The following is a 57,671-nucleotide window of genomic DNA, read 5'->3' on the forward strand; positions in this document are numbered from 1 at the left end:
TCCAAGAAGAAGCCGTAATACCCGTGGTTCTCGTAGGTGTCGGGATTTCAGCCGTGGGCTAGCCCGAACCCCGGGGTTGACTTGGGGCTAGTGGTGAGTCGATCGACTCACCACTAGCCGAACATACCGACCGCCGGAAGGTGAGTCAACCGGCTCACCTTCCTGCCATACTGGGCTTCATGTCCCAGGAACCCTCCGCGTATCACCGGCAGGTCGCCGCGACGAACCGCGCGGCGATCCTCGACGCCGCCACCGGCCTGTTCCTCGAATCCGGCTACGACCGGACCTCGCTGGCGCAGGTCGCCAGGAACGCCGGCGTCTCCAAGGCCACCCTGTTCAAACAGTTCCCGACGAAGGCGGAGCTCTTCGAGGCGACGGTCCTCGCCGCCGGCGACCTGCCCGCGAGCGAACTCGTCGACCCGCCGACCGGGGACTTCCGCGCGGGCCTGGTCGCACTGGGGACGGTCTACGGGGAACTGCTGTCCCGCCCCCGGATGGAGGACCTCATCCGGACGCTGATCGCCGAGTCCCACCGGTTCCCGGAACTCCGCGAGCGGACGTTCGACTTCGGCACGCTGCCCGTCTTGGCCGCGCTGGGGCGCTACCTGCGGGCGGAGGCCGCGGCCGGAACAGCGCGGGTCGACGATCCGGACACGACGGCGGCGCAGTTCCTCGGCATGATCTCCACCGTCGTCTTCTGGCCGCGGCTCGTCCACGGCGGCCGGCCACTCGGCGAGGACGAGACGCGCCGGGTGATCGACGAGGCGGCGCAGACGATCGTCGCGCGCCACGGAGTGCCGGGGAGCTGATTGGCATGTGGGGTTGCGCCGCCTGGTAAGCCACGGCGGCCGCTATGCCGCGTTCTGGGCGATATCCCAACCACTGCCAGCCATTGAGTAACTGTCTGGGCCATCAACTCCTCGGAGCCCATCGCGCGCACGTCCACACCGCCGATTCGTACCGCGCCGGAGTCCACGTCGTAGAACCGGGCGAGTAGTTGCAGCATGGTGCTCTTTCCCGCGCCTGACGGGCCGACGACGGCCAGCCGCTGCCCTGGGGGCACTGCCAGGGACACGTTGTCGAACACCTGCCGGTATCCGTGTCGGAAGCAGACGGACTCGAACTCCAGGTCATGGCGGTGTGGCCGGACGGGATCGGCAGCCTCCGGCAGCGGTTCGGTGTGCAGCAGCGTATCGAGCCTGGCCAGCACGGCGCGCGCGCCACGGAGCTTAGCGCCGATATCCGACAGTGACAGCAGCGGATCGGCGCAGCGGGCGGCCAATACCAGGATCGCCAAGAGCTCTGCCGCTCCGATTTCGCCGCCGACGGCGAAATAGGTGCCCAGGACGAGTAGGGCTGTGAACATCGCCTGCACCGTGAGGGCGAGGCCGATGACGCCGGGTAGTGCGGACACCATCGACCGCCGCGATGCGCGCTGCAGTTCGTGGAGCGAGTCGTCGAGTAGCGCGAGGCGCTCAGTGGTTCGGCCGCCCGTCCGCAGTACCGGCTGTGCCTGGAGATACTCGATGACCCGTTCGGCGGCTGCGACGTCGCGTTCGGAGCTCTCCGCATCGGCGGCGGCGGTTGCGTGGGCCGTCCAGCCGCTGATCGCCGCCACGATCGGCGCGGCGAGGAGCGCGGCCACGCCCAGCGGCCAGTTGTATGACAGCAGGACGAAGACGATCGTCAAGGGGGTCACCGCGACGAAGAGGAACGGCGCCAGCAGATGTGCGATAACGCTCATGGCCTCCAGGACGCCGCGACTGGCCAGCACCGATATCTCGGAGAGTAGTGCGCGGGCGAGTGCGATGCGCTGGGCCTCACCGCCGGAGAGCCGGGTCTGCGTGCCGAGCACGGTTTCGTAGCCGTGAGGCAGTTCGAGAATGCGATCGTGGATGTTCGCCAGCCGGGCGGCGCGCACGACCTCGGCGCGGTCGGCGCGGGGTACCGCCAGCGCGATATTGTCGGCGACCGACGCGCGTAGCAGGCGAACATCCTGGAAGACGAAGGCGACGTTCCGGTACAGCGCATCGCTGTCGATGTTCCGCAGATCGGTCCCACCCAGCATGACCGACCCGTGCGTCGGATCGAAGAAGCGTGGCAGTATCGGCTACGGATATGCTGCGCGCCGGTATCCGCTTCGATCTCGGAACAGCTCCCGCCCCGTGATATTTCGACTGCCGCCGTGCCGGGCGCAGGGGTGCGGCGCCGATGGCCCGGGATGGGCGTCGACCGGGATTCACCGGGCCCGTGTCGCACCGTCCAGGTGGCGGGCCATCAGGGGTGAGGTATCGGCCGCCGGCGCCCGCCTGTGTGTCGGAGAGACAGCCCACGCCAGTGGCATCCTCGGGTTCACCGATCGCCAGGCGAGGCGGCCTCGATGTCGCCGGCCTGGAACCCGCCTGCGGGCTTCGGAAGCACTCGACGCCGCCGGTGAGCACCACGTCGCCGTCCGGCGGGCCAGTGCATCAGCGGCAACGTGAACAACGGCACCGCAGCGTTGAAAACGAAAACCACGGCGAACCACTTTCGCCCGCAACAGTTCCGGATCCAGCAACGGACGATTCCCTCGCCACTGGCCGACAACGAACCCCGTCGACACCGTGACTGCAACGGCCAGGCATATGCCGGTCCACGACGGCCAACCCGACTCCCGGCCCACCGAGAGCGGGTAGATCAGCAGTGCGGTGCCTGTCATGATCAGACTCGCGCTCAGGATGGGAACGGGGCGTTCAGTGGCGCCGTATGCGCCGGTAGCCGCCGGGAACCAGCCGGCGCGGCCAGCCCGATCGGTAGACCAGGAAGATCCGCCGCCACCCGAGTCCCGCGACATCAGCGGCGAGCAGCAACCCGCCGACCAGGGGGCCGAGTGGCGACGCGGTCCCCATGACCGCCCCGTACCAGCTCATCGCACCCGTGCGCTGTGCGGTGGGAAGTCCCGTCTGGATGATCGACAGCACCTGCGGCCCCAGTACGCCACTCCCGACGCCAGTCGAGTGCGGTCATCACGTATCGGTCCAGGAGTCTGCCGGCCTCGCCGACCGTTGATGTGCCGTACAGGACATCGTCGCGGGGGATCGGGGCCGGTCCCGGCGCCTTCGGCAGTGGGCCGCGAATCAGCTGTTCCAGTGGCGCCTGCGGGGGAATCAGCGGGGGATCATCGCAGACCGATCGTGCCCCGTGCACTGCCCAGCAGGGTTGGGGATTGTCGATCCTGGCAGATCTGTCAGAAGTCCTTGCAGGTGGATGGCATTTTTCAGGTCACCCCCGGGTGTTCGAGTTCGCGCGAACACACGGCACGCAAATGCGGCAAATCTGATGTGCATCTGTGCGCGAGGGGGGACTTGAATCCCTCAGTGCGGCAGATTTACCGATTCAGTGTGTTCGATCACATCGAACGGTAGACGATGTTGATCGAGAGGATCAAGCGCTGGTCTGCTGTGGCGCACGGTGGTTGTAGATCCTGGTGTCTGTTCTGTCGACTACTTCAGTCTGCGGTGACCGGTGCTGCGGTGGCTATCTGTGTTCAAGCCGGGGTCGGGCGCGGTGGAAGTAGCGTGGCGGTCACAGGTTCGTGCCCTCGGCAGGACAAAAACATGGACAACTGGAAAGCACCTGGTCCTCGCAGGTAAGTATCCGATCTGAAGGATTGCGGCGGCCCGCGCGGTCTGCGCTACCAATCCGATGTTTCGCAGCGCTTCAGCCGGGCAACGCCGTGGCCCGGCTGAAGCGCCTTTTTCAGTCCGTGATTTGAGGTAGCCTGCTGCAGGGGCTGTGTCGGGGCGGCTCGTCGATATTGGTGCGAGTTGGCGTTGCGAGGGGTCGTCGTGCATCTGCGTAAGTTCCGCGTGGAGGGTTTCCGGGCGGCGGCGGCCTCACCGGTGTTCGTAGAGTTCCCTGGTCGGTTCAGCCTGTTAGTCGGGTCGAACGGGGTCGGGAAGACCACGATCAACGACGCGATCTATTGGGCGCATGTTGAGCGGTTCCCACAGCTGCAGCAGCCGGATGCGTCGGTGCTTGGTCCGGCGCCTCGGAGCATCGACGTGGAGTACGCGATGGAGACCGACCCGGCTCATGAGGGTGCGCTGGGTGCGGCGCGGCAGGCAATGGGGTTGGGCGCGCCTTTGTGGCGGCGGACGCTTGAGCGGTCGTTGGGCCGGGTGCGGGCGGCAGGCGTCGACTCTACGGTCGACGGGCATGAGCAGGTTCGGCTCGTGTACCTGCCTGCGTTGAGAAACCCGGTCGATCAGCTGTCGCGGCGCGAGACCAGGGTGTTGCTGGAGCTGATGCGCGCCGAGCAGAAGCGCAACCCCGCAGGCGGGTCACTCGCTCAGGTACGTGCGCAGGCAGAGCGTCTGTTGAAGAAATTGACGACCCAGCAGCTGCTGCTGGATGTGCAGGGGCGCATCGCGGAGAACTTGAAGGACGTGACGAGCGGCGTCCAGGAGCACTTTGCGTTCCTTGGTACGCAGCGCGTCGACGATGCGTATCTGGGTCGGGTTCTTGAGTTGTTGCTGGCGACGACGGCGAATGCGGACCAGGCTCGCCGTCTCGAGGGCGCGAGTCTCGGGTACGTGAATCTGCTTCACATCGCGGTCACACTCGCTGGCATCCCGGACCCGTCGAAGCCGCCGGCCGGTCCGCCGCTGCCTGCTCCAGGCACTTCAGCAGGCGACCAGGACGCCGAAGTCGGCGAGGAACAGCCGAGGCAGCGGGGTGTGCAGGATCGGAAACTGACCGAAGAGGAGGCAGCCGACGCGGCGCGGAAACGCATCGCGGAGGCCGATGAGCTGGCCGAGGAGCAGCAGGACTCGTTCTGGCCGGATCTGTTCCATGCAACTGTCCTCATCGAGGAGCCCGAGGCGCACCTGCATCCCCAGCTGCAGCACGGGCTCATCCGGTACCTGCGGGCGAGCACGGTCGAGCGTCCGGATCTTCAGGTCATTATCTCGACGCATGCCGGGGAAATGGTTTCAGCGTGCAAGCCGGACGATTTAGTTATCGTCCGCCGTGACGCTACCGGCAAGGTCCTCACGCGGATGATTGCGAACATCCCCTGGGATCCCGTGATGGGTCGCAAGGTTCGCCGGATGACGGAGTTACATCTGGACGCGAGCCGGTCGGGTGCGCTGTTCGCTGAGCGGGTGGTGCTGGTCGAGGGCGTCACGGAGGCAGCATTGTTGCGGTCGTTCGGGCGGGCGTGGGCCACGGGAGACAACGGCAAGCGCGCGTTCATCGACGCGTTGGCGGTCGTATACGTCGGCCACCGAGTCGGCGCGTGGCCGGTTCACCTGTTGGCAGAACCGGGGCACGAGTTGACCCGGCAAGTCGCTCTGCTGTGTGACACCGATCAGCGTGGTGACCCGATGCCCGGTCCTAAGCCGCCACCGTGGCATGCTCACTTCGCAGGTTCTGCTCATGTCCGCGTGTTCTGGTCTGCGCCGACGCTTGAGCCGACGCTCGTCACGGGCAATGAGACCCTCATCGAGCAGGCACTGAAATTGTGCAACAAGGAGCTTGGTGAGGTGCCGACAGCCACGAACGTCGACGACTTCTTCCGCAAGGAGAACAACAAGCGCGCCAAGGGGGAGTTCGCGTTCGAGCTGGCCGGCCAAGTCGAGGATAACCTGGACACCACGGTTGTACCGGCGCAACTGATCGAGCTGTTCGACTGGCTCTGGAACGACCACGCTTTGCCCGCGACCGTATCCGCTACAGAGGTCGCCGGGACCGGCCTTGCGTCGGGCGCCGTTGCGCCCGCTGAGGGCGTCGGGCGGACCGAGTTCGCCGCTGTGGGTGCCGAGCAGATCGAGAACGACCTGCTGTTCTGATGGGTATTAAGCTTAAGGACACGCAGGTACTGGCGGCCGCCGCGGACGATCCACTCGTCAACATTCTGTCCGCGCCGGGGTCCGGAAAGACGACCGTGGCAGCGGAGCGGTTCGGCTATCTGCACTACAAGAACCCGGACGGCCGGCGCGGAATAATTGGGCTCAGCTTCAATAGGACGGCGGTCGGGGAACTCCGAAGCCGGATCGCTGCCCGATGGGGACGCCCGGCGCTCGCGTTCCCAAACCTAGTTACCACCTTCGACGACTTCCACGTCCGGACGATGAAGCACCTGCTCCGCCTCGGGCTCCTGAAGTGGTCGAGCGGTCATCATGAGGTCGACGTCATCGACGACTACTCTAGCAAACCTGGATACCAGTGGATCGCCGTCAAAGGCTGGCTGCGGATCGCGAGCTGCAAACTCGATGGGACCGTTTGCAGCAACAGCATCCGCGCGAAAAGGCCGACCTACGGATTCGGCAAGGCGGGTGATCATCGGAAAGTCCTGGAGGATGGCTGCGTCAGCCATGACGACGTAAGACATATTCTGCATGCCGCGTTGGATTTGAACGGGATCCAGGACGCTATCGATGACTGGATGGTAAAGAACTATCGCCACATAGTTGTCGACGAGATCTACGACGCTGACGAACTCGACCTCCACGTAGCCTCCCGAGCAGCTCTGCTGGGGATCGGGATAACCGTCGTCGGCGACCCCTGGCAGGCGCTATACGACTGGCGCGGCGCCACCCCTGCGAAGGTCAAGAGCAAGCTTCTGGACAAATACGAGTTCACGAGTTTCCACCAGCCAAAGTCGTTCCGCTTCGAGTCCGAGCAGATGCGGGAGCTCACCGACCGGCTCCGGGCCGGCAAACCAGTCGACCTGCCGCCGATTACGAGCGACGCGGTCGACATCGCATTGGCACGCCGCTGGGCCGAGTTGTGGAAAGTCGGCGACAACATCTTGCCGCTGGCATTCCGATCAGGATTCACCAGCGAAATCGACGCGGTCCTCTGCCTGCTGCTCGATATCGCGACTGGATCAGGGATCGGGTTGCCCGCGTACGGTCGGAACAACGCCTTGATCCGCCTTGGTATGGCCGACGATGGCCTAGAGGATTTCCGCGACGCGATCCTCCGTCCAGCTCTGGAGGAGCTGGTCGCAGACCTACCGGCAGGCGAGGTTCTCGAAAGACTTCGGGTCCGAACCGAGGAATCCGGAAGGAAGCGGCCCCGCAGGGCAAATGATGAGACCACCAGAGAAGGTGAACTCGACCTTCTCCGTGCCCGGCTGAAGCGTCGGGACCTCATCCCCGGACTGACCGTCCACCAAGCGAAGGGGCGCGAGTGGAACCGCATCGGGCTTGCGCTGAATCACGAGCAGGAGGGCATGCTCGCTCAAGGTCTACGCGAACTTGAGCCAGAACACTGTGTGCTCTATGTAGCCCTGACCAGAGCGAAACACATCTGCGGATCGTTACGGAGTCCGCACGAACTCGATCTGAACGAGACGACCCGCTAGACGGTGTCTCCGTGTGGGCGGCGGCTACCTGGATGACGGCGAGAGTATTGGGTGGCGACGCCGCTGCAATACCCTCGCCCGCACTCCGGCCCGGCTCCACCGCGGATCGGAGTGCGTCGGTGGTGCTGGGCGTCAGTGCTGGGTGCGATACATAGGCTGCCTACGCCCGCCCGGCGCCATGATTTGACTACCTATCCACACCGCGATCGAGGCTGCTGTTTCAGAAAGTGCGGTCGATGACTGTCGGCGAACCTGCAGCAGACGTGGACTATCCAGTGCTAGGTCCGGTAGATCGCCTTCTCTCACTCGCACAATGTGGTATCCGGCTTGGATCAAGGACCGTGTCTTCGCGGTGTCTTTATCAATCTTGTTTCGATGCCAGTATGCACCGTCGTACTCGATCAGGACGTCGAGGCCATTGGAGCACACGCGGATATCGACTCGTGAGCTATTGAACGCTCCCCATCGAACAGGTATGCGCGCGTCGTGTTCTACCTCATCGAAGATTTCCTTGAGGGCAGCGAAGAGTTCCTTTTCCGGTCCGGAGGCCGAACACTTTGGACATCCGGTTCGTGGATGGACCGCTCGTGTTCGAACTACTGCACGCCATTCGTGTCCCAAATCGCACTGCCACCAAGCTTGTGTCTGCGTCGCGTAGTAGACGCCTGAGGGTTCTATCGCGTTCAGCTTTGGATGCCACTGGGCCGCCACTGCTGGTGCACGGCTTTCCAAATCATTGATGCCCCTGACTACTTGACTTCCATGGCATACGCCGCAACCGGTCCCTCCGAGTGCACGGCTGTTGATTGTGGCTTGGAACGTGTGGCCACATAAACCCAGCCAAGATACCTTCAACTCGGATCCAGCGGTGACCCGGTCGAAAGCGACCGGTATGTTGAGCTTCGGATGCCACTCTGCGGCGATCGCCGGATGAGTCGTGGAAAGGTCGTTCACCCCTGGTAGCACTTGGTGACCAGCGCAGACCGCGCATCCGTTTCCACGGCGACGCTGATCGACGGTGGCGGTGTACGGATGTCCGCACTTGCCGAGCCACCAGATGAGGCGTCCAGTGCCGGCGGTCACGTCGGTCGCCGTGAGTTCGCCATTGAGATCAGGATGCCAGTCGGCAGCGAGGACGGGGTCCAGTGTCGCGAGATCATTATGGCCCTTCAGTACCGTCTGCCCAGCACATATAGCGCAACCCCTCCCGCTTATCGTTCGTTTCGAGATGGAATTCTCATATTCGTGGCCCTGAGGGCAGAGCCACCATACCTTTTTGTCCGAGCCTGGGGATACCATTTCTGGCGTCAGATCATTTCGAGTGGGATGCCAATCCTTGGCTATATCGAGACGGCTGGTTGCGAGGTCGTTGATCCCGGGTTGGACTCGCTTGCCTGCGCATACCGCGCAGCCGCGGCCAGCAGTTCGATGTGCTGGGGTGGCTGGCCATTCGTGCATCCGCCCGTCCCCGGCCCGGTGGTACCACCAAACCTTAGTGCTAGATCCGGTGCCCAAGGTCTTAAGCTCGATCGTGTTGTATCGCGGATGGTACTGAGCTGCGATGTCAGGGTGAGTATCCACCAAGTACGAACGAGGTTGCCGACCAGCACGTTTCGTTGATCTCAAACTGCCCGCTTCCCTCCACCCATCAGGGTTGGACTCTAGTTGCAGCATGCAGCAGATCGACAAGAATGCATCCACTACCAACTCATAGGCCGGTCCGGCGCCTCGCAGAGCCGCCACCGGCGGAGGCACGAGGTCGTGGGTCAGCGACCACGGGTCACATCATGCCTGACAACGAATTACACCCACGTCAGACGCCCTATAAACAGGCGCTGGGCGCCAGGACGCGGTGAGCTGACCGTTCAGCCACCATGGCCGCCGCCTCCCTTGGACCGATGCATGCATCGCCGAGCTCGAACCGGTCGTGCGACGAAAACCACAACCCGCCGGGAGCGACACGGTAAGCACCGGGCATCGGTTTCCTGCCGGATCCACGCCCCTGGTCCAGAGGCAACCCGCCGACCAATGGTCGTTGCGTTCGCGGGTGGTGGCCGACGAGGATCGTACCCGTCCGGTTCACCCTGCTCCGGACACACGAAAGCCCCTGCCGCTCAGGACTGGGCAGGTGTTTTCGTAGTGGGTCCCATGGTGATCACCTCGGAGTGAGCTTCCCCCGGGGCTCACCACGGCCGGCCGGGAATTCGATCCGGCCTACGGCGAACTCGTTGCAGCATTGAGGCCTCTGTGGCTCGCGTCACTGACCTGGCAGTCCTACACACCAATGCCGATGCCGTCGGAGTTCTTCAAGCCCGGCGCGATGGTCCTGTTTACAGGGAAGTGTGCGGCAACGACGATGTTCTTCATGACCGGTTGACCGAGCTGCTGACGCCACGAGCTGCTGCTCTGGCGGTCCTCGCCGCAGCGGCAACCGGACATCACGATCTCGCGCCAGAAGTCGGTGAGAAGCTGTTCTTTCATCTTGTTGCGCTACTGGCCGACGACGTCGACAACGGCGGTATCGATAACGTGTAGCCGTCGGTCCACCCGAATCGAGCATCTACGCAGGACCAGGAAGTGGTGGGCACGCAGGATCGCGCTGGAAGCGGCGGCTGACAGCACCGCTGTCTCAGTGCGCACCGTGGCCGCCATGTGGCCCAGCTCGGGGCTGAATCCTGCGTCGCTACCTGGACCCGAACCGCGAACCGAACCGGGCGCCACGCCGCATCATCGCCCGCCGGCTGCAGGAGGACAACGCCACCGTGCAGTTGAGCTGGCCGGGCACATGTCGGTGGCCATCTGTAACCTCCTCCCAAATACACCATCAAATGATCGGGGGCAATTGTTCAACCACTCAACAGGTTTCGTATACGCCCTGAGTAATCCAACGATGCCTGGCCTCGTCAAGATCGGCATGACCGAACGCTTGATAGCCAACCGCGCAGGTGAGCTCCAGTCAACAGGCGTGGCCCTTCCATTCGACGTCGAGTACGGGATGATGACCTCCCACCCGAAGAATGTAGAAGCGGCAGCTCACGAGATCCTCAGGAACCACCGGGTAGCACCCAACCGAGAGTACTTCCGAGTCTCGGTCACGGAGGCTATTGCCGGTATTCAAGCGGCAGCGGTGCGATCGGCAGGCATCGATCGTTGGGCCGCTGAACGTGTGCACGACATCTGGTGCGGAGACAGACTTACGCTCGCCATGCGTGCCGGCCAACTGCTGATCGTTATGTATTATCCCGACGGCCACGCGCTCCTTGAAAACAAACTGGACATTCTCGACGTTTGGGAGGCGCACTCCGACGGGGACCGGTTGGAGCTGATGGGAGCAAGTCACCCGGAACACGTCGTAGGAATGACCGACGACAGTCCTCATAACCTGGACGACCCAATACCGCATCTCGACCATGCGGGCAAGATCAAAAACGCATTCATCAATGGCAAGGACCGATTACTGCCTGGCGAAAAACTCATATGGTTGTCCGGCGGACCCGAGTGGCGATCAGTCCAGTGGGTCATGTTCGAAATTTGCGACTATTGCCAAGTCATCGGTCGCACCTGGACTCCGAAGACGGCGACCGACGGTTCGGTGCGGGCACCACTTCTGCTGAATATGCCCGAACATCTACCGCGCACAGTGCCGCTGACTATGAGACGAGCTATCAAAGAGGCGAAGGCCAGTACCGCTGTCCCTGGCAACTGGATCCCCCGTTATGGCGACGAGCCACTCCGGTTCGGTGCAATGCCGTTGTCGAGCGACCAATGGTTGCGTGGCTTGATACCGCAGGTCAAAGCTCGACGACGTAGTCAACTCTCCCACCCGATCGATGCCCTGCGCCGGAGCTTGTAAGAGTTGTCGAGGTCGTCCACCCCCGGCGTTCTTCATATCGCCGTCGGGCCGTTGCCGGGTACAGGGTGCGTCGGAGGTGGGCGTCTGTGCTGAGTTCGATGCATACGCTGCCTACGCTCGTACGGCGCCATGAGCGCATGTCAGAACAGGAGCAGCTGGTCGGTGTCCGGACCTTTCTGCCGGTTGACCCGATGAATATGAGCCCGATCGCCTGTGATCGCTGACGCGGCTCGCGAACTGTTCGATGGTGTTGCTGGATCGTGTAGAGGAGCGGCAGGTCGCCTGGTTGCTGATGGCTGATAGTTGCCGCTATGAGGCGCCGGGGGGCAGCTCGGGATTTCTCCAGGAGCGGTGTCTGGCGAGAGCGTGTGGCTGCAGTTGACGCAGGTGAGCGGTTGCCGAATATTCCGGGTTCGCCGGAATTGAGGGGCGTCGGTGTATGCCGGGAGATGGCCGTTTTTCACGAACGTGTTCTGGAGCCGGACCCAGCGCAGGTGAGCGAGCGCCTCGGGGTCGGCGATGGATGGGGGTCCGGTAGTGCCGACCACAGTCGGGACAGGACTGGCGGTCCGGGAGGGATCAATGTGCACCGGGTCGGTCGCGGGAGTGGGGTGATCGTGCTGGTTGAGGCGATGCTGTCGACGTGTTCTCAGGAGTTCGCGTTCGTGGTGTAGCGCGTCGGTCAATGACTGGTGCAGCTGGGTGGGGATCGCGAGGCCGCGCGGTGTCAAGGTGAGATCGTCGAGTCGGCACGGATGCGCGAGCAACTCGTCGTAGACGCACGGCGGCAGGTGCGGCACCTGGTGTGTGGCATTATCCTCGCTCGGCGGTTCTGGCCATAGGGTTCGGTGCGGTGCCCCGATCATCACGGAAGCGGACTGCTGGGCGGGATCCAATGTCCACAGGTGTTGACGGCAGTCGGGATCGCTGACCACGATCCAGTGCGGACGGCTGGTGGGATGCCAGAACCAGACATCGACGACTCCGTTACGTCGGTAGTCGTGATGCCTTTGGCTCCACTCCGCATCAGTCAGCGGCCCCCCTTGGACTTCGAGAGCTACTTCCCGGCGGTCGGCGAATACGACGCGGACATCGGCGCGGCGTTCCCGCCGGGGCAACCACACCTCGGTATCGGCTTCGACCACACCCGGCTGACGGAGAGCCCACTCGGCCAGCACTGCCTTGCCGGTCAGATGCCACAGCGTCTCAGGATGATGCCGGCCGCCGACGGGCGCGAACCCGGGTGGATGGGCGAAGTGCGGTCGGCGCTGCCCGCCCACGCGGGCGCGGACCACCACGGGCACTTCGTTGCCGAACTCGGTGAAACAGGCGGCGCATACCAGCGACCTGTCACCGGCGAGGCTTTTGCGCCTGAAGTCGTGTACGTGCGGGTCGGCGGGATCTGTCGGCGCGCAGACGTACTGCCCACACGAGAGATCGAGCGCGACGGTGAGCTGGTCGGAGAAACCCACTCGGACACCCCTGTCGAATAGACGATGAGCCCTCCGGCAGACGCGGGAAGGCTACGGAGGGCCGCTCTATCCGAGAAAAAATGGGTTCGGCTGAATTCAGTTCAAAGAGCCTGGACCGGCTGAAGTATCTGTATGGGTATGAACGCCGAGTGGGTGTGAAGGTTTGAGTAGGTGCCGTGCGGCCTGTGACTCCAGGCTACGGCGGTGCGAGACGTCTGTCGAGAAAAACTGTTGCGCAACAACTTCGACAACCTCCCGTCTGACAACACCGCCGCGTAGATCCCAACCCTGATCGAGGATCACGTAGCCCCGTGGGGCCGCACCAAACATCGACTGCTTATCATGCCCACTTCTCGTTCTCGGCCATCGTCACCGGGCCGGCCAAGCTGGCCGCCATGGTGCAGGGTGCCGGTGGGAGCCCACTTTTCGGGGCTGGGGGTGCGGATGTTGGCGGATGAGTCAGGATTTTGGGCGCAGGGTAGGACTTGAATCACTCAGTGCGGCAGATTTACCGATTCAGTGTGTTCGATCACATCGAACGGTAGACGATGTTGATCGAGAGGATCAAGCGCTGGCTTGCTGTGGCGCACGGTGGTTGTAGATCTTGGTGTTTGTTCTGTCGGCTACTTCTGTCTGCGGTGACCGGTGCTGCGGTGGTTATCTGTGTTCACGCCGGGGTCGGGCGCGGTGGAAGTAGCGTGGCGGTCGCAGGTCCGTGCCCTCGGCAGGACACACAAAACATGGGCAACCGAAAAACGCCTGGTCATCGTGGATTCGTACACGATCTAGCGATCCCGGTTCGCCGGTACCGATACTATCGGGTCCCATCTCCGCTGTGCCCACGGCGGGGCACTGCGGAGATGGGGAACACGCGCGCCTTGGGTATCTGTTGCGGGTACCGGCTCGCTTCCGGCGCCTGATGCCGCCGCTGATACTGCCCGAGGACGAGTCGGCGGGCGTGCTTGTCAGCCCCTATCACCAGTCGCGCGAACAGTGCACCCCTCCGAGTCGACCGAGCACTGGTTCGATGCCGGTGTAGACAAACGACGTATGCATCGACCAGGAGCTTGTATCTGTCGGCGGGCACTGCCGCGCGGCGAAGGCGCGGATCTTTTTTCGCGATCTTCGACGACGGGCGCTGTGCCGGAGTCGAAGTCAAGGGTGCGGGTGGTGGGTTGTTCCGGCTCCTCGCGGATCGTGTCACCGGTATCGGGGGTATACGGCAGGATAGCAGCGTGCCGCCGAAGAAGAAGCAGGCTCAGAGCCTGGAAGAGACCCTGTGGGGCGCAGCCACCGCGCTGCGGTCGTCAATGGATGCCGCTGAGTACAAGCACGTTGTGCTCGGTCTCATCTTCCTCAAGTACGTCTCGGACACGTTCATGGTCCGCTACGACGAGCTAGCCCGACTCGTGAATGACGAATCGTCGGACTACTTTATGCCGACCGAGGAAGCGAAGCAGTCGATCCTTGAGGACCGAGACGAGTACACAGCCGAAGGTGTCTTCTGGATCCCCGAAGGCCACCGCTGGTCCGACTTGCGCAAGGCAGGGAAGCAGCCGGACATCGGCGGCCGCATCGACAAGGCCATGGAGGCCATCGAGCGCGAGAACCCGAGCCTGAAGGGCGTCCTGCCGAAGAACTTCTCCCGGCAGGAACTCACGCCGGAGATGCTCGGCGGTCTCATCGACGTCTTCTCTCGATCCGACCTTGCGGCCGAGGAGCACAAGGACCTCGATGTTCTTGGCCGGGTTTACGAGTACTTTCTCGGGAAGTTCGCCGGCGGCGAGGGTAAACGCGGCGGCCAGTATTATACCCCGCGCTCTGTGGTGCAGCTGCTCGTCGAAATGCTTCAGCCGTACCATGGTCGGGTCTTCGACCCTGCGTGTGGATCGGGAGGCATGTTCGTGCAGGCCGATAAGTTCGTCCGGGCGCACGGAGGCACGCACGCTGACATTTCCGTGTACGGCCAAGAGTCTGTCCCGACCACGTGGCGACTTGCGAAGATGAACCTTGCGCTGCGTGGCATCGAAGCGAACCTCGGCAGCGAGTGGGGCGATTCCTTTCACTCCGACAAGCACCCCGACCTGCGCGCCGACTTCGTGCTCGCGAATCCGCCGTTCAACGACGACGAGTGGCGCGGCGAGAAGCTCCGCAAGGACCCTCGTTGGAAGTATGGCGTGCCGCCGCTCCAAAATGCGAACTTTGCCTGGGTTCAGCACATGCTCCATCACCTTTCCCCGACCGGGACGATGGCCACTGTTCTCGCGAACGGCTCCTTGACCAGTGAGCAGAACGGTGAGGACAAGATCCGAAAGGCTCTGGTTGAGAAGGACCTTGTCGAGTGCATCGTTGCGATGCCGCCGCAGCTCTTCTTCGGTACCGGTATCCCTGTCTGCCTCTGGTTCTTGACGAAGAACAAGAAGGGCGTGCCGAACGGTGCTAAGACCCGACCGCGCAACGGCGAGACGTTGTTCATAGATGCCCGTCAGATCGGCTTTATGGAGACCCGCACGGTGCGGGCCTTCACGGACGATGACGTCAATAAGATTGCGGATGCTTACCACGCTTGGCGCGGCACCGAGACCAGCGACGGCCAGCCGTACGAGGACGTCCCCGGCTTCTGCAAGGCTGTCAAGACTGACGAGATCGCCGACCACGGCTACGTGCTTGCGCCGGGTCGCTACGTCGGTTCGGAAGCGGCAGAGGACGACGGCGAGCCTTTGGGCGGGAAGATCGCTCGTCTGTCGGCGAACATCCGAGATGGCTTCAAGGAGCGGGAAGCGCTCCAGTCAACGGTACTCGCGGCGTTGAATTCACTGGTGGTGGCTGATGAGTGAGTGGCGGTCGACGACGCTCTCGGATCTGTGTAGGAATGGAGTGATTCAGACAGGGCCGTTCGGTAGTCAGCTTCATGCTGAGGACTACACGGATGTCGGCGTTCCTGTCGTCATGCCGGTGAATCTTGTCGGCGGACGTATTAATCCATCGGGTATTGCTCGAATCTCTGGCGAGGATGTGGACCGGCTTAGCCGACACAGGATGCAGCCGGGTGACGTCGTCTACTCGCGCCGTGGAGACATCACCCGATGCGCCCTGATCACTGATCATGAGGAGGGGTGGCTATGCGGGACCGGATGCCTGCTCGTTAGGCCGAGCCCCGACATCTGCCACCGTTGGTTATTTTACTGGCTTTCGACGCCGACGACCCACGACTGGCTGATCCGGCACTCGGTCGGGGCAACGATGATGAATCTCAATACGAACATCTTGTCGGCGCTCCCAGTGGACCTCCCGCCGCTCGTCGAGCAGAAGCGGATCGCCTCGGTCCTCGGCGCATTCGACGACCTTATCGAGACGAACCGGAAGTTGATTGATCGACTGGTTGAGACAGCGCGCGCATCCTTCAAGGTCTTTGTTCCGACCGCTGCAGAGGTGCTCACCTACGCCGATGTCGTTGACGTCGGTGGCGGCGGCACGCCGAAGACCCAGGTTCCCGAGTTTTGGGGCGGCAACGTCCACTGGGCGACGCCGAAGGATATGACGGCACTGCCGTCGCCGTTCTTGTTCGACACCAGTCGCCAGATCACGGACGCTGGACTTGCATCCTGTTCGTCGGCTCTTTATTCCATCGGCTCCATTCTAATGACATCGCGCGCGACGATTGGAGTATTCGCACTCGCGCAGGTCCCAACGGCGGTGAACCAGGGGTTCATTGTTGTCACGCCGCGCTCAGAGGTTGACCGCACGTACGTCCTGTTAGAAATGATGTCGCGCGTTCCGGACTATTTGAACCACGCCAACGGCTCGACGTTCCTTGAGATTTCGCGTGGGAGGTTCAAGGCGCTCCCCGTGGTCTGGCCGTCGGACGCCGACCGCGAACGGCTCCACCGAGACGTGTCCCCGCTGCTGGTCGAGGCCGCGGCTTTGCAAGTCGAGATTGCCGACCTTATCCGGACGCGTGACGAACTCCTTCCGCTCCTAATGTCTGGCAAAATCCGTGTCGACAAGGCGCTGGAGGTGGCCTTATGGCCGTGATGACCGAGGGCGACCTTGAACAGATCGTCCTGAATGACCTCGCCGAACTCGGCTGGATGGTAGTCCATGGTCCCGACATCGCACCGGGTGAGCCGCACGCAGAGCGCACGGACTACCGCGACACGATCCTCGAGTCCAGAGTCGCCTCCGCTGTTCGCCGACTCAACCCCGACCTCCCACCAGATGCTGTCAACGACGTCATCAGCACCATCAAACGCGCCGAGTCTCCGCTCGTCGAGTCCGAGAATTGGCGGGCTTACAACTTTCTGATCGAGGGTGTGCCCGTCGAGTATCGAGATGCCGGGGGGACGTTGCGGAACGCCCGCGCCTGGCTGATCGACTGGAGCGACCTTGAGAACAACGATCTCGCCGCAGTCAACCAGTTCACGGTCAAGGGGCCGAAGCACGAGCGGCGGCCGGACGTTATCCTCTTCGTCAATGGTCTGCCGATGGCGTTGTTCGAGCTCAAGCGTCCCGGCAAGGAATATGCCTCGGTCAAGGGCGCGTACCGGCAGACCCAGACCTACAGGTCGCAGATCCCCGACATCTTCAAGTGGAACCAGGTCACTGTCGTCTCGGACGGCCTGTCAGCCAAGGCGGGTTCGTTCTCCGCGCCGTGGAACCATTGGGCACCTTGGAAGACGATCGATGGCACCGAGAAGGACCCGAAGCATCCGGCCGGCTACAAGCTCCCGCAGCTCGAGGTTCTCACCCATGGGCTCTTCAGGCCCGACGTGTTCTTCGACCTGTGTCGCAATTACATCGCGACCTACGGTGACGGCGAGAACACCCGAAAGTCCGTGGCGAAGTACCACCAGTACTGGGCGGTTAAGAAGGCGGTCGACCAGACGCTGCGTGCAGTCGGCGGGGACGGGCGTATCGGTGTCGTGTGGCATACGCAGGGTTCCGGCAAGTCACTGGAGATGGCGTACTACACCGGCAAGGTCATGCGCGATCCCGGCATGGAAAACCCGACGGTCGTGGTACTTACCGACCGCAACGACCTCGACGACCAGCTGCTCGACGAGACCTTCGCGTCGTCGAAAGTGGGGTCGCCACTACCCGAGGCACCGGTCCAGGCCGACTCGCGGGCGCACCTGAAGGAACTCCTGGCAGGCCGAGAGTCCGGCGGGATCATCTTCACCACTATCCAGAAATTCGGGCTCTCCAAAGCTGACAAGGAGGCTGGGCGGAAGTTCCCGCTGTTGTCGGACCGTCGCAACATCGTGGTGATGGTCGACGAGGCCCACCGGTCAAACTATGACGTCATCGACGGTTTCGCCCGGCACCTCAGAGATGCAGTGCCGCGCGCCAGCTTCATCGGCTTCACAGGCACGCCGATCGACGGACGCGACCGCTCTACGCCGGAGATCTTTGGCGAGTACATCGACGTCTACGACATGACCGACGCCCAGGAGGATGGCGCGACGGTCAAGGTCTACTACGAGCCGCGCCTCGCCCGAATCGAGCTCCCCAAGGATGCCAAGGAGCAGATCGACGAGGAGTTCGAGGACATCGTCGAAGAGACCGACGACGGCGTCGATGAGCGTCTGAAGTCGAAGTGGGCAAAGGTCGAGGCGATCGTCGGCTCCGACAAACGGATCGCCGAGGTGGCTACCGATATCGTCGAGCACTGGGAGCAGCGCCGCGAGGTCCTGCTCGGCAAGGCAATGATCGTGACGATGTCCCGGCGGATCGCGGTCGACTTGTACGACGCGATCGTGAAACTGCGACCGAAGTGGCATGACGAGGACGACGACAAGGGTGTTATCAAGACGGTCATCACCGGCAGCGCGACCGATCCCGCGGAGTTCCAGCCGCACATCCGTAACAAGCAAGCCCGGAACGCCATGAAGGCCCGAGCGAGCGACGCTGACGACCCTCTGGAGCTCGTCATCGTCCGAGACATGTGGCTCACTGGCTTCGACTCGCCCCCGATGCACACCATGTACATCGACAAGCCGATGCAGGGCGCATCCCTGATGCAGGCGATCACCCGGGTGAACCGCACATTCAAGGACAAGCCCTCCGGTCTCGTCATCGATTACATCGGCATCGCCGAGAACTTGAAGAGCGCCCTGAACACCTACACAAAACGCGACAAGGAAAGCCGCGCCGTCGGCGACGACGTCCGGCGGTCGGCCATCCCGGAAATGCTAGCGGAGCACAGCGTGGTGTCGGACCTCCTGCATGGCATCGACTGGCTCACGATCCTCGAGTCCGGCGGTGATAAGGCGTTCCTGCATGCCGTGGCCGCGACCGTCGACCACCTCCTCGAGTCTCAACGCAACCACGACGACGCCTCTCGCGGCGAGCACGGAGAGTTCGAGGGGGAGGGGCACACCCTCAAGCAGCGGTTCATGGCCCATACGCGCCGACTTAAGCAGCTGCACGCCCTTGTGCCGACATCTGCCGAGGCGAAGACGATTCTGGACGACGTGGCGTTCTTCGATGCCGTGCGCCAGTCCATCGCGAAGATCGAGGGCTCAGACCGCGACTCGGCCGACGAGGACGCCGCACTGGACACGGCGGTGCGCCAGATTGTCAGCCAACACATGACTGGCTCCGGCGTCATTGACATCTACGACGAAGCCGGTATCGGCAAGCCGGACATCTCGCTCATCGACGATGCGTTCGCCCGGCAGTTCGAGACCGCCGCGAACAAGAACCTACAGCTTGAGATGATCCGCAGGCTGATCACGCAGGAGGTCAAGGTCGTCGAGAAGCGCAACGTCGCCGCAGGGCGGCAGTTCTCGGAGATGCTGTCCGAGGCGCTAAACCGGTACCAGAACCGCACGATCGACGCGGCAGAGGTTGTCGCTGAGATCGTTGAGATCGCCAAGCAGATCAAGGCGCAGCGAGAGCGCGGCGAGGAGACTGGCCTGACTGAGAACGAGCTCGCCTTCTACGACGCACTATGCTCGAATGCTGCTGCCAAGGTTGCGATGAAAGACGAGACCATGCGCCAGATTGCGCACGAACTCGCCGCAATCGTCCGCAACGACGCAAAGACCGACTGGAACGTCAAGGAAACCGTCCGGGCGAAGATGCGAACCCGCATCAAGCGTTTGCTCCTGAGGCGCGGCTATCCGCCCGACCAGGAGGTCGCGGCTACAGACTTGATCCTCCGGCAGGCCGAGGTGATGGCAGGATCGCCCGACTGATGAGGCGCGCAAAGTGTTGCGGTTCATCGACACAAGCACAACATGAACTGATCAGGGGTGGAGGCTCCGCATGGGACGCAATCTGACCGATGGTTTCGGGCACTTCTATCGGCCAGAACCCGAAGATGTTCGGCACGCCTTCGAGCATGGGTTGATCGTACTCGATACGAATGTGCTGTTGAACGTGCTGCGTTACTCCTCGATTGCGCGAGAAGAGTTGCTTGGGGTTATCGAGAGCATCGGTGAGCGCTGCTTCGTTCCGCATCAGGTTGCGCTCGAGTACAACAGAAACCGAGTAGGCGTGGTTGCCGCGCGCCATAAAGAACTGGAGGAGGCGTCCGCCGACGTCGATGAGATCCGGGGCAAGCTGCGCGGACTCGTCGGGCGTATCAGAGACCGCCGAATGGTGTCGATGGAGGTTTCGCAGCACCTGGAAGCTTCAGTTGATGGAGTGATCTCGGAGTTCCGGGATGCCACGTCGCGGGCGATGGAACAGTACGACCTTGCCGCTCCTAACATGGTCGGCCAGGTTGATGAATGGACTAAAAGGCTGTCAACAGCTCTCGATGGTCGGGTTGCTGACGCCCCAACCGACGATATCCGGCAGGCGGATGCGAAGGAGGCGAAACGCCGTCGCGAGGAGAAGCTCGCGCCAGGCTTCAGGGACGAAGCAGGCGGTGACTACCTCTGGTGGGCAGAGGTCCTGCGTGAACCGACGCTGAAAGACCGCCCACTCCTCGTGGTCAGCGACGACGTGGCCAAGGGCGACTGGGTGTTCGAGCAGCACGGTCTCCGCGTTGGGCCCCACGAAATCCTGATCGACGACGTCATTAATGCAGGCGGTTCGGGGGTTTGGCTGGCGACTACGCGTGATCTGTTGAAGCTCGCAGAGGAATCAGGCCTGTCCGATGTGTCGGACGCAACGCTCGCAGAGTCCGAGAAGCTGTTGGGCGAATCGCGACCAGAATGGACGCTTGATGCGTACGTGGCGCTCATCACGACACTTGAGAGCGAGGGGTACGAGAGTCGCGTCCGTGTGATCCGGGAGGCGGCGGCACGGAGCGGCTTCCTCGGCCGCTCGGCGGTTTACGCGATAGCTGGCCTTGACGAGGAGGATCGGTCGCTTCGCCAGTTCGCGACGCCCGTGAGGCGGGCTTCGACTCAGCTGTCGCTGGCCGGCATTGTCGAAAGTACGACACCTGACGCGCTCGAAGCACAGTACGACGGACCGGGAAAAGCTAAGGGCTACTCGGTTCCGACAGAGTTCACTGACTTTGAGCCGCTGCTGCGCGAAGCAGAAGAATTCATCGCAGCGGAGGCGACGCTTGACTGGCATGTGCGTGATCAGGGGCGCGCCCACCTGCGCAGTGGCTTGAAGCGCATCCTCCTCGCGCACGATGATACTGAAGGAGCGGCGCACATCGCAGACCGGCTCTTGGCACGCGCCGAGCCATCGCACCGGGAGGGTGCCTAGTCGGACGCCGCGCGGTGGGCGGGGACGGTGAGCGGCATCAAGGTGCCTTTATTCATCGTGCTAATCACTGGACGGCGCTCACGGTGGTAGTCGGCGCACGCGATATCCGTTGTAGTGGTGGTCACCTAACTGATCGGTGCGGAAATGGGGACTTGGCTTGGGTCGCGGGCGGTTGGCGGCATCGGCGAATCTTGTTCTGATCCGCCACTATTGGGGCGTGCATCCGCCAATCGGCCGATAATTCAGTGCTCGCAGTCGTTGTGAGCGGGGGGGCTGTAGGTATTCGCACCACAGGCGAGGCAGGTATGGACACGGTGGTGTCCGCCGATCCGACGACACGGGATCACGGTGACGAGGGCGCGCCCGCAGCCTAACCGGTGTCCGGGCTGGGCAGAGTTGGGGCGACGGCTCGGTCCACTGCCCGGTGCGCACGTAGGGCCGCGTCGATTCGCACATGCGTTCGATTATGCAGGTTTGTGGTGGTTGTGCCGCGACTGGGTGACGCCTGTGTCTGACCGCACCACCTGTCACTTGATCAGGGCGTCTGTCACTGAGACACGCAGGTTGCGGCGTGAAGCGAAGTCGTGTGGCCGGGCTCCGACTCTGAGGTTTGGGAGGTGTCACCGGCCTGCTCGGCTCCGCAGCCGCCGTTGTCGTCGGAGATTCCGTGAGGGCACAGTTCACGGCGGCCGAGTCCGACGCCGAGCGCACTGGTTGGCGAAGTCCGATTGATCTGTCTGTGGGAAGATTTCGATGCTGTCAGCATTGATGTGATTGAGCATCACATCGGCCGTGGTGGATGGCGCTTCCGTGGCATGGCACGGGCCAGACCTGAGAAGGCGGCCCGTGCTCATGGGCACCTGACGCGGAGGAATGAGTTCTGCGGCGGACCGCCGCCGATTGCCGGGGGCGGGAAGAGAAGGTTTTTCGTGGCCGCGAGCGGATGTGGTGGTGCTCGCGACGCGTTCGGTGGAGTACGTCCTGGTGTGGAGGTTGAGGTCCCAGGCGCTGGAGACCTGTATCGTTGCTGAACCACATTGGGCGAGGCGCGTAAGGGAAATCGTTGTCCGATAGGTTGTTTCGCGCATTGCAGACGGTGCAGCAAAAGTATCTCCACGATCCGAACCTCAACGACGAGGCGTCGTTGAGAGATCGGGTGCGAGAGCTGGAACGGGAACAGGAACGCATCGCAGGGGAGGAGTGGGATCGGCTGGTTGAGGATAGGCGCCCGGGAACGCTACACGGTGTCGAGGCAGTCCAGAATATGCTGGCATTGCATGAGGCAGCGGAGGACCAGGTGATCGAACGTGAGATCGTCGCTCGGCTCCCAGTGCGTGCAGTGCACGAACATCGGCACAAATGGGCATATCTGGTCTCCGAGATCACGCCGCCGGTTGACCCCGAACTGATATACACCGGTGCCGGGAGCGCTCAGACGTGGCTGAAGCGGGCTGCAGCAGCTGGATTGGAAACCGAACGGGTCGATGACCCATGGGATTATCACGGACTGGATACGATCGAGGACCTCGCCCTCCCTCCTGACGTCTCGTGGACAGACGCAGATAAGAAGGCAGCGATGGAGGGCTGGATCGACGCCTTTGGCCTTGAACCGGGGCATTGGATTGAACTCGATTGGCCACCTGAGGCGAACCTCTGGTCACTGGGGCACCTATACCGGACCGAATTCGAGCCATGTGAAGCCCACGCTGAAGCCTACGATGATGTCAATGGTGACGAGTCCTACTTCGAGGACTGCACGGGTTGTAGCCAAGTCGAAGTGATCGTCGAAGAGATGGCGCAGTGGAAGTGGTCGACATCAGTAAACCTGATGAAGTTGTACTTCAGCTCGGAAGGCGAGGAAATCGACCGGCGGGTCGATCGAGACGGCAGTTTCGAGATCTGCACCATGGAGCAGGATCCCCGGGACATCGTCATCGGACCGCCCGGTCGCGGTAGCCGCTGGTAAGCCGCGGGGATGTTCTCGACAGGACTAGATTAAAAGCCGAGACATTCTCGATCGGGTCGCGGCCGTGGGGCTCCGTTTGGCGCCCTCGGGGCCGGGCAGACGGCGAATCCGCGGTGGGGATGCTCGGTCATTGGATAGGGTGTTTCGGGTGTTCAGCGTGGAGATGAGCCGCCGCATCGAGGTGAGGCAGGGACTGTCTTCACCGGTGCGGCAGGCTCAGGGGCTGGCGCCGATCACAGTGGCTTCGGTCACGATGCGGGTGGGTTTCTCGTTCGCCGACGACCAGCTCGACGCTCCTAGCCGGTTTGTCGATACCGATCTGCTCGACGAGGTTCTCGACGAGTACGCGAGCCGCTTGTCGGCCGAAATTTGGACTGAGTTGTTCGAGCACAGGCCGACTTTCGAGCGCGTTGCTCAGACCTTGTACCGGGAGTTGATACAGCGGATCCCGCAACTGGTCTACGTGACTTTGGTCAACGACACGGCAGGCGTGGCCACCACTTACCAGGGTGGGGCGGGCTCTGGGGGTAGGGGTGTGCTGGTGGTGATCCGCGGGAATTCTGCTTCGGGGAAGTCCTCGACTGCCGTGGCGGTTCAGCGGCGTTTCGACCATAGCCGCTGTGCAGTGGTCTCGCAGGACACCGTGCGGCGCAACGTGCTCCGCGGGTTCGACGAGCCCGGGGGGTTCAATATCGATCTCATCGAGCAGATCGCCAGGTCATGTCTGGCTCGGGGGATGGTGGTGATCGTGGAGGGCATTCTCGATGCCAACCGTTACGGGCCCATGCTGGAACGGCTCGTCACTTCGGCGGGCCGGCCCCTGTTGTACAGTTTCGATCTCACCTTCGCTGAAACCCTGATCCGGCACGCCGGGCGGCCTCAAGCCGCGCCGATTCCACCGGAGCAGATGGCCGACTGGTACCACGGATGGCAGCCGCTGCCATTCGCCGACGAGACCCGCATCGACGCCACCTGGGCCCTTGATGCCATAGTCGACCGGATCTACCACGACATCGAACACGAATTGGCCGGCGGCGGCCAACCCGAAGGATCTGCCGTCGGCTCCGAGCCTCCAGTCTCAGGGATGAAATTCGATGGTGAGGCCGGTCTGGACGCTGCACGATGATCCAATGACCGAGATCGAAGCCCCGGTGTCCCGGATCCGGTGGAGCGGTGTACCGGTGGCGGTGCGCGCCGAGATCGAGGAACGGTTGGGTGCACGAGTGCGTTCGGCATCGACCCAGCCGGGAGGGTTCAGCCGCGGAATGGCTTCCCGGCTGGTCTTGGTCGACGGTCGCACCGTGTTCGCCAAGGCCATCCCTACCCAGGAAGGGTTCGCCCACCGATACCGCGTCGAGGCCGAAACCGCGGCGCAATTGCCACCGCAGATCGCGGCCCCGGCACTGCGGTTCACCCTGGAGACCGACGGGTGGCTCGTCCTGGTATTCGACGACATCGCAGGCAGGCATCCTCGCTTCGATCCGCCGGCGGAACTAACGGCGGTCCTCGCTGTGATCGAGGACCTGGCACGGACGCTGACCCCGAACCCACTGGCAGGGGTCCCGACCCTGGCCACCGAGTACCGCCCGAAACTTTCGAGCTGGCGGGCGTGCGCCGAGGATGGCCCGCCCGGCGACATGGACGGTTGGGCGCGCCGGAATCTGGATCGGCTGGCAATCCTCGAGTCGCGATGGGAGGCTGCCGCGGTGGGCGAGACGCTGTTGCATACCGATCTCCGCGCGGACAATATGCTGCTGCGCCCGGATGGCACGGTCATGGTCGTCGACTGGTCGTGGCCGTGCGTGGGCGCAGCCTGGGTGGACCTGGTGTTCCTGGCCCCCGCATTGACCCAACACGGGGTCGACCCCGAACCGATCCTGGCGTCGCACCCCCTCACCCGCGACATCGATCCCGCCGCGATCACCGCCATGGTGTGCGCACTGGCCGGATACTGGACCCGGGAGAGCCACCGGTCCCCCGGGGCACAGTCGCCAGCTCTGCGTCGACATCGAATAGAAGCCGGCCGCGCGGCGATCGCGTGGCTACAGCGGCGAGTCGGCTGGAGATAGCCACAGCGACTGCGCTGCGGTCGGCGCCGAACAGCTGCTATTCGGGTTCGGAGAGTCCGGGCCGCTGGTCGTGGCCCGGCGAGCTTGGATTGATGAGGGCCGTGCCTTATGCGACGCGAGTGGCTGGTGGCCGACTGACTGATCAGAGGGGTGGTAATGGAGAACGTGACGCTGACCGCGGCGGACGGCGTGGTGCTCGACGCTGCTGCGCACGCTGCGTCGACGAACGCGGGTCGTGGTGCGCGTGGTGCGCGTGGTGCTGGTCCATGGGATCACTGTGGACAAAGACGAGGGCGCCATGATGTTCGTCTGCCTGGCCGACCGACTGGCGACAGTGGGTTCATGTTGTGCGGAGGCGGCCACGGAACCAGCGGCGGCGCGTCGCGGAATGTGACGATTGCAGGGAGTGCCTGGACCCGCAGGCTGCGGGGGAATACACGCAGAACCGGTTTGCGGGGCCGTTGTCGGTGGTGGCTGTCAGTTTCGGTGCGGTACCGACCGCGTTGCTGCTGCCGTGGCTCGCTGCGAGTCCGGACCGTCTGGTGTTGTGGAACCCGGTTCTCGACGTGCACCACACGTTTGTCGAGCCCGAGCTTGACTGGGGCAAAGGGAACTTCGGACCGCCGCAGCGCCGCCGGCTGGCCGAGCACGGGGTACTCCTCGTCGATGTCGAGTTCGAACTCGGGCAGGTCCTGTTCACCGAGTTCGAGCACTACCGTCCGCTCGACCAGTTCCTTCAGGCCGACGTCCCCGCGGTTGATTGTGCACGGGGACCGCGACACAGCCGTCTCCTACCGCCTCGCCGCAGAAACAGCCAGGGCGCGCCCGGCGACCGAGCTGGCAACGATTGCGAGCTCAGACCACGGATTCGATACCGAGGACAGGGAGAGCGAAGCGATCGCCACCACCGTGGAACGGCTCACCGAGCGAAGCGCGCGGTCGGCTCGCCGACCGCTGATTCTTTCCGAGTCGTTTCGGCGATCCCGCTGCGAGTTGGCGCTGCGGGTTCAGATTCGCAGCTCTTGCGTATCCAGGTGAGGAACGCGGCGCAGTCGTCAGTGTTATTGCGGCATCAGTCGCCCGCGGGGCGTACTGCTCAGCGCCCGATCTCTTCCGCTTCACGCAAAACTTTGTCCTTCCCGGTATTCGTGCAGCACATCATCTGTGTCCGAGGTGGGAAATTATGCATTAACGCAAAATCGGTGCCCGTAAACCCTTCCCTTTGAGGTTGTTTAGGGTTTGGATAGGGGCGTCAATCCAATACCGGAGAGGTGATCGATGGATCCGAACATTATTCTGATCTAGTTGGACCCCACGTTGTCGACTCTCTCACGCGGGCCTTCGGTGGTTCCGTGGTCAGCGGGAATCGTCCTGTCATTCATATGGTTCACTCGTCAGTGATACCCGATCTACTGGATAGCATTTTCTTCTGAAAAATCGGGGACTGAAGCGTTCCTTTCTTCTGACCTATTGAGCGCCCTCATGAAGGGCTGTTTCTGCGTGGCATTCGACAGAAATCGTTGCCGTCCTTGGAGTCTCACCGAGAGCGCACCGAAATCTTCTCCCGACTCTCAGCCGAACATGCCGTCGCACAGTATGCAACGGAGGCTCTGCCACGATCACAACCCACCCGACGGTTGAAACGCTGACCGAATCGGCGCAGGTGAACCTAGCGAATTACCTGTCTTGGAACGTGATGCCGACCGGTACGCCTCCCTCATTTACGCCGACGGCGCGTTCGGCCGGGAATGGGCGGCACCGCTGTGGTCCGACAACGATGTCACAGCCGATATAGATATGCCGCTTAACTGCACAAATAAAACCTGACGGGCGTCGTGCGGTGCATGGCGCTCTCACCACCGCCCGACCCATCGTGTTGGCGAACCTGACCTCACGCCGCGCTACGGCTTTCCCCTCTCACTCTGGCGTGACGGTCGCGGTTCGTGTTCTCCCGTATTTCCCGCGCGCATCCCTGGCTCCAGGCTGATGCGCCACAACACCTAGGAAGGCATGTTATGTTTCGTATCGCCGCACCGGCCGGGTCCGTCCTCATCGCCGGGGCCGGTCCCGCCGGTCTCACTCTCGGTATCGAACTGCTGCGCCGCGGCGTGCCGTGCCGTGTGATCGAGGCACTGCACGCCCCCGTCACCACGTCACGGGCCTTCACCGTGCACGCGCGGACTCTGGAGCTCTTCGAGATGATGGGGATCGTCGACCCGTTCCTGGAGCAGGGACTACGCGGGATATCGATGGACTACCGCTTCCGCGACGCCAGGCAGGTCGTCCGGCTGGATTTCACCACCCTCGACAGCAAATACCCCTGCTTCCGGATCATCAGCCAGACCGACACCGAACAGATCCTGCGCGAGCACTTCCTGCGACTCGGTGGAGTCATCGACTGGCACACCGAACTCCGCGCCGTCACCGTCGAGGACGGTGCGGTAGCCGCCACCCTGTTCGACATCGCCGACCAGCGCACCGAAACCGTGCAACCCGATTGGCTCATCGGCTGCGACGGCGCCCACAGCGTCGTCCGGCGCCTCATAGGCGCCGGGTTTCCCGGCACCCGCGACCACGGCTCGGTGATGTGGATGACCGACGCATCCTTGACCGGCCGCCCCGGCGAGGCCGGCCGCGTCTGCTACGACATCGGTGCCGACCACATGCTGCTGACCACCCAACTGCCGAACGGGACCTGGCGAGTCCTGGTCAGCGGCGCCGGTGACACCGACAGCGTCGACACCTCACCGGAAGCTTTCCAAAAGATCCTCGACCAGCACTTCGACGGAACGGTAATCCTTGAGGACCCACAGTGGACCAGCGTGTTCCAGGTCAGCCGCCATCTCAGCGCCACCTACCGTAAAGGCCCGATACTGCTGTGTGGTGATGCCGCGCATCTGCAGGCTCCCGTCGGCGGCCAGGGTATGAACGTTGCGATCCAGGACGCGGTCAACCTCGGCTGGAAACTGGCCGCTGTCGCCACGCGCGCTGTCGGCCCCGCACTCCTGGACACCTACGAGCAGGAACGACGCCCGATCTGTGAAAAGGTCATCACCGACACCGACGAACTGCACTCGGTGATCCTGAACCACGGTGTGCCCCTCACCGAGCGCCTCGCCAAAACCCAGGAACCCGGATTCCTCGATCGTGCCGTACGTAACATCTCCGGCATCGCCTACCGTTACCGCGACGCCACCACCGCTTCCTTACTCCGCGGGCTGGGCCTTGGTGACCGCGCGCCCGATGTCGAGGCTTGAACCGGTCGGATCCGCGAGTAGACCAGCGCGCGTATTCATACGCGCAGCGCATCGTACGTCCAGCTCTGGAACGCGGAATGGTCGACAGTGCTCGATATCTGCATCGGTCGTCCGTGGCGTGCGCGGGCCAGATGAGCGTCGGGGTGTATCTCGATTCGTTCGGTGTGGAAGGCCACGAAGGGCAGTCCGAGCGCGGCGCTGAGGACCAGGGCATGCCTCATCCAGGCTATGGGTTCGCGGGCGGGCCATGCCCGTAGGTGGGTCGCCAGTAGATGTGCCCACGGCGGTGCGGTGGGGCGTTTGAGCGCTCGCAGGAGTGGGAAGTTTGGAGGGATGCAGAGGGCGTCGCAATCGGTGTGGTCGCCGAGCACCAGACGCGGCGTGTGCAGCGCGCGCAGGGCAAGCCCGGCAGATGTCGGATCAACGCGGAAGCTCTCCGGCACGGGCGTCTTGCCCCGGTGACCGCCCGGCGGCCCGCCCAGTTGGGTGACCATCACCTGGTCGGTGATCTCTGGTAGGCGGGAGATGATAGCGGTGAGGTTGGACATCGGGCCCAACCCCGCCCACCGGATCAGGCGGGCGGATTCGCAGAGTTCGACAATGGCAGCGATCATATGATCGAGACCACGGATACGTTCGAGGAAATCTTCACCGAACGCCGGGGGAGGTTCGTCGTTGTCGAGGAGGAACCGGTCTTCGCCGCCCAGGTCGAACCCGGCGATCACTCGGACATCGGGCCGGTCGATCATATCCAGAGTGTGGCGGGCCAGCTGCGCGCGTCGGCCACGAGTTTCGTCGGCGGTGACCACGACCAGATTCGGCGCCACACGTGCCGCGATCACCAACGCTACGAGACCTGCTGGGTGCCACCCGATATCGGTATCGAGGATCATCAGCTCATCGCCTGCTACGACGGGTGGCGAGGCCTGGTGGCTGGTCGTGGGTGGGCCGGGGATGGAAATTGCGAGGCTCCTTCCAGCGCGGGCGTCGGTAGCCGCCCGGGTTCGATCACGGGCAGGATGTGTCGGGGAGGCGTCGTGCTCGGTGGGCAACTGCGGTGGTCAGGTCGCTGTAGTCGTCGACCAGTTCGGCGAGGCGGTACCACGCGGCGTGTACGAACGGGCTGGACGGTTCGGCGCTCATCAGCAGGTGGTACGCACGAACCTGCTGGGCAGCGAGCCGATCGATCACAGTGCCCAGGGATTCGAAGTGCAGGGTCGCGTTCGGATGTGGCGGCGGCGCATTCTCGGTCACCCAGAGATCGGCCTGCATCAACAGTTCGGTGCGGTGTGGGCATGCCAGGCAGGCGGGGCGATGAAGACGCTGCTGTTGCAGTTGCCCGAACCGGTAGGCGATCGGTGCGAGGGGGTGAGGGCCGACGTGATGACCTCGGATGGCCGACAGCAGTGCCTCGCCGGTCGGGAACAACGATTCCGACGAGTCGGTGATACGGACGGGTCGTGGGGTGCCGGTGCTGGCGTGCATCGGGTCACCTCCGTGACGTCAGTAGCTGGCGGCGGGCAGTGGCAAGCACGGCCGACCGTGCGGGCAGCGCTTGTGCGGTGGTCGGGGGCCAGACCCAATACCAGGTGAGGGGTTGGTCGGTCATCGGCAGCCACACCCTCTGTCCCGCGGTCAGAACTCGTACCCCTGCGCGGTGCAGTGCGGCACTCGCGGTGGCGCCGAGCGCGCCGCCTGTGCCGGGGCCAACGAGGAACACCCAGTCGCGGCGCGGTCGCTGATAGGTGAATACCGGCGCAATGAGGCTGCGGTCGTGTTCGAGTTCGTGACGGACCAGAGTGCCCAGGTCCGGCGGCATCACCACCGCACCCAGCGATCTGGACGCGGTTACCGCGACCCGGCCGAATGTGCAGGAGACCGGAAATCCCATCCCCCGGTAGATGTGGGCCACCTCGAAGGGCGTGTGGCAGTTCTCGAACATCAGGATTTGTCCTTCCGGTGAAGCCCGCCTTTGACCACACCCAACGGAGACCCGGGGACCGGTTGTATCGGGACGACCCTGCGTTGGCCGCGGGCCGCGACCGCGCTGAATGCCACGGTCGTGTTCGCGATCGACCACGCCCGCCGCGCGATCACCGCGACACCCCTGCCCAGGCCAGCGCCCGCGCAACGAACCCTTCCTTACGGGGCGGCGGCCACGGGCACTCCATGGCGGCCATGCCCATGGCTTCCAACACGGTCAGCCCCAGCAGCCCGACGTGCGCCTGCAGGGCCGCCATGTCTTCGAGGGCAAGTAGCGCCGCTTCGGCTTGATCGCGTGTCAAGGTTCGCCCGGGTAGATAACTCACTACCCATCCGCCGTCGCCTGTGCTGCGCGCGTGGTGCGGTGTGCGGTCGCTGACGAGATGTTGTGACTCCTCCAGAACCGTCATGTTGATCACTGCTCCCGGTCGTCGTGTGGCGGTACATACCAACCTGCATCGACGATAAGCAAATATATAAGCTGATACAAGCGCTTATTAAGTTCATTATGAGTACGCTTGTGGATGTGGTGGATACTGAGTCGCACGACCCTGAACCGCAGGAGGACCACACAGTGACCGTGAGCCGATCAGATCCGTCAGCACTGCGCTTCTTGATCGGTCACGAGCTGCGATCCGCCAGAGTGCGTGCCGGGGTCAGCCAGGCCGAAGCCGCCAAAGAACTCGGCTGCACCCAGCCGAAGATCAACAACATGGAGAACGGCAAGTACCAGCAGCAACCCGACGAAACCGCCACCCTCATGCGTCTCTACGGGGCAGAGGTCGATCAGATTGATCGGATCACGTCACTGGCCGGCCGAGCCGATCAGAGCACGTGGTGGGCGCCGTTCAGCGAAGTCCTGCCCGGCTGGTTCAAAACGTTCATCGGACTCGAAGAGCTGGCGACGAGCCAATTCACTTACCAGGCGATGACCCTTACCGGCCAGCTCCAGACCGAGGGCTACGCCACCGCCCTGCTCAGCGGGGGCCTGCAGATCGCCCCACTGGACCTACCCCAAACCATCCGAGCACGGATGGCCCGCCAGCGGTTGACCAGCGAGGATAACCCGTTATACCTGCAGTCCGTCATCGAGGAACACACCCTCGACCGGCTCGTCGGCGGCCCCGAAGTCATGGCGGAACAGCTCGGCCACCTCCTCGACCTGATGGACCGCGACAATGTCGAACTCCGCGTGATGCCGACGAGTACCCCAGTGCACGCCGGTCTCGACGGCGACTTCACCCTGCTCCACTTCGACACCGCGCTGAGCCTCGGCTACATCGAGTACCAGACAGGCGCCCTGTACGTGCAGGATCGAGAGCAGGTCGCGATGTATAAAATGATTGCAGATCGACTTCTCTCCCTGGCCCTGCCAGTCGAGGAGTCCGCCCACATCATCCGCGGGCGCAGAGATCGCCTCGAACAAGCGTAGGAGAACGGAATGACTTCCCAGGACCGCCTGCACTGGCGGACCTCGAGCTACAGCGGAACCAACGGCGGCCAATGCGTCCAGGTTGCCTTCGGAAGCCAGACGGTCTTCATACGCGACAGCAAATACCTCCGAGATCCCGCCAACGATCCCGAAGCCCAACCCATCATCGCCATCGATAGCACCCTCTGGCCACGCTTCCTCGACCACGTGAAGGCACACAGCGGCCACCCACTCGGCGACGGCCTCCCCGAAATCGAACAGCGCACAGACGGCTACATCGTCCTACGCGATTCTGACACCGAAGCGCCCGCCATGGTCTTCACGCCCACCGAATGGGCCGCGTTCATCGCAGGCGCCAAGGCGCAGGAATTCGATCTGCGCGCCGCCTAGTAGTGTCTCCCGTCCTTGAGGCGTCGTGTAGGAGCTCAGAAAACGTGTCGGAATCTCAGAATGATTGGACGGTGCCGTAGCGGATCCGTCATAGTTTTGAGCCTCCGCTCCGGCGCCGGGCTGATTGGTGCATGATTTTCGCCGGTTGGCTCGCGGCCCTCGGCGGTGTCGCTGCCCGGATCACCTTCAACCCGAGCCCGGCGCTCCCGCAGAGCCGATCTGAGGGGACCAGGTGCAGCGACTGACCGGTTGAGCGTGCCCAGCAGACGGCCAGCGCGCGGTAAACATTCGCCGGTGCGGGAAGTCTCTTTACTTCCCGTGCAGTTGGCGGAACCCCGGATCGGTATCATCGACGCCCGGCGGGGCCTCTTGGGCTTGCTAACGTGGTTGCACTGGCTTGATTCTCGTGCAAGGAATTCCGGGATGCGTGCAGGTTCTGAAGTGTCTGTGGCCGAGCTGGCGGCGAATGTGGCGGCCCGCATTCCACAGGGTCGGCGGCACGTGCTCGGAATCGCTGGGCCTCCTGCAGCAGGCAAGTCGACGTTGTCGCAGAATCTGGCCGCCACAGTCCGGGCTGGGCACGCTGTGCCTGCGGAGATCGCCCCGATGGACGGTTTCCACAAGACCTCCGCCGAACTGGACGCGGTCGGGGCCCTCCATCTCAAAGGCGAACCGCACACCTTCGACGTCGCGGGGTTCGTTGCGCGTCTGAAAGTGCTGCGTGAAGCTCCACTTGGGCGGCGTATACCGTGGCCGCTCTACGATCGCGACCTGCATGATCCCGTGCCCGATGCCATAGTGTTCGCCGCGCAGCAACTGGCGGTCGTGGAGGGCAACTACCTGCTGCTCGAACAGCCTGGTTGGGCCGAGGTCCGCGCTCAGCTCGATGAGGTGTGGTACCTCGACGCCGCCGACGACGTTATCGAGCAGAGATTGACCGTCCGTCATCTCCAGGGCGGCAGAACGATTGAACAGGCGCAGGTCAAGATTGCCGACAGCGATATGCCGAACGCCCGTCTGATCGCGGGCACGCGGGATCGCGCTGACATCGTGTTGCGCGAGACTGGCGGGAACTACGTTGTGATCAGCTGAGTGCTGTAGCCCAGTTCCGCGTACCGAAGGTGCGGCACGACAACGTCGACACCTCTGAGGCACGGGTGAGCGCGTTGACGAAATCGCGGCTCTGGACGTAAGAGGCGCAGAACGCGCCGTGCAAAATATCCCCGGCGCCGAGAGTGTCGGCGGCGGCGGTGACCGGTGTGACCTCAATGATGCCGTGTCGGCCGTCGTCGGCGAAGATGATCGGGTCCGGGCCTCGCGTGACTGCGGCCTGTTTGGGCCCAGCTGAACATAGGTGATCGATCAACGCTGCGGTGTCGCCTTCGAAGCCGGGTGGTGCGAAGTCTGCGGAGCAGATCGCAATATCGGTCAGCGGTAGGAGTTGGTCGTGGATCGGCTTCCACCGGCCGGCATCGAGGACGACCGGCGTTCCGATCTCTGTGGCGCGGCGGGCCACGCCTATCGCCAGCTCTGGATGGTGCCCGTCGATCAGGACGATCGAGGCATCGTCGACGTATCGATCGAGGCCGGGAACGTAAGGCGCTTGGATTCGGGCTGCATCGAGACCGACGATCGTGCGCGATCCGGCTTCCACTGCGACCACGATCGATGACACTGGCGGCTTGTCTGTGCTTTCAGGTGTCGTGTCGACCAGGGTGAGGTTCCTGTCGGCGAGGTCGTGGCGTACGAGGTCGGCGATCGGGTGGCGGCCGAGCGCGGTGATCAGCGTCGTGGGCCGGCCCGACACAATCGCGCACGCGACCGCGGCGTTGGCGGCGGGTCCACCGGCGCCCAGGAACTGATCCGAAGCTTGGGTTTTTGTATCTTCGCCCGGGTATCGATCGACGGCGTAGGCAATATCGAGGGTCGATAGACCCACGAACAGTGCTTCGGGCACCACAGCTCCTTCGGGTCAGCAGGTGCTCGGATGTTTGTCGCATAGCTGCACTACCCCGTGGGCTCCGCTGGTCCGCCAGCCAGGTTCGGATGCTTCGAGGGTGGCGAGCACGCGCCCGTCGATGCCTGCCGCGACGTCGGATTTGAGGGTGCGCAGCGCGATTACCCGGGTGGGGAAGTGCTGGGTGAGTTCAGCGAACTGGGTGGTGGCCGGCCAGTGGCAGTCCCCGACCAGGCGCCGGTAGTTGAGGTCGCCCTTGAGGATTACGATGTCGGCTCGCGCGAGGTCGGCGCGCAGGTCGGTGGGCAGATGGTGGAACGATGGAGGGGCGCAGTAGAACTCGTGCACACGCAACTGCAGGCGCCCTTGGGCCAGTGCATCGTTGAGTCGTTCGGCTGCTGAGCGAGTGTGCCCGGGAATGCCCGCGAGGCGGGCGAGGGCGGCGAGCAGATCCGTGGTGGTGGCGTCGGAGACGTAATAGGGCCGCGGCTTGAGGTGCAGTTCGACCATCAACGCTGGGTGCCGCTGCAGGAGGTGGTCGACCAGCAAGAGGTCGGGGATGAGCTCGCGGCCGGCGTTGTCGGCGATCAGGACAAGTGTGCCGGCTGTGTGGTTGTTGAGATAGTCGACCACCGCTTCAGTCTGGTCGTCGAGAATGCTGCCGGGCGCGTTATCAGCGGCTCCGGGGGATCCGGACAGACGAAACCCGAGGTCGGCGCGGTTTCCCCAGAGAGCGGCATGGATCAGTGCGGTAGTGCGCTGTTCAGGCGAGAGACTTTCAGGCTTCGGCGCTGCGGCCAGCTCGGTGTCGAGCGCGGGGTCGTCGAGTTCGGCCTGTTTTCGGGTGAACGGGTCGATTCCTTGCCAGGGGCCGGGCCCGAAGTAGCCAACTGCGTCGAGCAGCAGGTGGTAGAAGTAGCTTTCGGCCCACAGGAATGGGATATCCAGCCACCGCCTGCCGAAGAATTCGCCGCCCCACTGGTCCCATTGAGGTTTTCCGTGGCTGCCCTCGGGAAGTGGCTGCACGGTTGTGGTGATCTGTTCGCGCAGTGCTTCGAGGCGGTGCTGGATGTCGGGCGGGTAGGGGTGGGCGTTGCGGACCTGGTTGATGATGGCGGGATGCCGGTGAGTCAGAACGCTCCATGCGAACGACTCCGGTTCCGTGGACACGATTGTCGAGACGGTGGTGGTGCTGGCGGCCATTATGCTCCGTTCGCGGACTGGCGGGGGACGGTCAACGCTGTCACTCCGGCGGCGGTGGCAATCGTGACACGCCGGCTGGCGGCATCGAAGCCGGCCGCCTGGCAGGACGCGTCGACCCGGACTTCGGCGTCGAGTTCCCCGGTCAGGCTCCACCATCGCGCCGTGCCATTCGCAGCGACCGAGATCAAATGGTCGTCGAGGAACCCGAGCATCAGTACCCGACCGGTGTGGCCCGCGAGTTCGCATACGACTTCGCCGGTGGCGGTGTCGCGGAGGACGATGTCGCCGGTACCGGAGCCGACAGTCAAGCGGGTGCCAGTGGGATCGAGGGCGACGGTGCGGCTCCAGCCCTGCCCGGCCTGTGCCTGCATCAGGAGATCCCCGTCGCTGTTCCACAGTTTTGCGCTGCCATCGCCGCATGCTGCGGCAAGTACGGAGCCGTCGGAGTTGAAGGCCAGCGAGCGGATCCGCCCGGCATCAGTGACGGCATCCCACACCAGCGTGCCGGTGGGAAGATTCCAAACGCGGACCCGGCCGTCGTCGCCCGCTGCGGCGAGCCGGTCGCCGGACTGTGCTAACGCCACCGCCCAGATGCGGCGTGCCTCTGTAACCAGCACTGTCGACTGGTCGGTGTCGGCGGTCGAACGGAGCCGGACTGTCCCATCTCCGCAGGCCGCGGCGATATAGTGCGCTGCCGAGTCGAGGGACCAGACGCGTCCGTGTCCGATCGACAGTGTGCTCGCGGCCCCGGACTCATCGGCGACGGTGAGTGTGCCGACGCTGTCTCCCAGGACAGTGTGGCCGCCGTCCTGGGTATGCGTAACCGACCACACCGTGTTGGTACCGGGGGCGATGGTGGTGAGGTGGCCCTGATGCCAGCACCGGACCGCGCCGTCTTCGCAGGCCACGATCACATCCCCCGTGTCTGTGACGGCGGTGGAGCGGATCCAGTCGACTCCGGGCGGCATCGCCATATCAGCGGTCAGATGTCCGGAGTCGATGACGTGTAGGTGCGCGTCCTCGGTCCCCACGACGACACGGTCCGCGCGGCGGGAGACCGTGCGGACACGGTCAGCGAATCGTCGCTGCTCCCCGGCCACGAGCTGGTGTCGGTGGTCAATCGTCCAGGTGCAGGTCGTGCGGTCACCTGAACCGCTGATCAATGTGCGGGCACCGGTGAACGCCACGGTACGCACCCAGTCGGTGTGTCCGACGGCTTCGGACAGCAATGTTCCGGCGCGTGCATCGATGAGTCGGACGGTCTCGTCTTGCCCGCCGACGGCGATCAAGGCGTCGTCCGGGGAGACAGCGATCGACCACACCGGGGCTGGATTGATGGTGGGCGCACGGAGCAGCGCCGCATGTTTGACGTCCCACACACAGACCAGGTGATCTTCTGCCCCCGATATCAGCTTCGTTCCGTCGTGGGTGAAGGCCAGCGATCGGATCCGCTGAGTGTGGCCGTTGAGTACAGCAATGACGGCGCCGGAGGCGGTATCCCACAGTCGGATTTCGGTGTCGTCGCCGGCGGACGCGGCCAGAGTCGTGGCAGGTGAGACCGCGGTGGCATGGACCCAGCCAGTATGCCCCCTACACTTGTGGGCGAGTTCCTTGCGGTTGAGGTCCCACAACCGTACGGTGCCGTCTTCACCTCCCGAAACAAGGACATTGCCGCTGACTGCTACGGATACGACCGCGCCGATGTGACCGGACGATTCGCTTTGCACCGAGGTTGCCGTGCGGACACGGAAGCCGCTGTGATCAGCGGTGGCTACGTCGATCACGTGGCCCGCTCGAGCGGCGACAATGTGCAGGGTCGCCGCGATATCTGTGAAGGTGGCCAAGCCTTGCAGTAGATGGCTGGCGCTTGTCAACTGCTGAGCGAGGGCCGCCTCGGGTAGCTGGGCCAGAATTTGGTGATCGAGGACCAACGAGTGGTGCCCGCATCGCAGCGCTTTCTCGGCGAGAAACTCCACTGAAGAGAACGTCTCATCGAGTTCGTCGGTGAGCCCGGCCTTATCCAGGTGGTAGGAGAGCCTGCGCCACAGGTAATCGACCGCGCTGGCGTCTCGCCAGCTGCCCGTAGATGGCCGGAAGGCATCGAGCAGGGACCGGTGCAGGTCGGGTTGTTGCTCGCCGACCAGGTGCCGGAGGTAAGTGACGAATACGTCGTGCAGGACGATTGCATCCTGGTCCGCGAGGTGGGCACTGATCATGGATCGATCGGCCAGCAGCCGGCAGAACCGGCGTGTCACCGACAGGCTCCAACCGTGGGCTGCTTTCCACCAGTCAGCGAGTACGGGAATCGGGATCGCGGTCGAGGCAGGGAATACGCAGAGGTCGAGGTAGCGGTCACGCAGGCGCTCGGTCCCGGGGATCGTGACGTGTTCGTCCAGGTTACGCAAGCTGGCCGAGATCGCGTGACCGATCGCGGCGCGGCGCTGGTCGGTGTCCCAGACATCGAATGCACCGGGCCCATCGAGACGCAGCATCTCCGTAGCTGAGGCGATGGCCTGGTCGACACCGGCGCCGGCACGGATATCGTGTCCGATCGCGCCGCTGACAACACTGGCCAACAGCGGCCAACCTCCGCACAACGTCGCCAGCGGCGATAGACCATCCACTGCAGAGCCGGGCAGGTTCCGGCGGAGCAACTCGCGAGTCTGTCCGGAATCCATGGCGCCGAGTCTGAACAGCATCGATGAAGACGGGCACACTGCTGCATTCCGGGTGGTGACCAGCCGGACACACCGCGGGGCGCCAAGCAGAAATGGCGCCAGATCGTTGGCCGACCACACGTTATCGACGATGAGCAGTACGGTTCGACCTGCCAGAACATGTGCCAAATGCAGACCGGCTTGAGTCGGATCGGCGAAGACAGGCCGGCACTCACCCAGATGGACACACATGTCCGAGATCAATTCGACTACTCGCGCCGGGCCGCAGCCTGGACCCGTTTCAATCCACAAGACGTCGCCGAACGCACAGCGCACCTCGGAATCGTGGGCGAGTTGCCCAGCCAGCGTTGTCTTGCCGAAACCTCCCGGGCCGACCACACCTATCGTTGCGCTGACGCTGCTGCTGGTGGAAAGAAGCAGGGCACGTAACTCACCGAACTCATCTACTCGCTGGATCAAACCCGGCTCCAATGGCGGTACAAGGGACTTGACGAGCCTGCCAGATTGCTGTGGTACAGCGGTCCCCATCGGCGTCGCATGCTGCTCGTGGTCCGGAACCGACGATGTGGCTGCTCGAAGTTCGGCAGGCACGTCAGCGTTCTTGCCATCAGGGGCGAAGAGTTCGGCGGCGGTGTGTCCGGGCAGCATTTTTTCCAGGATGCGGCAGTGGTGGGGGTAGGGGAGTCCTTTCACGTCGCCCGAGAGCCAGCGGTGGAACTGCGATCGCCGTGGGGCGGATCCGACGAGGTCGGGGTCGATGGTGGCGGCGATCTTGTCGTATTCGCGGCAGAATGCCGTGTGTGTTTGCAGGTGCTGCTGCTGTAGCACGGTTTTGAGGCGTGTTGCCATCGCCGTTTCCCCTTTACCCCTTCAGACCTTTCGATTCCCTGCGTCTGCTGGCGTGCCCATCGTAGAGGGATGTAGAGGGGACAGCAGGGGCACAAGAAGTTTGAGATGGGCACGTGATGGGTGTCGAGATGCGACACCGTGTTGCGGCACAGTCAGATAGCCAACGATGACGACTGAAAGCGGCATTGTCGGAGGGACGAGGGCCTACGCCGGCTCGAGCTTGGGTTCTGCCCGCTTTTCGTGCTGGGAGTGCGGATATCGCTGGCCGGGTGGTCGTTGAACTGGCTGCCGGGCAGCTAATCCAGTTGTTTCGAGTATGTGGAGGCCGCAATGGAATCCTGGTTGTCGATGCAGATTCTCCTCCATCTGTATCCGCTTACTACTGGAGCAGAGATGCCCGTGGGTGCAGCGGGCAGACAGCCGCGATGATTCGGCGTTCCGGCTTCGTCCAGATCGCGACGTACCTCACCTGGGTTGAACCGGGCGCTGAGGCGTGGGTGGCGTATCCGACCGACAGATGCAGTCCGGCGTGGCCGATGTCGGGTTACCGGGTTCGGTGGTGAGCAGCGTGCAGATCGACTGGAGACAACAGCGCGTGCTGGTCATCGCTGCCCATCCTGACGACGAAGCCATCGGCTGCGATGGACTGATCAGCCGAGTCAAGCGAGAGGGAGGCCAGGTTCACATGCTTCATGTGGCTATCGATGACCTGGTCGAATACTCACCTGCGGGTGGCTCGACCGCCAGGCAGCGGTGGGCCGAGATCGAGCAGGTGGCGGAGTTTCTTTCCCTGGACGGTTGGCATGCGGCCCGAATCGGTGAGCGGCGCACCCTGCGTCTGGATGCGTTGCCTCGTGCCGAGCTCGTCGATTTGCTCGAGGGCCGTCCCGAACATGGGGTGGCGTTGCCGGTGCTGCGGCCGACCGTGGTGGTGGCGCCCGAGGTCACATACGTGAGTCTCGGGCGACGGCTCCGGTATCCAACGGCTATCTGCGCAACGATCAGTAGGGGGATCGAATGAGACCATGTGAATCGGTCCGAGGCGCGCTCGGTGCAGCACCGGTGTCGCGCATCGTTTGCCCGGACATCGAATCCGGTTGGCGCACCTCGCGCCGTATTAGTAACGCCAGTAAGACACTGCGGGCTGGGGTCGTGGGCCTCGGACGCCAGGCAATCAACGATCACCTACCGGCACTCGCGCGGTCGCGCCATGTCGAGCTGGCCGCCGTTTGTGATGAGGACGCAAGGGCCGTGCGCGAGCAGGAAGCCATGCACCGGGTGCCTGGCTTCGACGACTATCGCGCAATGTTCGAGGCCGAGACACTCGACCTCGTGGTGGTCTGCGTGCCGCACGATGTTGGCCGGGCGGTGATCGAAGTAGCCGCGGAGCATCAGGTCCACGTCCTCAAGGAGAAACCGTTCGCCACCAACCTGATCGAAGCCATCGAACTGGCGCAGTTGTGCGAGCGATCCGGTATCGAGCTGATGGTCACGCTGCAACGGCGATTCAATCCGATTTACACGAGCTTCCCGCAGCTCGCTGACCAGATCGGCACGCCATTTCTGATCGACGCCCGCTACACCGTCCACGTCGATGACCCCTCTGAAGGCTGGCGTGGGCAGACCGCCAAGGCAGGCGGCGGCTGCGTTATCGACATGGGCTACCACCTCATCGACCTGATCCTGTGGTACTTCGGATTGCCCGACAGCATCACAGCCGAGCTGTCGGTCGGCGCACGACCGGACCGGTGCTATGACGCCGAAGACACCGCCCTCATCCACTTCTCCTACGACAGCGGCCTCTACGGTTCGTTGCTGCTCTCGCGGTTCATCGGGCCGAAGACCGAAGAGATCCGGCTGGTCGGGTCCGACGGCGTCGTGCACCTGGAACGTGGCCGCATCCGCCGGCTGACGAACAGCGGCGACGTCATCGAGTCGCTGCATCGTGAACAAGCCTGGCCCTCGGCCGCGGCCTGCCAGATCGACTACTTCCACCGCGTCATCGATGGCGACCGGCCGAACCTCAGCGGTCCCGCCGAGAACCTGGATCACATGGCCTTTGTCTCTGCCTGCTACAAGGCCGCGCGCACCCACAACTACGTCAATCCCAAGGAGCTGTTGTGACTTCACCTCTGGCGCTGCTCGGCGGGTCCCCTGTCATTACCGATGCGGCACCGCATTTCTCATGGCCGCCAATGACAGAGGCCACCAGCATTGCCATCCTCGACCAGCTTGATGAAGGCATCTCGATCTATGACCGCTCAGGTGTCATTGCTCGACTCGAAGATGGACTCCAGCAGTACTTTGGCGCCCGCTACGCCGTCCTCACCAGCTCAGGCACTGCGGCACTGCACTCGATGTATGCCGCCTGCGGCATCGGGCCAGGTGACGAGGTGATAGTGCCGGCGTATACCTTCTTCGCTACCGCCACCCCGCTGCTGCACCTGGGCGCAACCCCCGTCCTGGCTGATTGCGACGCCAGCGGCAACCTCGATCCGGACGACGTGCCGAGACGTATCACAAAGCGCACCAAAGCCATCGTCGTCACACATATGTGGGGGATGCCAGCTCAGATTCGACGCCTGAAAACCCTGGCGGACAGCCATGGTCTGCCACTGCTCGAAGATGCTTCCCACGCTCACGGGGCAAGCATCGGTGGACAGAAGCTCGGCACCTTCGGGCAAGCCGCCGCGTTCAGCATGAACGGCCCGAAACCGCTGTCAGCAGGGGAAGGTGGCTTCGTCATAACTGATGACGAGGACGTCTACCATCGCGTCTTGCTGCACGGCCAATACAACAAGCGGTGCCGAAACGAAATCCCAGCGCACTCTGACCTCAGCCGTTTCGCCGTGACCGGTATGGGGCTCAAGCATCGCATCCATCCGCTGGCCGCAGCCATTGCCCTGAAGCAGCTGTCGCATCTGGATGAATACCTCGAAGGGCGTCAGCGCGTCGCTGAGCACATCCACGACGCACTCCGGCAAGAGCCCGGTCTGACTGTCAATTGGCACGACCTGCAGGCGCGACCAGCCTGGTATGGGTTCACGATTGTCTACGACGATGCAATGTTCGACGATGTGCCGGTCGAGCGCTTCCACGCCGCGCTGCAGGCCGAGGGCTGCTACGAGATCGACCGGCCCGGATCGACTTGCCCCCTCAACCTCCTGCCGCTCTTCCAAGAGCCAGGTCCTCTGTTTCCGGCCTTCACTGGCAAACTGGCGTACGCACCAGGCGACTATCCAAGGGCTGAATCTCTGCACCACGCCACGCTCAAACTCCCCGTGTGGCATCGAGACGAGGACCTACCACTCGTCGATCGCTACATCGAAGCGCTCCACAAAGTGACCACCCACCACGCCGATCTGAAAGGATAGGGCTCGATGATCGAGACACCACTGCTGGATACGTTGACACGGGAAGCCGGCCAGGACGAGGTGCAACAACTCGTCGTCGGCGCCGTCGTCCAACACGGCGGCAAAGTCCTTCTGTTGCAACGCCCCGCCGACGACTTCATGGGCGGAATCTGGGAGCTTCCCAGCGGCAAGGTCGACCCCGGCGAAGCCATCGACCAAGCCCTGATTCGCGAAGTCAAGGAAGAAACCAGCCTCGAGGTAACCGCCATCACGAACTATCTCGGCAAGTTCGACTACCAGTCCGGCAGCGGCAAGAAAAGCCGACAATTCAACTTCACTGTTGAGGTCGGACACACCGAGCCCGTGGAACTCACCGAACACGACGCCTACACCTGGACCAGTCTGGCCGAGGAACCACCGGTCACGGACGCTGTGAAGAAGATACTGGCGCGCTACCGGGAAACCTGATCAGGTGCAGCTATACCCGGGCCCGGCCGTAGTCGCCCGCTGCGGCGAGCCGGTCGCCGGACTGTGCTATCGCCACCGCTCAGATGCGGCGTGCCTCTGTATCCAGCACTGTCGCCTGGTCGGTGTCGGCGATCGAATGGAGCCGGACTGTCCCGTCTCCGCAGGCCGCGGCGATATAGTGCGCTGCTGAATCGAGGGACCAGACGCGTCCGTGTCCGATTTCGCGGCTCCGTCATGCCAGGTAGCGGGTATCGGAGGGCAGACAATGCCCACCCGCCCCGGCACTGGGGTGAAACAACCACCGTCACCGACGACATACACACCACCTACACCAACCTGACCTCCTAAGTGCGCAGCTCCCGCATCTCGTCGTTGCCGAGATGTTTCTGGATATGGCCACCGCGGTGGGCCCGGAAGCGCCGATTTGACGGATGCATCGGTCTGCTTCCTCGGCTCCTCTGAGAGCGATAGATCGTGCGAACCGGCGGGTACGCTGCGGTGGTCCGAATCGGGTTGGTGGACACGAGGGGAAGGAATCGACCAGTGATGGATGAGATCGACGTGGCGGCACAGGACGATCCGGAGTGGGTGGTGTGGTCGAGCCCCGAGCGCATCGCGGGGGTGATCGACTGGCTGTTTACCGAAGCGCTGCCGAGGGTGCCCGCCGACTGGAAGACTCAGACCGGCTCGGCCAAGCCCATAGGTCCGATGCCGTTGGGCGTTGATCGCTACAGCGACGAGATGGCGCTGCACTGGCTGGACCACGCTTTCGACTATTTCTTCGTCGACGAAGACGCGCTGTTCGACGCCGACAAGACCAAGTTGGTGGATGCGTTCGTGGCCTACATCGGCGAATACTTCGTCAGGCACTGCGACGGCCGCTGGATCAACGACCCCTCGATGGGCAGAGTGCTTTTCGCCGAGGACGGCCGTCTTCAGAACTTCGGGCCGACGATCCGATACGACTGGACCGACGAAGCCGACTACCCGGTCAACATGCTGTTCGACTCGCCGGACGCGGAGTTCGGATCGGCCGTCGTGGGCGAGTGGTATTCGCGCGCTGTCGATTACGCCAAGGCTCATGGACTCGAGCATGAGGGCTTGGACCTACAACGAAAACACGGCCTGATCTAATCGGGGGTCGGGGGGATGCCTAGCGAAGAAGAAGAGCGTCGCCGACGGTATGTCGAGCAGGAGCGCCGGGAACAACGTGAGCGTTCCCAGCGTGGCCGTACCTCCCAGGACATCGGACGCTGGTTTCACTACGGCATTGCCGAGATGCGAGGTGAGACGCCCGACAGGGGTTGGCAGCATGAGGTGCCTCAGCAACTGGCTTCGGGCCGCCGCATCCACGACGCCGGCAGAGCAATAAACCAGTACGAATTTCGGGAGTACAAGGGCGCCAGGAGGCTCAAAGCCGACGACTTCACACTGAAGCAGATCAAGCTGGACCGCGAAGCCCTGACGATCGACAAGAGGGCCAGGGGAGCTTGGATTGTCATCGAAGGTGCCCCGGACCAGGAGATTCGCAAAGCCCTCGATGACATGGTGCGCGACTTCGGTGACCGCTTCCGTGTTGAAGAGGTCACTCAGGAGCAGGCGAGACAAGCCAAAAAGCTCGGCCGGGAACTGGAGCGCAATCGAGAACAGCAACAGCCAGAGCTCTTCAAATCCTCGGAGCTTCGAGCAAAGGAAAGGATTCGCGAAGTCCAGAAAAAGGCCGAGGAGAGGGAGCGGACCCGAGCCGCTGCCAAGGAGGCCCTGGAGAAGCAGGAACGCGAGCGACAGATACGCGAGGAGCAGCAGAGGCACCGCGAAGCCGTCGATCGGGTGGCCGAGCGCGTGCGCCTGGATCGGGAAGCTGCGGCCCGTGGGGAACATCCGGCTATGACCGGACACGAGGCCGCAGACATACTCCGCATCAACCGTCCGCCGCCAGGAGTTGAATCTCCCTTCCGGGAACCACCACAGCCCACCCGCCGCGGAAGGGATGCCCCGGGCAGGGGTCGAGACCGAGGGGTAGAGCGGGGCCGCTAGCTGTGCTTGCTGAGGATCGAGGCCAGAGCGTCCTTGGCATCCCGACCGCCGAGCTGTGGCCACTTCTTGGCGAGCTGCTCTTCGATCGAGGTGAGTCGCTTCCCTCCGGTCATCTCGGTTCGGTCGCGCCGTGGCCGGGCGCGTTGTCGAACCGGAGCAGGGGAACGTTGTAGAGGTCTGATTGCGGTGTTCGGGTCATGTCCGGTGCCAGGACTTCGATGACGAGCATTTCGGTGAGAAATTGGACGGTAGCGCCGAGGAGGTGGCTGGTGTAGCCGGAGGCGGCGTGTTCCTTGAGTCCGATCGCGACGTGAATGTGTGGTTTGAGTTCGCCGCTGTCGGGGTCGTACGCGAGGGTTCCGCCTCCGAATGCTTCGACGTTGCGGAGATGAACTTTGGACCAGACGGGGGCGGCGGGGTCGTCGAGGCGGTCACAGGCGCCGACGAGGTCGACCTCGCTGAATCCGGCGATGAACGAGGGAATGTAACCCTGGCGGATGTGGTGAGTGCGGCAGAACTCGTCGAGGGCGGTGTAGAAGTCGTCGCCGTGGTCGAAGACGAGGCCGAAGGAGCGTCCGAGGCGGAGTTCGTGGGCGCGCATCGTCAATGCTCCTTGCGTAGGTGGTCGGGCCAGGGCCAAGAATCTGGGTCGGCGTAGCCGCCGGAGACGGCGAATGCGTCGGCGATGACGGCCCGATCGACAGTGAGCCCTAACAGGGTATGCAGCAAGATACGGGCCTTTAGTGGATCGAGATATCCGGCACGTATCAAGCCCCGGGCGAGGAGGTCTTGCTCCGATCCTGGGAATCCGTAGGTAGCCGACAGGACTGTCCCGGCGCCGGCGCGTGAGGCCAGGACTACTGGAACTCTGGCAGCGAGCTCGGTGAGGATATCGACGAGGTCGGCCGGGACGTGGCCGGCACCGAACCCGGCGACGACGAGCCCGGAAACATTCCCGGAGAGGGCACGTAGACCTGTGCCGGTATCGCCGAGCGTCACGGTGACGATAGGGATATGTGGTGATGCAATAGCCCCTGGTGCCGCTGTCGGTAGAGTCGGTCGGTGTAGGCGGCGGTTGAGCAGGCAGGGCCGGTTTTCGGTGAGGAAGCCCAGCGGACCTCCGTTGGGGGAGGAGAAGGTGGCGGTGCTGGTGGTGTGAGTCTTACGGACCCGGTGTGCTGCGTGGATTTCGTCGTTGAACACCACCAGGCAGCCCTGGCCGCGCATCCTGGGATCGGCTGCGGTGAGGGTCGCGGCGAGGATATTCGCGGGGCCGTCGGCGCCGGCCAGCGTCGGGTTACGCATGGCTCCTGTGACGACCACCGGAAAGTCCGGGGTGTGGAGCAGGTCGAGCAGGTAGGCGGTTTCCTCGATGGTGTCAGTGCCCTGGGTGATGACCGCACCGTCGATATCGTCGCGTCGGGAGGCGATCTCGCTGGCGAGAGCAGCGATATCGGCCGACGTCAGACTGGCACCGGGCTTGTGCCGGAAGTCGACAGTATCGATCGCAATACCCGTGGTAACCAGCCCGGGGACGGCCGCCAAGAGTTGTTGCGCCGACAAAGTCGGAGTCACAGTGCCGCCGCCGGTATCGGTCATGGCGATGGTGCCACCGAGGGCGAAAACGGTGACACGGCGTGGAGATTCGACGGTAGGCACTCTGGCAGCCTAACGACCGGCGGCGTCGAGGCTGGAAAGGAAGGTGCATGCCTGGTCGAGACCAGCGGTCGACAGCAGTCGACTGCGCGGGGCACACAAACCGGCGATCCCGCTGTCGGCAAACTCAGTTGCCCGGCGAACCAGCCAACTCCAGTCCAGATCGAGGTAATCGGCCAACGCCTGAAGCCGGTCACGCGGTGATGCACCGGGCAGGACAGTGCGCGATCGTGCCCATCGGATCGCGTCATCGAACTCGCGCAGAGTCGGTCGGCGGTCGGTGACGTCGACCTGCCAGATCCGGTCGGTGTTGACCCAGTTCGCCACCAACGCGCGGTGGTTGCGGTCGAGGACGAACCCGGGAGTGGTCGTGTACTCGGGTTCGGAGCAGATGACGGTGGTGACACCGGTGGATTCGTGTAGGACCGCCGCGAGGAGTAGCAGTATCCGCTCAGGTCGTCCGGAATGATGGACGGCGGCGGGAGGGACGCAGAATGCGCGTACGGGCCGGTCGGAGTCCGGGCTGCTCGTGGCATGCAGATACCGGTACTTGTGTCCGAACAGCAGCCACGTGCTCGCCTCTTCTCCACGCTGTTCCCGGCTCCAGAACTGTGGAGTGTCGGTTAGCGTGTCAGCGTTTCGCAGGATATGGCGAGCACAGACCTCCGAGCCCAGCCACATCCTCGACACCGCGGACAATTCGGCGCCGACATCGCGGCCCAAGGCCAGATGCGGGCCGGACGTCCTTGGCTCCAGCAGCCCGACCACTTCGGCCAGGTCGGCGTCGTCATCCAGCAGCGCGCTGTCCAGGCCGGTCACAGCCCAAATGATGGCAAGTGTGAAATCATCGAGCACGTATGCGCGAGGGAACAGCAGCGGCGCCTCCGGCGAGGTGGTCGCCAGCCGGGCCCGAACTCGGCGGCGATCCATCACATAGCGACGCGGCTGATCAGCATCGTCGATGTGGGCGACCACCACCGATCGCCCCGAGCCGGACAGTGCCGGATACCGAGCCGTTCCGGTCGGCGCAGCAGCCACGATACGACCGCGATCAGGCACCGCCGCAACAACGACAGCCGGAATATCCGCCCCGGCGAAGAACCGGCCCGCAGGCATGCGCAAGAAGGGAAGACGGGAGCCATCCAACCATCCGTGCGAGTCGGCGAATTCTTCCGCTGCGAAGCCTGACTCGGCGTGTTCGGCTCCTGGAGGCAACCACGAGCCAAAGGGTTTGACAGGCCCGTCCGATCGGGCGGGAATAATGGTCGCGTCGTACTGCCGACCGGTGGTTTCCGGTTGGAACAGTTCGGTGGCGGTGTGTCCGGGCAGCATTTTTTCCAGGATGCGGCAGTGGTGGGGGTAGGGGAGTCCTTTCACGTCGCCCGAGAGCCAGCGGTGGAACTGTGATCGTTTCGGGGCGGTTCCGACGAGGTCGGGGTCGATGGTGGCGGCGATCTTGTCGTATTCGCGGCAGAACGCTGTGTGTGTTTGAAGGTGCTGTTGCTGTAGCACGGTTTTGAGGCGTGTTGCCATCGCCGTTTCCCCTTTACCCCTCGAGACCTTTCGATTCCCTGCGTCTGCTGGCGGTGCCCATCGTAGAGGGGACAGCAGGGGCACAAGAAGTTTGAGATGGGCATGTGATGGGTGTCGAGATGCGACACCCCGCCGCGGCACAGTCAGGACATGCCGACCGACGGTCGGCAGAGGCGACGGTGAACTGATTCGTGCTATCCGGCAATACCTGTAGCGCTTTCACGCCGATCCACCGTTCCATGGCGTGTGCCACTGCCGCCACACGCATCCGACGTACACCACTTGGAGGCTGTGACCGTGCCATTCGTCCGCTCATCGAAGCTCCGCTGCTGACGTCGCGACCAATTCGGTGCCGTCGTGTGTCGCAGACGGATGCACGATTCGATTTCGATCTTGATCAAGTTGGAGATATCTCGATGTGGTTTTCGCGTGTTTCACGGGTTTCTGTTCTCATCGTGGGTGCTGGTCCGACCGGGCTCATTCTCGGTATCGAGTTGTTGCGTCGTGGCGTGGAGTGTCGGGTGATCGACAGGCTTACCGCCTCGGTGATGACGTCGCGGTCGTTCACGGTGCATACCCGCACCCTGGAGTTGCTGGAGCAGGCCGGGGTCGTCGAGGAGTTCCAGGACAGGGGTTTGCGGAGCGAGTGGATGGATTATCGCTTCGAGGGGTTCGAGGAAAAGGTGCAGTTGGATTTCACCCGCCTCGATAGTCGGTATCCCTATTACCGGACGATCAGCCAGCGCGACACCGAGGATATTCTGCGCGCCCATTTCATTGCGCTGGGTGGAAGTATCGGTTGGCATACCGAACTGGTTTCGGTGGCTGTCGACCCCGGCGGGGAAGTTGCCGCCACGTTGCGCGATACGAACAGCGGCGAAACCGAAACGGTTCACCCTGAGTGGCTCATCGGATGCGATGGCGTGCACAGCCGCGTCGCCGGCTACCTGGGGGCGGAGGTCACCAGCGCGGAGTACGTGGAGACCGCGATGCGGATGATGGACGTGACGCTATCGGGGTGCCCGGTGGAAGTCGGCGGTGTCGATTACCGCATCACCCGCGATCACATGCTGTTGACGACCGCGCTACCGGGTGGTCTGTGGCGGGTATTGATCAGCGGAACCGGAGATGCCCGCAAGATAGATGCGTCCGCGGCAGCATTCCAGACGGTGCTCGACGACCATTTCGGCGGTGCGGTGCGGTTAGGGACGCCGGAGTGGACGACGGTGTTCCGGACACGGCGGCGGACGACCTCCCGGTATCGCAACGGGCGGATCCTCGTGTGCGGCGACGCCGGCCATGAGCGCTCCCCCGCAGGTGGGCAAGGCATGAACACCTCGATGCAGGACGCATTCAACCTCGGTTGGAAACTGGCCGCCGTCGTCAACGGCCATGCTCGGGAATCGCTGTTGGACACCTACGACGCCGAGCGGCGTCCGATCGCCGAACAGGTCGTAGCCGGCACCCACGAACTGCACTCGGTGCTGATGGACCACGGCCGCCCGGTCCCCGAGCGGCTGGCGATCGCCCGGGAACCCGGGTTCACCGAGCGAGCGGTGGGCCGGATCTCGGCACTGGCCTTCGGATATGGGCAGGCCACCCAGGCCAGCACCTACTCCGGGCAGCTCTTGGCCGGGGTGTCGGCCGGGGATCGAGCGCCCGACGTAGAGATCACCCCACGCCTACGGCTACACGAACGGTTGCGGCACGGCGGCCACACTCTGCTGGTCACCCACCGCGACCCCGACACCGTCGCGGACACCACGGCGCTGGTCATGGGTGTCCGTCGGGAATTCGGCCGCCGGGTCGAACCGGTGGTCGTCCTCGCGCCCGGATACCACGGACCCGGACCGGTCGGCGCGGTCGCTGCCGATTCGCGGCGGGTACACGATCTATACGGGGCACCCAAGGGTGACGCGGTGTGCCTCATCCGGCCCGACGGCTACATCAGCGCCCGCTGCCCCCGCACCGAACAGAACGCGCTGGTCTCGACCATGCGCGACACGCTGACCTGACCTGCCCTGCCCTGACTGGCCGGTCGGTGCCGGTGACGAACACGTCACCCCAGATCCGTTCCTCCCGCAGGGTTCGCGGGTTGCCCCCAGATATCGGAGACCGAGCCGGCTTCTCGGTCTCCTCACTCACGTTTGAAGAAACGGAACATGTCTTCTTTGCCCTCGATGCCCTCGATCTCTTATCCCGGCGCAGGACCGGTGGCCCGGTGTCCGGTCGCGCACGCATCACCAGAGGATTCCAGTGATCCGCGAACACCCATGTACACCCCCGAATTCGCGGCCGACCCGCACCGTGTCTACGCCGAACTGCGTGCGGAATTCGGTGATCTGGCGCCGGTCGATATCGCGCACGGCGTGCCGGCCACACTGGTCCTCGGCCATAAGGTCGCGGTACGGATCCTGCACGACGTCGAGCATTTCCCCACCGACCCCCGCACCTGGCAGACCACAGTACCGGCGGATTCGCCGGTACTGCCGATGATGCGCTGGCTTCCGGCGGCCCGCTACAGCACCGGCCTCGACCACACCCGCTACCGGGAAGCGTCGAAGGACAGCATCGACGCCGTCGACGGCCACACGATGCACGCAGTCGTCGAAGACCTCGCCGTCCCGCTGATCAACACCTTCTGCGAGTCAGGATCCGCGGACCTGGTCGCCGACTACGCCCGTCCCCTCGTGATTGCGGTCCTCAACCAGATCATCGGCTGCCCAACCGAAATCGGGGCACGGGTCACCGCGGGAATGGCCGCACGTTTCGATACCGTCGGCGCGGCCGAAGGAATGACTCTGCTGCGGACAGCACTGACAGAACTGATCGACCTCAAACACCGGTATCCCGGCGACGACGCCACCTCACGGCTACTCGCCCACGAGCACGGCCTCGACGAAGGAGAAGTGCTCGCCCAATTGATGAGCTTCTATGGAGCCGGCGCAGAAGCGCAACCGAACCTGATCACCAACACCCTGCTGTTGATGATGACCGATGAGCGTTTCGGCGGTGGCCTGATCAGCGGCAGCCTGTCAACCCAAGACGCGCTGGACGAGGTGTTGTTCCACGACCCCCCGATGGCGAATTTCTGCACCACCTACCCCCGCACCCCCACCCTCATCGGCCAAACCTGGCTGCCCGCCCACCAACCCGTACTGATCAGCCTCGCCGCCGCCAACACCGACCCGAACGTCACCGCCGGTGACCTCACCGGCAACCGTTCCCACCTGGCCTGGAGCGTCGGCCCGCACGCATGCCCGGCCCGCACCCTCGCGTATCTGATCGTGCGTGACGCGATCGACCAACTCCTCGACGCGATCCCGGACATGGCCCTGGCCGTCCCGGCCGGGGCCCTGACATGGCGACCCGGACCGTTCCACCGAGCCTTGACAGCACTACCGGTCGCCTTCCCCCCAACCCCGCCAGTGCCCCTCCCCGACACAACAGCGCAGTCAAGGAGATGATCGTGAGTTCCCTGGCAATCCACCAACTCATCACCCCCGCCCACACCCGCCCCCGGACCAGGCATCCCGTCGAAGAAACCAGCTCCCGACCCGATATCGAAACCCCACCCGTACCCGGCCGGTTCGACGACTGCGCCGTCGAACCGAGGTTCGATTCACTGAACGAGGCAATGCAAACCCGTGAAACACACACCGACCATGTACCGCTGTGTCGTCAGTATCTGGGGGCAATTGCCTACCTCGGCGGTCTCCACAACGACGACTACGAATAACGACATCCCGTAGCCGATCGGAGACCCTCAGTGAATGACCGCACAGCAAACCGGCCGAACACACTTCTCGAATCGACGCCCGGATCCCGGCCGCGATGGTGATGCGCACCGACAGCCGCTAAGACCCGCACGACGCCGTATCGCTCGCGTTGGCCGCATTAGCGTCGAGGACTTGACCGCGATCACCAGCGATGAAACCGGGTCTATCTCGGTAACGGTGTTTCCGGCGGTTTCTCTCAGTAGGTTCGGGCGTCGGGCCAGCGGTCGGCGAAGGTGATCGCGAACGCGTTGACCGCGGGCTTCCAGCGCATGGTCCATCGTGCCCGACCGGCCCCGGTCGGGTCGAGCGAACGAGTGACCAGATACAGGCATTTCAGGGCGGCTTGCTCGGTCGGGAAATGACCTCTTGCTTTGATCGCCCGCCGGTAGCGGGCGTTCAGGGACTCGATCGCATTGGTCGAGCAGATCACCTTCCGGATCTCGATGTCGTAGTCGAGGAACGGGATGAACTCTTCCCAGGCGTTGTTCCAGAGGCGCACGATGGCACCGTATTTCGTGCCCCATCGCTCGGTCAGCTCATCGAGTGCTGCCCGGGCCGCCTCGGCGTTTACCGCGGTATAGATCGGTTTCACGTCGCGTTTCAACGCGTCCCAGTGCTGGCGGCCGGCCAGCCGGAAAGTGTTGCGGATCAAATGGATGATGCAGGTCTGGACCGTGGCCAGCGGCCACACGTTGCCCACCACCTCCGGCAGGCCCTTCAATCCGTCGCAGACCAGGAAGAACACGTCCTTGACCCCACGGTTGCGGATTTCGGTGAGCACGCTCATCCAGAACTTCGCGCCTTCACCACCGGGGCCGGCCCAGAGCCCGAGGATGTCTTTCTCCCCGGTCACGGTGACCCCGATCGCGGCATAGATCGGCCGGTTGGCGACCTGACCGTCCCGGATCTTGACCACGATGGCGTCGATGAAGATCGCGACATACACCTCGTCGAAGGGCCGGCTCGACCATTCCTGCATCTCGGCGACGACTTTGTCGGTGATCCGCGAGACGGTTTCCTTGGACACCGACGCGCCATAGATTTCGGCGAAATGCGCCGAGATCTCCCCGGTGGTCAGGCCTTTCGCATAGAGCGACAACACGATCTCATCGACCCCGGTCAACCGCCGCTGCCGTTTCTTCACGATCTGGGGTTCGAAGCTCCCGTCCCGGTCGCGAGGAACCTCGATCGGCACCGGCCCGGTCGTCTCGGTCAGCACCGTCTTCGACCTGGTGCCATTGCGCACGTTGGTCGATTCCCGATCCTCGGGCGCCTGGTTCGGCTCGAACCCCAGGTGCTCGGTCATTTCCTCGTTGAGCGCGGTCTTGAGGACTGTCTTGGTGAACTGCTGAAGCAGCCCCTCGGGTCCGGTCAAGGACAAGCCCTGCTCCTTGGCCATCCGGACCAGCTCCGCTGCCGCCAGCTGCTCGGCCGAGGCTTCGGCCTTCTTCTTCGCCACGGCATCAAGTGTCGTCATCACGGCACCTCCCCGCTGACCAACCGGTCAGCAAATCAGGCCGGAAACACCGTTAAATCCACAGGCCCATGAAACCGGTGGCCGACGCGCGGGGGCGATGCCCCGATGCCTCGACACGCTCGGTCGCAGCGACGTCGAGGTAACCACAAGGCCCGATACCGGAGAGGCACGACGGTTTCTGATAGACAACTGATCGTCGGTCTGGCCACCGCAGTGAACGCAGATCCTTCCCTGGCCGACGGGTCCCGGGTCACTGAGCAGGGAGGGCGGCTCGCTGTTACCGCGCCGAAAGCCGGGCTTCGCATGACTTCCGTTTGGTCCCTGGGCAGCGGGGTTGGCTCTGCGCACTGTGGTGAGGTCGCGGTTGCTGTTGTCGGACTTCACCGAGGTCGACGAAAGGGGAGGTTCGCCCCGCTTTGCTGGAGGGATCGGAGCACGGTCCGGCGGCAGTGAGGTCGTGGCTCAGGGGTCAGTGTCTCTGCGGGTGATGGTGAGTGTGTTGTAGACGCCGAGGTCGATGCGGACGTCCGGATAAGCGCTGTACTCGTCGATCTCGATGCCGACGGAGAGCCGATGGCTGGCACTACGGCCGACCTACTCGCCAACGCAGCCGCCCCGGTACTCGACGCCGTATCCAGCGAGGGCGCGATTCGGCGGGAGGACCGCGCTACTCTGTTTAGCCAGGTCCGCTCGATCCGCCTCATGCGACGGGCGTGAATTCGCGCGTCAACTATCTGTGCTGATATCAACGTCATCCGTGCTCCAACGACGTAGAGAGGTTGGCAGGTGGCCCTGGGACTGCGGTGGCGAGCAGGATTTCTTGGGTTTGGGTGACGGGAGAGATGGCGAGGGTGAGTGAGTAGTGGTTGTCGGTGTCGGGGTGGTGGCACTGCAGGGGATTGCTGGTGTCGCGGCCGTAGATGATGTCGATGTTGTTGTGCCAGATCTCGTTGAAGGTGGGGTCTTTGGCGAGGTCGGCCAGGAGAGCGCGGGCTCGGGGGGAGTCGCGGTAGCGGGCGAGTCCGGGTCGTAGGGACGCGACGGTGTAGAGGGCTTCGGCCGGCCAGTTGAGCACTGCGGCCCTGCCGGTGGCGCTGAACATCCACTCAGGGATGCAGCCGATGTCGAACATGCCGGGCAAGGCTGTTCGCAACGCGTTATTGGCCGCGAGGACCTGCTTGAGCGGGTCGATGAAGGTGGCCGGTACGCCGTGCTGCTCGAGCTTGTCGAGATGCTGGACAAGCTGCGGCGTACGGGCGATGAACCGGCGTAGGTGTGAGATCGGGGAGAGTCTGCGGGCGGGAGCGCGGAGTTCGCGCAGGTATTGAGCTTGGGCGCAGGAGAGTTCGTAGCCAGCGATGATCTGTTCCAGCAAGTCCAGGCTGGGTGTGCGTTTTCCGTCTTCGATCTGGCTGAGGTATGAGCTGCTGACCCTGTGGCGCTCGTGGGCGTCGGCGCGAGTCAATCCAAGATGTTCCCGGATGGTGAGCAGTGTGCTGGGTAGGTCGGGGATCCGCGCCTTCGGCGCGGGTCCAGAGTCGGGCGTGGATCGGTGTGTGGTCGTGGCCATGCGGCACCCCCCGGATGTGTGAGTCGACGAGGGCGGCACAGTTCTGCCAGTGAATTCCCGCCCCCGAGTGGACATCAAGGGATATCACACCCGAAAGTGGCCGGGCAACAGAAAAATTCAAGAGACATCTCCTGCAGTAGTGACGCGCGCCACGATCCTGGGGTCCGCTGGTCGTACGACGGAACTCTTACGGGTTACGCAAAATTTTTCCGCGTAGCGCGTTCGCGCAGTACATCACCTATTTCGGGGATGGGAAAAATTGAGTTAACGCAAAATAGGTAACTGCGAACTCTTCCATTGCGACTCGTTTCGGGGTTTGGATAAGGGCGTCAATCCAAAGACCGGAAAGGAATTCGATGGACCCCTACATTGTTCTGAGCTGGGTGGACACCGGGCTGTCACTGCTCGCGAATGGGCTGTCGGTGGCTTCTCAGCTGGCCGGCATCGTGCTGGCTTTCATCTGATCCATTAGCCCGTGACGCCCGCTCTATCGGATTCTTCCGATGTCCCGGTAGAGCGGGTCCGGGCACGTTGATCATTCCTTCCGATACTTTCCCCTACCCCTCAATGAAGGGTTATTTCCGCATGCCTTTTTACCGATACCCGATTTCGTTCTTGCAATCTCAGCCGTTACGGAATGGTCGTGAGCGCCGGTGCGGTGAATCGCACTGCGAACGGTATAGGCCAATCGCCTTTGCCTCTGGTGGCCGCATCGCATTGGCTGCGGCATTGCCCGTTGCCGTGTTGGTGGCTGCACACGGGACGGCGTCCGCGGCGGGTCCGTTGCCGGCGTCTATCGCTGACCAGCCGGGGGTCACGGGTCCCGCCCAACCGGGTACGAGCGCACCCCCTCCACCGCCTCCTGCACCGGAGCCGCCGGTGTATTACGCGCAGCCGCCGGAGGTCCGTAATGAGGCGCCCTCGCGTCCGGCCCCGCCGATCGAGGAGCCGGTGGAGCCGGTGCGGATCGAGCAACTGCATCTGCCCGCTCCGGTGCCGGCGGTGGCCCCGATTGCGCCTCCGCCGGACACGATCCGGATCGGTCAGTGGCAGGCCCCCAGCCCGCCGTGGGTGCCGCCGGAGGTCCGCGACACCATCAACGGCGCCGCGGCGACTGCTGAAGCTCAGGTCGCGACCGCGCTGGACTCGGTCGGTATCCCGGCGGGGCGCTCCGACCGTGTCAGCGGCGCCACCCTGGCCGGTGCCGGTTTCGGCGGCGCGGCCGGAGCCGCCGCCGTAGGTATTCCGGCAGCTGCCGCTGGTGCGGTGGTCGGTGGCCTGATCGGAGGCACCGTCGGAGGAATAGCCGGGGCCGCTTTGGGCACCGTGGTACCGATACCGGTGATCGGCACCGTCACCTCTGGCGTGGCCGGGACCGCGATCGGCGCGGCGGCCGGAGCCGCCGCGGGGGCGGCGATCGCCGGCATTCCGGTCGCGGTTGCGGGCGCCTTGGCCGGTGGCACCGTGGGTGCGGGGTTCGGAGCGGGCGTCGGGGTCGGGCAGCAGTGACCGCTGTGAGCAGAACCCGCCACCGCGCCGTTGCCGCGCTGGTAGCCGGAGTATGTCTGGCTGCCGTCGCTGTGGTGAGTATTCCGGCTTCCGCCGCCCCCATAGGCCGTGAATGCGCAAGGTTGCACATCTTCGGGGTGCAAGGCACCGGCCAGTCCTCCCCGACCGCGGACCCGAGCACGGATTCGGGTGTCGTCGGGGCATTGATCGCTCCCGTCCTGGCGGCAGCTCCCGGTTTGGTGACCCGCAGCTACATTCCCTACAGCGCCGGATTCGGTGGCGCGGTGCCCGGTGGAGGCGCGGCCCCGTACACGGTGTCGGTCGCCGAAGCACGCAACCGGCTGGACACGGCAGTCACCCAGCTCGCCGACACGTGTCCCGAGACGGCGATCGCGGCAGTCGGGTACTCCCAAGGCGCGCAGGCGGTGTCGTGGTTCGCCCGCGATACCGGCGCAGGCAGCGGACCGGTCCCGGCCGAGCAGATCGCAGGAATCGCGTTGTACGCCAACCCGGACCGGACACATTCCTCACCAGTGTTTCCCGGTCGTCCGGGGCAATCGTCCCCTGACCCTGCGCCGGGCACATCAGGTGAGGCGGTCGCGGGTGTGCAGATGAGTGCCCCGGTTGCGCCGGGGTCCGGGATCGCCGAGCGCGGCACCGGCTACGGGACGCTGACGGGCCGGGTTGCCGATTTTTGCGCCGAGGGGGACTTGGCGTGCTCGGCGCCGGACCGAGCTGCGCTGCTGCGGCTCGGCGCCGAGATAGCCGCGCGAGCCGATCTGCGTGACCCGCTGGCCGCTGTGAACTCGCTGGCCGCGCTGCTGTCGGCTGCGCTGGGTGACGCGTGGACCACCGTGCTGCTGAACGACTTCCACCTCACCCCCGGCCGCGTCGACTACCAGCCCACGGTGCCGTTGGCACAAAGGCTGATCGACGCCGCCGACCCCCGACTCCCCACCCCGGGGCCCGCCGAGCACACCGCGGCGTCGGCCCGATGGAACGCGATCACCGCCACCGTCGCCACGAACCCGCTAAATGTTGTCCCTGCCCTGGTCGGGCAGCTCGGTGCGGCATGGGGGCAGCTGCTGGCCGACAACGCCGCACTGCTCGACCCGGCGGTTTGGGTCCGCTTCGCCGGCACCGTGGCCGCGCATAC

General features: G+C 63.8%; 42 protein-coding genes and 2 pseudogenes (1 of these 44 running past the window's edge). 27 read left to right on the top strand and 17 right to left on the bottom strand.

Annotated features, from left to right (window positions below; all coding sequences use genetic code 11):
- Positions 1-179 precede the first annotated feature (179 nt).
- Complete coding sequence (locus tag ACLML9_RS03015; protein ID WP_411944009.1) at positions 180-809, top strand: TetR/AcrR family transcriptional regulator; 630 nt, start codon at positions 180-182, stop codon at positions 807-809.
- A gap of 107 nt (positions 810-916) precedes the next feature.
- On the opposite strand, the pseudogene ACLML9_RS03020 reads toward ACLML9_RS03015, so the two are convergent.
- Positions 917-2,107 (bottom strand): annotated as a pseudogene (locus ACLML9_RS03020) (ATP-binding cassette domain-containing protein); the annotation flags it as partial.
- A 625-nt stretch (positions 2,108-2,732) separates the two neighbouring features.
- A complete protein-coding gene (locus tag ACLML9_RS03025) occupies positions 2,733-2,960 on the bottom strand; it encodes a hypothetical protein (protein ID WP_411944010.1) in 228 nt (75 codons plus the stop codon).
- 867 nt (positions 2,961-3,827) lie between these two features.
- Between ACLML9_RS03025 and ACLML9_RS03030 the strand changes: the two genes are divergently transcribed.
- A complete protein-coding gene (locus tag ACLML9_RS03030; RefSeq protein WP_411944011.1) occupies positions 3,828-5,831 on the top strand; it encodes an ATP-dependent nuclease in 2,004 nt (667 codons plus the stop codon).
- Positions 5,831-7,351 (top strand): UvrD-helicase domain-containing protein, encoded by a 1,521-nt coding sequence (locus ACLML9_RS03035; RefSeq protein ID WP_411944012.1) that lies wholly within the window; start codon positions 5,831-5,833, stop codon positions 7,349-7,351. Before ACLML9_RS03030 ends, ACLML9_RS03035 begins: the two co-directional genes overlap by 1 nt.
- Positions 7,352-7,483: 132 nt before the next feature.
- Here the strand turns inward: ACLML9_RS03035 and ACLML9_RS03040 are convergent, their stop codons facing one another.
- Both ACLML9_RS03040 and ACLML9_RS03045 read right to left on the bottom strand, forming a co-directional pair.
- Complete coding sequence (locus ACLML9_RS03040) at positions 7,484-9,025, bottom strand: zinc-ribbon domain-containing protein (protein WP_411944054.1); 1,542 nt, start codon at positions 9,023-9,025, stop codon at positions 7,484-7,486.
- A 600-nt stretch (positions 9,026-9,625) separates the two neighbouring features.
- Positions 9,626-9,832: a hypothetical protein gene (locus ACLML9_RS03045; RefSeq protein ID WP_411944013.1), complete on the bottom strand. Its 207-nt coding sequence runs from the start codon at positions 9,830-9,832 to the stop codon at positions 9,626-9,628.
- A gap of 67 nt (positions 9,833-9,899) precedes the next feature.
- On the opposite strand from ACLML9_RS03045, the pseudogene ACLML9_RS03050 reads away from it, so the two are divergent.
- Together ACLML9_RS03050 and ACLML9_RS03055 are read left to right on the top strand one after the other, a co-directional pair.
- Positions 9,900-10,092 (top strand): annotated as a pseudogene (locus tag ACLML9_RS03050) (IS481 family transposase); the annotation flags it as partial.
- A gap of 44 nt (positions 10,093-10,136) precedes the next feature.
- Positions 10,137-11,204 (top strand): GIY-YIG nuclease family protein, encoded by a 1,068-nt coding sequence (locus tag ACLML9_RS03055; RefSeq protein ID WP_411944014.1) that lies wholly within the window; start codon positions 10,137-10,139, stop codon positions 11,202-11,204.
- A gap of 140 nt (positions 11,205-11,344) precedes the next feature.
- On the opposite strand, the gene ACLML9_RS03060 is transcribed toward ACLML9_RS03055, so the two are convergent.
- A complete protein-coding gene (locus ACLML9_RS03060; RefSeq protein ID WP_411944015.1) occupies positions 11,345-12,676 on the bottom strand; it encodes a competence protein CoiA in 1,332 nt (443 codons plus the stop codon).
- A gap of 1,235 nt (positions 12,677-13,911) precedes the next feature.
- Between ACLML9_RS03060 and ACLML9_RS03065 the strand changes: the two genes are divergently transcribed.
- From ACLML9_RS03065 to ACLML9_RS03100, 8 genes are all read left to right on the top strand, one after another.
- Entirely contained in the window at positions 13,912-15,513 is a 1,602-nt protein-coding gene (locus tag ACLML9_RS03065) for a type I restriction-modification system subunit M (protein WP_411944016.1), read from the top strand.
- Positions 15,506-16,711, top strand: coding sequence for a restriction endonuclease subunit S (locus ACLML9_RS03070; RefSeq protein WP_411944017.1), 1,206 nt, complete (start codon positions 15,506-15,508; stop codon positions 16,709-16,711). The genes ACLML9_RS03065 and ACLML9_RS03070 overlap by 8 nt, the downstream gene beginning before the upstream one ends.
- Positions 16,702-19,875 carry a type I restriction endonuclease subunit R gene (locus tag ACLML9_RS03075; protein WP_411944018.1) on the top strand — a complete coding sequence of 1,058 codons (3,174 nt, stop codon included), beginning with the start codon at positions 16,702-16,704 and terminating at the stop codon, positions 19,873-19,875. Before ACLML9_RS03070 ends, ACLML9_RS03075 begins: the two co-directional genes overlap by 10 nt.
- Before the next feature lie 70 nt (positions 19,876-19,945).
- Positions 19,946-21,349, top strand: coding sequence for a PIN-like domain-containing protein (locus ACLML9_RS03080; RefSeq protein ID WP_411944019.1), 1,404 nt, complete (start codon positions 19,946-19,948; stop codon positions 21,347-21,349).
- A gap of 1,087 nt (positions 21,350-22,436) precedes the next feature.
- Positions 22,437-23,315: a hypothetical protein gene (locus ACLML9_RS03085; protein WP_411944020.1), complete on the top strand. Its 879-nt coding sequence runs from the start codon at positions 22,437-22,439 to the stop codon at positions 23,313-23,315.
- Positions 23,316-23,463: 148 nt separating this feature from the next.
- Positions 23,464-24,441 (top strand): hypothetical protein, encoded by a 978-nt coding sequence (locus tag ACLML9_RS03090; protein ID WP_411944021.1) that lies wholly within the window; start codon positions 23,464-23,466, stop codon positions 24,439-24,441.
- A gap of 4 nt (positions 24,442-24,445) precedes the next feature.
- Entirely contained in the window at positions 24,446-25,384 is a 939-nt protein-coding gene (locus ACLML9_RS03095) for a phosphotransferase family protein (RefSeq protein ID WP_411944022.1), read from the top strand.
- 2,015 nt (positions 25,385-27,399) lie between these two features.
- Positions 27,400-28,641 carry an FAD-dependent monooxygenase gene (locus ACLML9_RS03100; protein ID WP_411944023.1) on the top strand — a complete coding sequence of 414 codons (1,242 nt, stop codon included), beginning with the start codon at positions 27,400-27,402 and terminating at the stop codon, positions 28,639-28,641.
- A gap of 35 nt (positions 28,642-28,676) precedes the next feature.
- Here ACLML9_RS03100 and ACLML9_RS03105 read toward each other — a convergent pair whose 3' ends face one another.
- The 4 genes from ACLML9_RS03105 to ACLML9_RS03120 all read right to left on the bottom strand — a co-directional run bounded on the left by ACLML9_RS03105 (position 28,677) and on the right by ACLML9_RS03120 (position 30,926).
- Positions 28,677-29,483 (bottom strand): hypothetical protein, encoded by an 807-nt coding sequence (locus tag ACLML9_RS03105; RefSeq protein ID WP_411944024.1) that lies wholly within the window; start codon positions 29,481-29,483, stop codon positions 28,677-28,679.
- A 166-nt stretch (positions 29,484-29,649) separates the two neighbouring features.
- On the bottom strand, positions 29,650-30,126 hold the full coding sequence (locus ACLML9_RS03110) for a DUF4254 domain-containing protein (protein ID WP_411944025.1): 477 nt from the start codon (positions 30,124-30,126) through the stop codon (positions 29,650-29,652).
- A 4-nt stretch (positions 30,127-30,130) separates the two neighbouring features.
- Positions 30,131-30,583, bottom strand: coding sequence for a hypothetical protein (locus ACLML9_RS03115; RefSeq protein WP_411944026.1), 453 nt, complete (start codon positions 30,581-30,583; stop codon positions 30,131-30,133).
- A gap of 151 nt (positions 30,584-30,734) precedes the next feature.
- Entirely contained in the window at positions 30,735-30,926 is a 192-nt protein-coding gene (locus tag ACLML9_RS03120) for a hypothetical protein (RefSeq protein WP_411944027.1), read from the bottom strand.
- A gap of 206 nt (positions 30,927-31,132) precedes the next feature.
- Between ACLML9_RS03120 and ACLML9_RS03125 the strand changes: the two genes are divergently transcribed.
- The 3 genes from ACLML9_RS03125 (at position 31,133) to ACLML9_RS03135 (ending at position 33,538) form a co-directional block, all read left to right on the top strand.
- The gene (locus ACLML9_RS03125) at positions 31,133-32,056 is read left to right on the top strand and encodes a helix-turn-helix domain-containing protein (RefSeq protein ID WP_411944028.1); all 924 of its coding nucleotides are present in this window, start codon (positions 31,133-31,135) and stop codon (positions 32,054-32,056) included.
- A gap of 9 nt (positions 32,057-32,065) precedes the next feature.
- Positions 32,066-32,446, top strand: a complete 381-nt coding sequence (locus ACLML9_RS03130; RefSeq protein ID WP_411944029.1) for a DUF397 domain-containing protein — start codon at positions 32,066-32,068, stop codon at positions 32,444-32,446.
- A gap of 423 nt (positions 32,447-32,869) precedes the next feature.
- Positions 32,870-33,538 carry a nucleoside/nucleotide kinase family protein gene (locus ACLML9_RS03135; RefSeq protein ID WP_411944030.1) on the top strand — a complete coding sequence of 223 codons (669 nt, stop codon included), beginning with the start codon at positions 32,870-32,872 and terminating at the stop codon, positions 33,536-33,538.
- Here the strand turns inward: ACLML9_RS03135 and ACLML9_RS03140 are convergent.
- Genes ACLML9_RS03140 through ACLML9_RS03150 form a run of 3 tightly spaced genes read right to left on the bottom strand, consistent with a single transcriptional unit; the run spans position 33,531 to position 39,133 of the window.
- A complete protein-coding gene (locus ACLML9_RS03140) occupies positions 33,531-34,403 on the bottom strand; it encodes a PfkB family carbohydrate kinase (protein WP_411944031.1) in 873 nt (290 codons plus the stop codon). The genes ACLML9_RS03135 and ACLML9_RS03140 overlap by 8 nt on opposite strands.
- A gap of 15 nt (positions 34,404-34,418) precedes the next feature.
- A complete protein-coding gene (locus ACLML9_RS03145; RefSeq protein ID WP_411944032.1) occupies positions 34,419-35,606 on the bottom strand; it encodes a damage-control phosphatase ARMT1 family protein in 1,188 nt (395 codons plus the stop codon).
- Positions 35,606-39,133: an NB-ARC domain-containing protein gene (locus ACLML9_RS03150; protein ID WP_411944033.1), complete on the bottom strand. Its 3,528-nt coding sequence runs from the start codon at positions 39,131-39,133 to the stop codon at positions 35,606-35,608. Before ACLML9_RS03150 ends, ACLML9_RS03145 begins: the two co-directional genes overlap by 1 nt.
- Before the next feature lie 517 nt (positions 39,134-39,650).
- On the opposite strand from ACLML9_RS03150, the gene ACLML9_RS03155 reads away from it, so the two are divergent.
- From ACLML9_RS03155 to ACLML9_RS03180, 6 genes are all read left to right on the top strand, one after another.
- On the top strand, positions 39,651-40,154 hold the full coding sequence (locus ACLML9_RS03155) for a PIG-L family deacetylase (protein ID WP_411944034.1): 504 nt from the start codon (positions 39,651-39,653) through the stop codon (positions 40,152-40,154).
- A 41-nt stretch (positions 40,155-40,195) separates the two neighbouring features.
- On the top strand, positions 40,196-41,257 hold the full coding sequence (locus ACLML9_RS03160) for a Gfo/Idh/MocA family protein (protein WP_411944035.1): 1,062 nt from the start codon (positions 40,196-40,198) through the stop codon (positions 41,255-41,257).
- Positions 41,254-42,507: a DegT/DnrJ/EryC1/StrS family aminotransferase gene (locus ACLML9_RS03165; protein WP_411944036.1), complete on the top strand. Its 1,254-nt coding sequence runs from the start codon at positions 41,254-41,256 to the stop codon at positions 42,505-42,507. Before ACLML9_RS03160 ends, ACLML9_RS03165 begins: the two co-directional genes overlap by 4 nt.
- Before the next feature lie 6 nt (positions 42,508-42,513).
- Complete coding sequence (locus ACLML9_RS03170; protein WP_411944037.1) at positions 42,514-42,954, top strand: NUDIX hydrolase; 441 nt, start codon at positions 42,514-42,516, stop codon at positions 42,952-42,954.
- 546 nt (positions 42,955-43,500) lie between these two features.
- On the top strand, positions 43,501-44,088 hold the full coding sequence (locus ACLML9_RS03175) for a hypothetical protein (RefSeq protein WP_411944038.1): 588 nt from the start codon (positions 43,501-43,503) through the stop codon (positions 44,086-44,088).
- A 183-nt stretch (positions 44,089-44,271) separates the two neighbouring features.
- Complete coding sequence (locus ACLML9_RS03180) at positions 44,272-44,991, top strand: hypothetical protein (RefSeq protein WP_411944039.1); 720 nt, start codon at positions 44,272-44,274, stop codon at positions 44,989-44,991.
- A gap of 109 nt (positions 44,992-45,100) precedes the next feature.
- Here the strand turns inward: ACLML9_RS03180 and ACLML9_RS03185 are convergent, their stop codons facing one another.
- From ACLML9_RS03185 to ACLML9_RS03195, 3 genes are read right to left on the bottom strand one after another with little or no spacing between them, the layout of a single operon-like run.
- Positions 45,101-45,592 (bottom strand): PPC domain-containing DNA-binding protein, encoded by a 492-nt coding sequence (locus ACLML9_RS03185; protein WP_411944040.1) that lies wholly within the window; start codon positions 45,590-45,592, stop codon positions 45,101-45,103.
- Positions 45,593-45,594: 2 nt separating this feature from the next.
- The gene (locus ACLML9_RS03190; protein ID WP_411944041.1) at positions 45,595-46,650 is read right to left on the bottom strand and encodes an asparaginase; all 1,056 of its coding nucleotides are present in this window, start codon (positions 46,648-46,650) and stop codon (positions 45,595-45,597) included.
- Between the two features lie 9 nt (positions 46,651-46,659).
- Entirely contained in the window at positions 46,660-48,180 is a 1,521-nt protein-coding gene (locus ACLML9_RS03195; RefSeq protein ID WP_411944042.1) for a hypothetical protein, read from the bottom strand.
- A 416-nt stretch (positions 48,181-48,596) separates the two neighbouring features.
- Here ACLML9_RS03195 and ACLML9_RS03200 point away from each other — a divergent pair, with 416 nt between their 5' ends.
- The 3 genes from ACLML9_RS03200 to ACLML9_RS03210 all read left to right on the top strand — a co-directional run bounded on the left by ACLML9_RS03200 (position 48,597) and on the right by ACLML9_RS03210 (position 51,919).
- On the top strand, positions 48,597-50,195 hold the full coding sequence (locus ACLML9_RS03200) for an FAD-dependent monooxygenase (RefSeq protein WP_411944043.1): 1,599 nt from the start codon (positions 48,597-48,599) through the stop codon (positions 50,193-50,195).
- A 165-nt stretch (positions 50,196-50,360) separates the two neighbouring features.
- On the top strand, positions 50,361-51,647 hold the full coding sequence (locus ACLML9_RS03205; protein ID WP_411944055.1) for a cytochrome P450: 1,287 nt from the start codon (positions 50,361-50,363) through the stop codon (positions 51,645-51,647).
- A gap of 2 nt (positions 51,648-51,649) precedes the next feature.
- Positions 51,650-51,919, top strand: coding sequence for a hypothetical protein (locus ACLML9_RS03210; protein WP_411944044.1), 270 nt, complete (start codon positions 51,650-51,652; stop codon positions 51,917-51,919).
- A 236-nt stretch (positions 51,920-52,155) separates the two neighbouring features.
- Here ACLML9_RS03210 and ACLML9_RS03215 read toward each other — a convergent pair whose 3' ends face one another.
- Positions 52,156-53,439: an IS256 family transposase gene (locus ACLML9_RS03215; protein WP_411944045.1), complete on the bottom strand. Its 1,284-nt coding sequence runs from the start codon at positions 53,437-53,439 to the stop codon at positions 52,156-52,158.
- 748 nt (positions 53,440-54,187) lie between these two features.
- The gene (locus ACLML9_RS03220; RefSeq protein ID WP_411944046.1) at positions 54,188-55,006 is read right to left on the bottom strand and encodes a helix-turn-helix domain-containing protein; all 819 of its coding nucleotides are present in this window, start codon (positions 55,004-55,006) and stop codon (positions 54,188-54,190) included.
- An 879-nt stretch (positions 55,007-55,885) separates the two neighbouring features.
- Here ACLML9_RS03220 and ACLML9_RS03225 point away from each other — a divergent pair.
- A complete protein-coding gene (locus ACLML9_RS03225; protein ID WP_411944047.1) occupies positions 55,886-56,515 on the top strand; it encodes a hypothetical protein in 630 nt (209 codons plus the stop codon).
- Between the two features lie 74 nt (positions 56,516-56,589).
- Positions 56,590-57,671 carry the 5' portion of a cutinase family protein gene (locus ACLML9_RS03230; protein ID WP_411944048.1) on the top strand. Its footprint extends 85 nt past the window's final position, so the window shows 1,082 of its 1,167 coding nt (coding positions 1-1,082); its start codon is at positions 56,590-56,592; the stop codon falls past the right edge of the window.

Origin of the sequence: Nocardia sp. NPDC002869 (assembly GCF_046764065.1) — a bacterium.
Lineage (GTDB): Bacteria > Actinomycetota > Actinomycetes > Mycobacteriales > Mycobacteriaceae > Nocardia > Nocardia rhamnosiphila.

Coding starts and splice junctions, on each gene's coding strand:
- ACLML9_RS03080 (WP_411944019.1), top strand. CDS start 19,946: ATGGGACGCAATCTGACCGATGGTTTCGGGCACTTCTATCGGCCAGAA.
- ACLML9_RS03200 (WP_411944043.1), top strand. CDS start 48,597: ATGTGGTTTTCGCGTGTTTCACGGGTTTCTGTTCTCATCGTGGGTGCT.
- ACLML9_RS03175 (WP_411944038.1), top strand. CDS start 43,501: ATGGATGAGATCGACGTGGCGGCACAGGACGATCCGGAGTGGGTGGTG.
- ACLML9_RS03185 (WP_411944040.1), bottom strand. CDS start 45,592: ATGCGCGCCCACGAACTCCGCCTCGGACGCTCCTTCGGCCTCGTCTTC.
- ACLML9_RS03055 (WP_411944014.1), top strand. CDS start 10,137: ATGTCGGTGGCCATCTGTAACCTCCTCCCAAATACACCATCAAATGAT.
- ACLML9_RS03205 (WP_411944055.1), top strand. CDS start 50,361: ATGCCCTCGATCTCTTATCCCGGCGCAGGACCGGTGGCCCGGTGTCCG.
- ACLML9_RS03075 (WP_411944018.1), top strand. CDS start 16,702: ATGGCCGTGATGACCGAGGGCGACCTTGAACAGATCGTCCTGAATGAC.
- ACLML9_RS03125 (WP_411944028.1), top strand. CDS start 31,133: ATGAGTACGCTTGTGGATGTGGTGGATACTGAGTCGCACGACCCTGAA.
- ACLML9_RS03110 (WP_411944025.1), bottom strand. CDS start 30,126: ATGCACGCCAGCACCGGCACCCCACGACCCGTCCGTATCACCGACTCG.
- ACLML9_RS03035 (WP_411944012.1), top strand. CDS start 5,831: ATGGGTATTAAGCTTAAGGACACGCAGGTACTGGCGGCCGCCGCGGAC.
- ACLML9_RS03115 (WP_411944026.1), bottom strand. CDS start 30,583: ATGTTCGAGAACTGCCACACGCCCTTCGAGGTGGCCCACATCTACCGG.
- ACLML9_RS03040 (WP_411944054.1), bottom strand. CDS start 9,025: ATGCTGCAACTAGAGTCCAACCCTGATGGGTGGAGGGAAGCGGGCAGT.
- ACLML9_RS03100 (WP_411944023.1), top strand. CDS start 27,400: ATGTTTCGTATCGCCGCACCGGCCGGGTCCGTCCTCATCGCCGGGGCC.
- ACLML9_RS03130 (WP_411944029.1), top strand. CDS start 32,066: ATGACTTCCCAGGACCGCCTGCACTGGCGGACCTCGAGCTACAGCGGA.
- ACLML9_RS03015 (WP_411944009.1), top strand. CDS start 180: ATGTCCCAGGAACCCTCCGCGTATCACCGGCAGGTCGCCGCGACGAAC.
- ACLML9_RS03195 (WP_411944042.1), bottom strand. CDS start 48,180: ATGGCAACACGCCTCAAAACCGTGCTACAGCAACAGCACCTTCAAACA.
- ACLML9_RS03170 (WP_411944037.1), top strand. CDS start 42,514: ATGATCGAGACACCACTGCTGGATACGTTGACACGGGAAGCCGGCCAG.
- ACLML9_RS03220 (WP_411944046.1), bottom strand. CDS start 55,006: ATGGCCACGACCACACACCGATCCACGCCCGACTCTGGACCCGCGCCG.
- ACLML9_RS03145 (WP_411944032.1), bottom strand. CDS start 35,606: ATGGCCGCCAGCACCACCACCGTCTCGACAATCGTGTCCACGGAACCG.
- ACLML9_RS03045 (WP_411944013.1), bottom strand. CDS start 9,832: ATGAAAGAACAGCTTCTCACCGACTTCTGGCGCGAGATCGTGATGTCC.
- ACLML9_RS03135 (WP_411944030.1), top strand. CDS start 32,870: ATGCGTGCAGGTTCTGAAGTGTCTGTGGCCGAGCTGGCGGCGAATGTG.
- ACLML9_RS03070 (WP_411944017.1), top strand. CDS start 15,506: ATGAGTGAGTGGCGGTCGACGACGCTCTCGGATCTGTGTAGGAATGGA.
- ACLML9_RS03155 (WP_411944034.1), top strand. CDS start 39,651: ATGCAGTCCGGCGTGGCCGATGTCGGGTTACCGGGTTCGGTGGTGAGC.
- ACLML9_RS03150 (WP_411944033.1), bottom strand. CDS start 39,133: ATGGCAACACGCCTCAAAACCGTGCTACAGCAGCAGCACCTGCAAACA.
- ACLML9_RS03095 (WP_411944022.1), top strand. CDS start 24,446: ATGACCGAGATCGAAGCCCCGGTGTCCCGGATCCGGTGGAGCGGTGTA.